A 55,481-nucleotide genomic window follows, 5' to 3' on the forward strand; every position below is an offset into this window, starting at 1 on the left:
CCGACCAGCCGCGTGCCCTCGAAGGGGATCTCGACCCGTCGTCCGGGGCGCTGCAGGTGCGGCAGCGCGGCGGTCAGGCACGCGACGGCGCGCTCGTGCGCCGCGCGCATCTGCGCGAGGTCCTCGACGAAGACGAACTTGCCGAAGTGGAAGTACACCGCCGCCTGCGCCAGGTGCTGGCCGGCCGAGAGCGTGCGGCCCTCGTCGAGCGCCCGGCGGCCCAGCGCCTCGTGCTCGGCGCCCTTGGCCGACCACGCCGCGCACCAGTCGGCCCAGCGCTCGACCCGGCGCGTGACCTCCTCGAAGTCGGAGACGGTCACCCCGTTGGTCGTGAAGCGAGGGCCCCAGTGCGCGATCGCCGACGCCACCCGCTCGTCCACCCGGGCCTCCGGAATGCAATCGATTGTGACCGACGACTGGAGGGTGCTATCGGGGGGTCTGCCTTGTCAAGAACCCGTCGCCGCCGCCCTCCGGCGCGCGACGGCCCCGCCCGTCGCGGCCCACTGGTGCAATCGACTGCACGTCGGCATACTCGCTGGTCCCGCCCGGACCCAGCAGGAGGACGCCAGCAGGATGTCTGCCTCCCGACTCGCCGTGGGCGCCTTCAGCCCGTCGGTGCTGCTCTCGCTGGCCCGCCGCACCGGCCGGCTGGCCGAGGCCGGGCTGGCGGCGGAGGAGGTGCCGGTCGCCTCCTCACCGGGCCAGTTCCGGTCGCTGCTCGCCGGCGAGCTCGACGTCGCGCTCACCAGTCCCGACAACGTGCTGGCCTACCGGTTCAGCCCGGGCAACCCCCTGGGCGGGCTGCTCGACGTCCGCATCGTCAGCGGGGTCGACCGCGGCCTGGGCCTGGCGCTGTACGCCCGCCCCGGGCTGACCGACCTCCGCGGCGCGCGGGTGGGCGTCGACGTCCCGACGTCGGGCTTCGCGCTGGCGATGTACGCGCTGGCGGAGTCGCTGGGGGTGGCCCGCGAGGAGCTGGAGCTGGTGGCCCTCGGGTCCACGCCGCGTCGGCTGTCGGCCCTGCTCGCCGGCGGGTGCGACGCCACCATGCTCAACGCCGGCAACGAGCTGATCGCCGAGGACCGGGGCTGCGTGCGCCTGGCCGGGGTCGCCGACGTGTGCGGTCCGTACCTCGGCACCGTCCTCGCCGTGGCGGGGGACGCGCTCATGGAGCCGGCGCGGGCGCTGGCGGAGGCGCTCGCCCGCACCGCCGGCGAGGTCCTCGCCGGGGAGCTCGACGACGTCGCCGCGGAGGAGGCCGCGGAGCGGCTGGGGCTCTCCCCCGAGCTCGCGCGCCGCTACGCCGCCCGGCTGCGCAGCCCCGCCGAGGGGCTCGTGGCGGGGGGCGAGGTGGACGCCGCCGCGCTGGCCACCGTGGCCGGGCTGCGGCGGCGCTTCCTGCCCGAGGTGGTGGACGGCGCCGACGTCCTGGACCGGCCGCTCGACGCGTCGTCGGGCCTGCTGGCTACGCGCTGACCCGGCCCTCGACGGCGGCCAGCGCGATGTCGGTGCGCCAGTGCGCGCCGGCCAGCCGGACGCCGGCCACCCGCTCGTAGGCCAGCCGGCGGGCGGCGGCGAGGTCGGCGCCCACGGCGGTGACCGCCAGCACCCGGCCGCCGGCCGAGACCACGGTGCCGTCGGCGGCGAGCGCGGTGCCGGCGTGCAGCACGCCCTCGCCGTCGGCGCCGCTCACCGGGTCGCCGGTGCGCGGCCGCTCGGGGTAGCCGGCCGCGGCGACGACGACGGTGACGGCCGCGCCGTCGCGCCAGCGCAGCGGCGGGTGGTCGGCCAGCGTGCCGGTGGCCGCGGCGTGCAGCAGCCCGGCCAGCGGGGTCTCGAGCAGCGGCAGCACGACCTGGGTCTCGGGATCGCCGAAGCGGGCGTTGAACTCGACCACCCGGACGCCGCGGGAGGTCAGCGCGAGCCCGGCGTAGAGCAGGCCGCTGAACGGCTCGCCGCGGCGGCGCATCTCGTCGACGGTCGGCTGCAGCACGGTGGCCAGCACCTCGTCGACCAGGCCGGGCGGCGCCCACGGCAGCGGCGCGTAGGCGCCCATGCCGCCGGTGTTGGGCCCGCCGTCGCCGTCGTCGCGGCGCTTGAAGTCCTGCGCGGGCACCAGGGGCAGCACCGTCGTCCCGTCGGTGACGGCGAACAGCGAGACCTCCGGGCCGTCGAGGTACTCCTCGATCAGCACCGCGTGCCCGCCGTCGAGCACCGCCCGCCCGTGCGCCAGGGCGGCGGCGCGGTCGGGGGTGACCAGCACGCCCTTGCCGGCGGCCAGGCCGTCGTCCTTGACGACGTAGGGCGTGCCCGGGGAGACGGCGGCGACCTCGTCGAGCGCGGTCTCCAGCTCGGCCGGGCCGCCGACCGGCCACGAGCGCGCGGTGGGCACGCCGGCCGCGGCCATCACGTGCTTGGCGAAGGACTTGCTGCCCTCGAGCTGCGCGGCCTGCTCCGACGGGCCGAAGCAGGCGATCCCGGCGTCGCGGACGGCGTCGGCGGCCCCGGCCACGAGCGGCACCTCGGGGCCGACGACGACCAGGTCGGCGCCCCACTCGCGGGCGACGGCCGCGACCGAGTCGGGGTCGGCGGCGGTCGCGCCCAGCGGCTCGGCGACCGCGCGGGTGCCGGCGTTGCCGGGTGCGCAGGCCAGGGCCTCGACCGCCGGGTCGGAGGACAGAGCCACGCACAGGGCGTGCTCCCGGGCGCCGGAGCCGATCACGAGCACGCGCACGGGCGCCGAATCTACCGAGCAGGCGCGGGGGCGGCGGGGCGGGTGGGGGTCACCGCACCCGGTTGGGCTGGTCGCGCAGCGAGCGGAAGAAGGCGCGGGTGCGGGCCTTCTCCTCCGCCCGGGCCCGGGCGTCGACCCGCAGCAGCTGCCGGTGCGCCTCGCGCTGCAGCTTGCGCCAGGCCACCAGGCGGGCCGGGTCGAGGGTGCCGTCGTCGATCGCGGCGGCGACGGCGCAGCCCGGCTCGGTGCGGTGCTCGCAGTCGCGGAACCGGCAGCGGGTCGCGAGCTCGGCGATGTCGGCGTAGGCGGTGTCGATGCCGTCGGCGTCGTCGTAGAGCGCCAGCTCCCGCATGCCCGGGGTGTCCACCAGCAGGCCCCCGCCGGGCAGCAGGTGCAGCTCGCGCGCGGTGGTGGTGTGCCGGCCGCGCCCGTCGCTCTCCCGGATCTCCCGGGTCTCGGCCACCGCCCGGCCGGCCAGGGCGTTGGCCAGGCTCGACTTGCCGACGCCGGAGGGGCCGACCATGGCCGCCGTCCGGCCCGGGCCCACCAGCGCGCCGACGGCGTCCAGGCCCTCCCCGGTGACCGAGCTGACCGCCAGCACCTCGACGCCGAGGGCGTCCTCGGCCACCTCCGCGACCGCGGCGGGGACGTCGTCGCACAGGTCGGCCTTGGTGAGGACGACGACCGGCGTGGCCCCGCTGCTCCACGCCACGGCGAGGTAGCGCTCCACCCGCCGCAGCCGGGTCTCGCCGGCCAGCGCGTCGACGACGAGCACCACGTCGAGGTTGGTGGCGACCACCTGGGCCGCCGACGTCCTCCCGGCGACCGTGCGGGTGAACGCCGACCGGCGCGGCAGCACCGCGACCGCCAGCTCGCCGCGCAGCGCCACCCAGTCGCCCACCGCCGGCGAGCCCAGCCCGCTCTCGTCGTGCAGCGCGGCGGCCGGGTGCACCCGCCGCTCGCCGTCGGCGGTGAGCACGGTGAGCCGCCCGCGGTCGACCCGCGCGACCCGGGCCGGTGCGGTCCCCTCGGGGAGCTGCGCCGCGCGATCGGGGGTCCACCCGAGGGCTGAGAGTTCGGTCACGGCGGGCATGGTGCCGCGCTGGTCAGCCCGCTGTCGTCCGAATTGTGCGCGAATCACACCCCGCCGTTCGGCGTCCGTTCAGCTTGCTCGGGTGTTCTCGATTGCATGACCGCGACCGAGTCGCCGGCACTTCCCAGGGCGACCCGCTCCTCCCTGCCCCTCGTCGTGGGGCACCGCGGGGCCTGCGCCTACCGGCCCGAGCACACGGCCGCGAGCTTCGAGCTCGCCATCGACCTCGGCGCCGACCTGATCGAGCCGGACGTCGTCGTCAGCCGCGACGGCGCGCTGGTCGTGCGGCACGAGAACGAGCTGTCCCGCTCGACCGACGTCGCCGAGCGGCCGGAGTTCGCCGCCCGGCGCACCACCCGCCTGGTCGGCGCGGTGGAGCGCACCGGCTGGTTCACCGAGGACTTCACCCTCGAGGAGCTGCGGACGCTGCGCGCCGTCGAGCGGATGCCGGCGCTGCGGCCGCTGAACACCGCCTACGACGGGCGGTCCGGGATCCTCACCCTGGCCGAGGTCGTGGAGCTCGCCGTCCGCCGGTCGACCCCCGAGCGGCCGGTGCGCGTGCTCGCCGAGCTGAAGAAGCCGACCTGGTCGGCCGAGCACGGCCTGCCGATGACCGAGCTGGTGGCCTCGGAGCTGCGCCGGCTGGGCGCCGACCGCGCCGACGGCCCGGTGGTGCTGCAGTCGTTCGACGCTGCCGCGCTGCGGGCGCTGCGGGCCGAGCTCGGCGACGACGGCCCGCAGGTGCTGCAGCTGGTCGACGACTGCGCCGACGACGACGTCCTCGTCACCCCCGCCGGCCTGCGCGCGGTCTCCACCTACGCGCAGGGCATCGCGCCGAGCCGGCACCGGATCCTGCTGCGCGACGAGGCGCAGACCCTCACCGGCATCTCCGACCTGGTCGCGCAGGCGCACCGGGCCGGGCTCACCGTCGTGCCGTGGACGCTGCGGGCCGAGAACGCCTTCCTGCCCCGGCACCTGCGCCGCGGCGCCGACCCGGCCGGCACCGGCGACATGGAGGGCGAGGCCCGCCTGCTGCTGGCGCTGGGCGTTGACGGGCTGATCACCGACTCCCCCGACGTCGCCGTCCGGGCGCGCAACGACATCGCAGCCGTCCCGGCCGCACACCGGCCAGGAGCCGTCCCGGCGTGAGCTGAGCGCGTCCGCGCCCGGCGTCGGGAGCCCTCCGGGCCCCGCGACGCCGCGTGCCGGCGCTAGTCCAGCAGGTCGTTGACCACCACGTTCTCGTCGCGGCCGGGGCCGACGCCGATCACGCTGATCCGCGCGCCCGAGAGCTCCTCCAGCCGCCGCACGTAGGCCTGGGCGTTGGCCGGCAGCTCGTCGAACGTCCGGCAGTTGCGGATGTCCTCGAACCAGCCCGGCATCTCCTCGTAGACCGGCGTGGCGTGGTGGAACTCCGTCTGCGTCATCGGCATCTCGTCGTGCCGGACGCCGTCGACGTCGTAGGCGACGCAGATCGGCACCGTCTCCAGGCCGGAGAGGACGTCGAGCTTGGTGAGGAAGTAGTCGGTGATCCCGTTGACCCGGCTGGCGTACCGGGCGACGACGGCGTCGAACCAGCCGCAGCGCCGGTCGCGGCCGGTGGTCACGCCCACCTCGCCGCCCTGCTTGCGCAGGTAGTCGCCGAACTGGTCGAAAAGCTCGGTGGGGAACGGGCCGGAGCCGACGCGGGTCGTGTAGGCCTTGAGGATGCCGACCACCCGCTCGATGCGGGTGGGGCCGATCCCGGAGCCCGTGGCCGCCCCGCCGGCGGTCGGGTTCGACGACGTCACGAACGGGTAGGTGCCGTGGTCGACGTCGAGCAGGGTGCCCTGCGAGCCCTCCAGCAACACCCACTCGCCGGCGTCGAGCGCCCTGCCCAGCAGCAGGCGGGTGTCGGCGATGCGGTGCTTGAGCTGCTCGGCGTACCCGGCGTACTCCTCGACCACCTCGTCGACGTCGATCGCCTTGCGGTTGTAGACCTTGACCAGGACCTGGTTCTTCTCCTGCAGCGTCCCCTCGAGCTTCTGCCGCAGGATCGACAGGTCCAGCAGGTCCTGGACGCGGATGCCCACGCGGGCGACCTTGTCGCCGTAGGCGGGGCCGATGCCGCGGCCGGTGGTGCCGATCCGCCGCTTGCCCAGGAACCGCTCGGTGACCCGGTCCAGCGCCCGGTGGTGCGGCATGATCAGGTGCGCGTCGGCGGAGATCACCAGCCGCGAGGTGTCGACGCCGCGCTCCTCCAGCCCGGCCAGCTCGGTGATCAGCACCTGCGGGTCGATGACCACGCCGTTGCCGATCACGGGGGTGCAGCCCGGGGTGAGGATCCCGGACGGGATGAGGTGCAGCGCGTAGCGCTCACCGTCGGGGGTGATCACGGTGTGCCCGGCGTTGTTGCCGCCCTGGTAGCGGACGACGTAGGGCACGCGGCCCCCGAGCAGGTCGGTGGCCTTGCCCTTGCCCTCGTCGCCCCACTGGGCACCGATCAGCACGACTGCCGGCATCGGCTTGAGTCATCTCCTCGCGCGAGCTTCCCGGCCGGTCCCGGCTGGCAGGTGGCAGGGTAGCCGCATGCCTGCCGTCGAGCTCGACCTGCGCGGTCTGGAACCCGGCTCGGCGCCCGGGAAGGACGCCGTCGCGGCCGCCGCCGACGCCGGGTCCGTGGTCGTGCGCGGGGCCGTGCCCGCCCTGGCCGGCGTCCTGACGACGCTGCTGCGCGCCGGCCGGACCGCCGAGGTTCCGGTCGCCTGGGAACCGGCCGACGACACCGCCTCGACGGGCCTGGCCCGCGCCCTGGGCATCGGCAGCGGGGCGCCGCGCGAGCTGAGCCTCGTGCGCGACGACCACGGCGGCGTGCTGCTGCACCACGGCCGGCTCGAGCCGTGGAGCGAGGACCCGCGCCGCACCCTGTCCCGCCGGCTGGGCATGCAGGCGCACCACGACGACATCAAGATCGCCGACGGCCCGGTGACCCGGCTCGACGTCCGCCCGGACTGGACCGCCGTCGACACGATCGGCGTCTCGACGATGACCATCCCGCTGCGACCGGTGCGCCGCACCAGGGGCCGGGCGCTGCAGGTGGCCAGCGACCCGGCGCGGGTGGTCCGCGACGGCGTGCCCTTCCCGAAGCCGGTCACCCGCTGGACCTGGTACGCCGACGACCGGGTGCGCTGGCGGCTGCAGCCCTGACGGCCACCCCCCAGGGGCCCGGCCGGGCCTGCGAGGCCCGGGAGGAAGGGTGGTCCTGTCTCGTGGACACTGGGCGCACGAGCTCTCGCGAGGAGGTCCCGCTGCCGACGTCGTGTCCCCCGACCGGCCCCGTCCGACGGTGACCACCGACCGCCTGCCCACCTTCGGCCCGGCACGGCCCCCCGTCCCGACCGGCCGCCGGTTGCTGGGCCGCGCGCTGGCCCGCCCGAGCCTCGCCGCGCTGGTCGGTCTGGTCGTCGTCGTGGTCTTCTTCGGCCTGCAGGCGCCCGGCCTCCTCTCGTCGGGCGGGCTGGCCAGCGTGCTCGACGTCGCGGCGCTGCTCGGCATCGGCGCCGTGCCGGTCGCCCTGCTGCTCGTCGCCGGCCAGTTCGACCTCTCCGTCGGCGTGGTCGCCGTCGCCAGCTCCCTGGTCACCGCGCTGCTGATCGAGACCGCCGGGTGGGGGGTGTGGCCGGCCCTCGTCGCCTCGCTGGCCACCGCGCTGGCGGTGGGCGCGGTCAACGGCCTGCTGGTGGTGTCCACCGGGCTGCCGAGCTTCCTCGTGACCCTCGCGACGTTCCTGGTGCTGCAGGGCATCACCCTGGCCGGCAGCCACGCCGTGGCGGGGTCGGCGCGGATCGAGGGGCTGGACTCCGCCGCCGGCTGGGACTCCGCGGCGGCGGTGTTCGGGTCGACCGTGCTCCTGGGCGACGGGCGGTTCCGCGTCTCGCTGCTGTGGTTCCTCGGCGTCACGGCGCTGGCCACGTGGGTGCTGTGGCGGACCCGCTTCGGCAACGCCGTCCTCGCCAGCGGGGGCGCCCGCCGGGCCGCGCGGGAGCTGGGCGTGCCGGTGCGCGGCACCACGGTGACGCTGTTCTGCCTCACCGCCACCGCCGGCTGGCTGATCGGCACGCTGGGGCTGGTCCGCCTCGGCGCGGTCCAGGTCTCCCCCGGGCTGGGCAGCGAGATCGAGTTCATCGTGGCCGCCGTCATCGGCGGGTGCCTGCTCACCGGCGGCTACGGCTCGGCGGTGGGCGCGGCCGTCGGGGCGCTGCTCTACGCCGTCGTGCGCCAGGGCATCTCGCTGGCCGGGTGGGACCCGCGCTGGTTCCAGGCCTTCCTCGGGGTGCTGCTGCTGGTGGCCCTGCTGGCCAACGGCGTCGTCCGCCGGCGGCTGAAGGCGGTGCCGCGCTCGTGACCGAGCCACCCGTCCTCGAGCTGCGCGGCCTGACCGTCCGCTACGGCCCGGTGCCGGCGCTGAACCGGCTCAACGCCGCGCTGCGGGCCGGGGAGATCACCTGCGTGCTCGGCGAGAACGGGTCGGGCAAGTCGACGCTGGTGGCCGTCCTGTCGGGCCTGCGCCGCCACGACGACGGCGAGCTGCTGCTGGCCGGCCGCCCGGTGCGGTTCCGCTCCCCCCGGCAGGCCCGGGCCGCCGGCATCGCCACCGTGTGGCAGGACCTCGCCGTCGCCCCGCTGCTGTCGGTGTGGCGCAACTTCTTCCTCGGCGCCGAGCCGACCCGCGGCCCGTGGCCGCTGCGCCGGCTCGACCTGGAGCAGGCGCGCGCCACCACGGTGCGGGCGATGGCCCGCGTCGGCGTCACCGGCCTGGACCCCGACCAGCCGGCCAGTGCGATGCAGGCCGGGGAGCGGCAGAGCCTGGCCATCGCGCGGGCGCTGCACTTCGGCGCCCGGGCGCTGGTCATCGACGAGCCGACGGCGCCGATGACCGTCGCCCAGCACACCCTCGTGCTGCAGTCGGTCGTCGCCGCCCGCGCGCAGGGCATGGCCGTGGTCTTCGTGACCCACAACCCGCGCTACGCCCACCTCGTCGGCGACCGCTTCCTGCTGCTCGCCCGCGGCCAGGTGGCCGGCAGCCTCACCCGGGACGACGTCGACGCCGACGACCTCACCCGGCTGATGGCCGGCGGTGAGGAGCTCACCTCGCTCACCGCCGCCCTGACCGCGCTGCACCCCGAACTGGGCGAGCGCTGAGCTAGACGTCGAAGATGCTCACGCCTCCCGGCCCGACCAGCAGACCGACGACGATGAGCACGATGCCCCACAGGAGCTGACGCCGGATGATCGCGAAGATCCCCGCGATCACCAGCACCACGGCGATGATCCAGAGCAGCGTGGCCATGCTGACCTCCAGGTGAGTGGCAACCCCCCGTGTCACCACGGAGCGTAAGCGCCTTCGGCCGAACGCGCAGGTCGAACCGTCACGTACCGCTACCCGACCGTCCTCCCCCGCCGCAGCAGGTCCTCCCGCCTGCCGCAGCGCGGGGGAGGACCTGCCGGGATCAGGTCAGCTGATCGTGGCTGCCGGGCTCAGGGTGCGAGCGACGGGTCGCAGTCGCGCAGCAGCTGGGTGCAGCGCTCCTGCTCGGCGGTCTCGCCGATGGCCTCGGCGGCGCGGGCGAGCACGGTCACGCAGCGCAGGAACCCGCGGTTGGGCTCGTGCGCCCAGGGGACCGGGCCGTAGCCCTTCCAGCCGTTGCGGCGCAGCGCGTCCAGGCCGCGGTGGTAGCCGGTGCGGGCGTAGGCGTAGGCCTCGACCGTGTCGCCGAGCTGCCGCTCGGGCCGGTCGATCGCCTCCTCGGCCAGCGCCGCCCAGGCCGCGCTGTAGGTGGGGTGGTGCGCCGCCACCTCGGCAGCGGGGACACCGTCGGCCAGCTCCCGCGCCGCCTCGTCGTTGGCGGGCAGCAGGGTGGCCGGGGGCTCCCCCAGCAGGTTCTGGTGCGGGTGGGACACGCTCACGCGCCCTGCGACTGGCCGGCCGACAGCAGGTCCTCGCAGGCCTCGACCACGCGGGCGGCCATGTTCGTCTCGGCGGCCTTGAGGTAGCTGCGCGGGTCGTAGGTCTTCTTGTTGCCCACCTCGCCGTCGACCTTCAGGACGCCGTCGTAGTTGGTGAACATGTGCCCGGCGATCGGCCGGGTGAAGGCGTACTGGGTGTCGGTGTCGACGTTCATCTTGACCACGCCGTAGGACAGCGCCTCGCGGATCTCCGACTGCGCCGAGCCCGAGCCGCCGTGGAACACGAAGTTGAACGGCTTGGCGCCGTCGCCGAGGCCGAACTCCTGCGCGACGACGTCCTGCCCCTGCTTGAGGATCTCGGGCCGCAGCTTGACGTTGCCCGGCTTGTAGACGCCGTGCACGTTGCCGAACGTGGCGGCCAGCAGGTACACGCCGCGCTCGCCGAGGCCGAGCGCCTTGGCGGTGGCGACGAAGTCGCCGGGCGCGGTGTAGAGCTTCTCGTTGATGTCGTGGGCGACGCCGTCCTCCTCGCCGCCGACGACGCCGATCTCCAGCTCGAGCACGATCTTCGCCGCGGCGCACTTGTCGATCAGCTCCTCGGCGATCTGGAGGTTCTCCTCCAGGTCGATCGCCGAGCCGTCCCACATGTGCGACTGGAACAGCGGGGCCTGCCCGGCGTCGACGCGGTCCTTGGACAGCGCGATCAGCGGGCGGACGTAGCCGTCGAGCTTGTCCTTGGGGCAGTGGTCGGTGTGCAGCGCGACGTTGACCGGGTACCTCTCGGCCACCACGTGCGCGAACTCGGCCATGGCCACCGCGCCGGTGACCATGTCCTTCACCTTGGTGCCGGAGGCGAACTCGGCGCCGCCGGTGGAGAACTGGATGATCCCGTCGCTGCCGGCGTCGGCGAAGCCGCGCAGCGCGGCGTTGACCGTCTCGGACGACGTGCAGTTGATCGCCGGGTAGGCGAACCCGCCCTCCTTCGCGCGGCGGATCATGTCGGCGTAGACCTCAGGGGTCGCGATGGGCATCCGGGGCACTCCTCGCGTCGGCGGCTTCGGCGTACTCGCGGTCAGCATCCCACCCGCGCGGGCGGGCGCGGCAGCCGCCCGATCACGGCTCGACGCGCAGCCCCAGCGCGGCCGCGAGGACGACGGCCTGCGGGATGTCGATGCGGGCGCCGCGCAGCTCGACCACGGCCGGGTCCAGGGCCGTGAGGTCGGAGCCGCGCAGGTCCGCCTTCGCCAGGTCGGCGCCGGTGAGCTCGGCGGCGGAGAGGTCCAGGTCGCGCAGCACGCCGCCGGCGCAGCGGGCGGCGGACAGGTCGGCCTCGCGCATCCGCACCCCGGTGAACGACGCGCGGGAGAGGTCGGCGCCGGAGAGCCCGACGAACGACCAGTCGCCGCCGGTGACGGTGAGCAGGTCGAAGCCGCAGCGGTCGAACCGGCTGCCCACGACCTTGCACCGGTCGAACGCGGCCTCGAAGAACGAGCAGCCGGTGAACGTGCAGTTGAGGAACGCCGCCTCGGTGTGCCGCGAGCCGTTGAACCGGCAGTCGTGGAAGGTGCAGTCCTCGAAGACGGCGCCGGCGTCGGTGACCTCCGACAGGTCGACGCCGCTGAACCACGTCCCGCGGTGCTGCTGCCCGCTGATGTCCTCGCCGTACCAGTCGGCGCCGCGCACGTCGGTCATCAGCCGCGCTCCACGCGGCTGGCGACGCGGGCGGCGACGATCACCGGGTCGTAGGTGGGCGAGAACGGCGGCGCGTAGGACAGGTCGGAGCCGGCCAGCTCCTCGGCGGTCAGCCCGGCCCAGATCGCGGTCGCGAGGACGTCGATCCGCTTGCCGCTGCCCGGGCCGCCGACGACCTGGGCGCCGAGCAGCAGCCCGGAGCCGCGCTCGGTGAGCACCTTGACCGCGATCGGGTCGGCGCCCGGGTAGTAGCCGGCCTTCGTCGTCCCCTCGATCGTCTCGGCCACGACGTCGAAGCCTCCCTGCTCGGCCTGGGTGGTGCACAGCCCGGTGCGGCCGATCTCCAGGTCGCCGATCTTGGTGACCGCGGTGCCGAGGACGCCGGCGAACCGGGCCGGCCGGCCGCCGATCACCGAGCCCGCCACCCGGCCCTGCTTGTTGGCGTGCGTGCCGAGCGCGACGTGCACCGGGTCGCCGGTGAGCCGGTGCACGGTCTGCGCGCAGTCCCCGGCGGCGAAGACGTGCGGGTGCGAGCGGCTGCGCTGGGTGCGGTCGACGTCGATCGCCCCCGTGCTGCCCAGCTGCAGGCCGGCCTCCTCGGCCAGCGCCACCTCGGGGCCCATGCCGAGCCCGAGCACCACGAGGTCGCAGGGGTAGCGGCCGGCGTCGGTGCGCACCGCGCGCACCGCGCCGCCGGCGTCGGTCTCGATCTCCCGCACCGGCTGGTCCGGCTGCACGTCGATGCCCATGTCGCCCATCGCCTTGCAGACCCGCTCGCCCATGTCGGCGTCGAGCTGGGCCATCGGCAGCGGGTCGGCCAGGACGACGGTGACGTGCAGGCCGCGCAGCTGCAGCACCTCGGCCATCTCCAGGCCGATGTAGCCGCCGCCGAGGACGACGGCCCGCCGCGCGCCCGCCGCCACCGCGGCCCGGATCGCCGCCCCGTCGGAGAGCCGGTGCACGCCGAGGACGCCGTCGGCGTCCAGGCCCGGGACGTCGGGGCGCAGCGGCCGGCCGCCGGTGGCGACGACGAGCGCGTCGAAGCCGATCCGCCGCCCGCCGGCGGTGACCGTGCCCGCGTCGAGGTCGACCGCGTCGGCGCGGGTCCCGGTGCGGAGGGTGATGCCCTGAGCGGCGAGGTCGGCCGGCGTGCGGGCGATGAGCGCGTCCCGGTCGGCCACGACGCCGCCCACCCAGTAGGGGATGCCGCAGGCCGAGTAGGACGCCTCGGGGCCCTGCTCCAGGACGAGGATCTCCAGCTCGTCGGGTCCGCGCAGCCGTCGGGCCTGCGCGGCCGCGGACAGCCCCGCGGCGTCCCCTCCGATGACCACCAGCCGTTTCTCGGCGCCGCTCACGGCCGACAGCGTGTCACCGCCCGCCGAGCGCGGCGACGTCGGCGAGCGCGGGGACCGGGGCCCGGCGCAGCACCTTGCCCGGGTTGAGCAGGCCCTGCGGGTCCAGCGCGTCCTTGATCGCGCGGTGCACGTCCAGCGCGACCGGGCCGATCTCCCGCTCCAGCCAGTCGACCTTGATCGAGCCGATGCCGTGCTCGCCGGTGACCGTGCCGCCCAGGGAGAGCCCGAGCTCGAGGATGTCGTCGAACGCCTCGAAGGCCCGCGCGCGCTCGTCGGCGTCGGTGGCGTCGAAGCAGATCGTCGGGTGCATGTTGCCGTCACCGGCGTGCCCGACGACGCCGATGGTGAGCGCCCGCTCGGCGGCGATCGCGTCGCAGCCGTCGAGGAAGCCGGCGATCCGCGAGCGCGGGACGGCGACGTCGTCGATGAGCGTGCTGCCCAGCTGCTCCAGCGCGGGCAGCGCCATGCGCCGGGCGGCCAGCAGCAGGTCGCCCTCGGCCGGGTCGTCGGTGGTGTGCACCAGGTCGGCGCCGGCCGCCCGGCAGACCTCGGCGAGCGCCTCGATCTCCTGCGCCGCCGCCTCGCCGCCGGCGTCGGACTGGGCGACCAGCAGCGCGTGGGCGTCGCGGTCGAGGTCGGCCCGGAGCAGGTCGTCGACCGCGCAGATGCACGTGTTGTCCATGACCTCGAGCAGGCTGGGCACCAGCCCGCTGGTCACCACCCGCTCCACCACCGCGCCGGTCTGCGCCGTGGTGGCGAACGTGGCCACGAGGGTGACCGGGGGCTTCGGGGCCGGCCGCAGCTGCAGCGTCGCCTCGGTGATGACGCCGAGCGTGCCCTCGGAGCCGACGAAGAGGCGGGCGAGGTCGTACCCCGCGACGCCCTTGACGGTGCGCCGGCCGGTGCGCAGCACCCGCCCGTCGGCGAGCACGACCTCCAGGCCGAGGACGTAGTCGGTGGTGACGCCGTACTTGACGCAGCACAGCCCGCCGGAGTTCTGCGAGAGGTTGCCGCCGATCGTGCACCAGTCGTAGCTGGACGGGTCGGGCGGGTAGAACAGCCCGTGCCCGGCGACGGCGTCGCGCAGGGCCTTGTTGACGACCCCGGGTTGCACGACGGCCAGCCGGTCGGCCGGGGAGACCTCCAGGACGGCGTCCATCCGCGTCAGCACCAGCGTGATCGCGCCGTCGACGGCGTTGCTCGCCCCGGCCAGGCCGGAGCCCGCGCCGCGCGGGACCACCGGCACGCCGTGCCGGCTCGCCACCCGCAGCACCCCCGACACCTCGGCGGTGCTGCGCGGGAAGACGACCGCGGCCGGGGTGCCGGCCTCGGCCAGCATGGCCTGGTCGCGGGCGTAGGACACCGTCACGTCGGGATCGGTCAGGACGCCGTCCGCGCCGAGCGCGTCGGTGAGTTCGGCGATCCACGTCGCCGTCGCCGTGGTCACGGTCACACGGTATGCGGTGCGGTCAGCTCAGGCCCAGGTCCGCCAGCTCGAACGCCGCCCGGTACTCGAACCCGGCCTGCTCGACGGCGGCCCGGCCACCGCGGTCGACGATCACCGCGACCCCGATGACCTCGGCGCCGGCCTCCTGCAGCGCCTCCGCGGCCGTCAGCGGGCTGCTGCCGGTCGTGGAGACGTCCTCCACCACGAGCACCGCCCGGCCGGCGACGTCGGGACCCTCGATCCGCCGCTGCAGCCCGTGCGCCTTGCCGGCCTTGCGGACGACGCAGGCGTCGAGGTACCCCTCGCCGTCGGCGGCCGCGTGCAGCATCGCCGTCGCGACGGGGTCCGCGCCGAGCGTGAGCCCGCCGACCACGTCGTAGCGCAGGTCGCGGGTGAGCTGGCGCATGACCCGACCGACCAGCGGCGCCCCCTCGTGGTGCAGGGTCAGCCGGCGCATGTCGATGTACCAGTCGGCCTCGCGGCCGGAGGAGAGCGTCACCTTCCCGTGCACGACGGCGAGCTCGACGATGAGCTCGAGCAGCCGGTCACGGTCGGGCAGGGCGGGGGCGGCCGTCATGCCCGCCAACCTAACGACCGGCATCGTGCGGGTACCGCCCGAGCCTGCGAGGCGGGTGCGGGTCCTCGCTCAGCCGGCGGGCTCGGGCGCGAGCACCTGGTCGATGACGTAGACCGTCGCGTTCGCCGTCCGCACGTTGCCGCAGATCACCGAGGCCGGCTGCGTGGTGAGCGTCTGCTCCCCGCTGATCGTGAACTGCTCGCCGGAGCCCTCGATGGTCACGGTGTCGTTGTTCAGCGTGGTGTGCTCGCCGGCCAGCTCGTCCGGCGCCAGCCGGCCCTGGACCACGTGGTGGGTCAGGATCGCGGTCAGCTGGGGCACGTCGGCGAGGACGGCGCCGAGCTGGTCGGCCGGGACCGCCTGGAACGCCACCTCGGCCGGGGCCAGCACGGTGACGTCCTCCTGGGCGTTGAGCGACTCCACGAGGCCGGCCGCGGTGACGGCCCGCACCAGCGTGGAGAACACCGGGGTGCTGCCGGCGGCGGTGACCACGGGCGCGGTGCTCATGAACTCGAAGCCGCCCCCGGCGGCCGGGATCTCGGCGCAGGCGGCCCCGAAGGGCTCGGACGACGTCGCGCCGTCGTCGGCGGCCGGCGCGGACGACGTGGCCGGGGTGCTGCTCGCCGCGGCACCCGTGCCCGACGAGCCGTCGGAGCTGCACGCCGCCAGGGTGAGGACGAGCGCGACGCCGGCGGGGACGCCACGGGCGAGGGTGGTGCTCTTCACGGGTGCTCCTCGTTCCTGTCCGTGCGGGTCACCGCACTCCGGCCGGACCGGTGCACAGCATGGCGCGGGGCGGGGTGGCCGCCGGCGGACCGCCCGGGACGTCGGCGCGTCAGGTGACGAACACCTGCACCGAGTGCCAGCCGCTGGCGCCGTCGGGGAACGGCTCGGCGCGCCGCTCGGTCTGCAGGCGGCCCTCGCCGTCGGTGGCGCGGACGGTGATCCGGTGCCGGCCGACGGAGAAGTCGAAGGGCAGCACCCACTGCCGCCAGACGTCGGCGTCGACCTGGGGCGAGAGCTCGGCCTGCTGCCACTCGCCGTCGTCGACCTGGACCTCCACCCGGTCGATGCCGCGGCCCTGCGCCCAGGCCACCCCGGCGATGGGCCGCCGGCCGGCGCGCACCGGGCGCAGCGCGGCGGGGGTGTCGATGCGGGCGGCGGTCTTGACCGGGCCCTCCGCGGCCCAGCCGCGCTCGACCCAGTAGGCGTCGAAGGCGTCGAAGGTGCTGGCCTCGATCTCGGTGAGCCACTTGCACGCGGAGACGTAGCCGTACAGCCCGGGGATGACCATGCGGACCGGGAACCCGTGCTCGACCGGCAGCGGCTCGCCGTTCATGCCGAACGCGAGCATGGCGTCCGCGGTCTCCAGCGCGGCCCGGGTCGGCGCGCCGATCGTCATGCCGTCGCTGGAGCGGCAGACGAGCTGGGTCGAGCCGGAGCCGATGCCGTTCTCCCGCAGGAGGGCGCCCAGCGGGACGCCGGTCCAGCGCGCGGTGCCGGCCAGCCCGCCGCCGACCTCGTTCGACACGCAGGTGAGGGTGATGTCCCGCTCGATCAGGTCGTCGCGGTCGAAGAGGTCCTGGAGGGTGTAGGTGCGGCGCTGCTCGAACATGCCGGACAACCGCAGGCGGTACGCGGCGGGGCGGATCTGCGGCACGGTGAGCGCCGTGTCGATCCGGTAGAAGTCGCGGTTGGCGGTGATCAGCGGGGTGAGGCCCGCCACCCGCTCGGCCAGGTCGGCGCCCGGCGGCAGGGCGGGCGCCGGGGACGCCGGGGTGGGCAGGGCGAGGTCGGCGCGCGCGTCGGCGACGTCGAAGCGCCGGCGCAGGAGCGCGCCGCCGCCGCCGGTCAGCGCCGCGACCCCGAGCGCGACCCCGCCGGTGACGACGAACCGCCGGCGGTCGAGGCCGGTCGCCTTGCGGTCGCCCGCGGCGAGCGCGGCCCGCAGCCGGTCGACGACCTCCGCGTCGGCGGCGTCGGGCCCGGGGCGCGGGGCGCCGGGCGCGGGGGTGAGCGGGCGCAGCAGGGTGATCAGCGCGACGGTGCCGGCCGCCGCGCCGACGAGCGAGGGCAGCGCGTCGAGCGGTCCGCCCGCCGGCCGGGTGAGCGCGGCCAGCGCGCCCAGGCCGCCCAGCAGCGCGACCCCCGCCGCGCCGACCCACCGGCGGCGCAGCGCGAGCACGCCCAGCACCAGCGCGAAGCCCGCCAGGAGCACCAGCGTCCCGACGACCAGGGCGAGCTTGTCGTGCTGGCCGAAGGTGCGGATGGCGACGTCCTTCACCGCCTCCGGCACGGCGGCGATGACCGCGTCGCCCACGGCCACCACCGGCGCGGCGGCCGGGCGCACGAAGCCGGCCGCCAGCTGGGCCGTCCCGAGCGCCACCGCCGCCGCGACCAGCCCGGCCAGGGCCGCGAGCAGCCGTCGCTCGCGCCGCCGGTCCCCCACCGGCCCGGGCCCGGCGCCGGCGGGCGCCGCCGGGCCGCGCTCGGTGGTGGTCACGGGAGGTGTTCGGCGCGGGGCCGGGTTCGGTTCATCGCCGGACGACGCGACATCGGACGAGGCGCGGCCGTCAGCCCCTCTGGCCGGTGGCCCGCAGCCAGCCGCGGTACCGGTACCAGTCGTTGGACGGCTTGAGCGCCAGGAGGACGACGCCGGCGAGGACGAGCAGGAACGAGAAGACGTTGAGCCCCTGGAGGAAGCCCGACCCGACGGTGCTCCCGCCCGCCAGGGCGAACAGCCCGCTGACGATGCCGAACCCGCCGATGACGAACAGCACGATGCGGGCCCAGTTGCGGCCCTGCCAGGCGAACCAGATGAACATCGCCTGCAGGCCGACGATCACCAGGGTGATCACCGCGCTGATCAGGATGACGGCGCGGGCGGCGTCGTCGGTGAGGTCCACGGTGCCGCCCTGCGCGGTCGCCTCGGCGACGGCCCGGTCCACGAGGGCGTCGAGGTCGGCGAAGGTCACGATCGTGGCGATCACCCCGAGGATCAGGCTGGCCAGGAAGGCCCCGATCCCCGCCCGCACCGTCACCGGCCGCTCGACCGGCGGGGGGCCGCCGCCCCACTGCGCCTGCGGCGCCGCCGGCGCGGGGCCGTAGCCGGGCGCCGGCGGGTACCCCGGCTGCCCGGGCGGCGCCGGGGGGTGGCCCTGCGGCGGCGGGTAGCCCTGCGGGGGCGGGTAGCCCTGCGGCGGCGGGTAGCCCTGGCCGGGCTGCCCCTGCGCGTCGTCGGGCCGTCCCGTCGGCTGCTCCGGGAAGCCGCCGCCCTGCCCTGACGTCATGGTCACTCCCTGAATCCGCGTCGATCCTCCCGCCGATCATGGTGGACCGCCGGACCTCCCGGGCACACCGGGTGCGCGTGTCGGCCGCCGCCGGACGCGGCGGAGCCCGCCGGATCCGTGCGGATCCGGCGGGCTCTGCCGGCCTGCGGCCCCGTGGCGGGGCGAGGAGGTCCTCGCTCAGCTGCGGCGGACGGTCAGCCCGGTCTCGCCGGCGAAGTCGTCCGCGGCGTCGACGACGACCTCGTCGCCGTCGCGGATCTCGCCGGCCAGCAGCGCCTTGGCCAGCTGGTCGCCGATCGCCGACTGCACCAGCCGGCGCAGCGGGCGGGCGCCGTAGACGGGGTCGAACCCGTTGAGGGCCAGCCACTCGCGGGCGGCGTCGGTGACCGTGAGCGTCAGCCGGCGGGCGGCCAGGCGCCGGGCCAGGACGCCGACCTGGATGTCGACGATGCCGGCGAGCTCGTCGCTGCCGAGCGCCCGGAAGACCACGACGTCGTCCAGCCGGTTGAGGAACTCCGGCTTGAAGTGCGACCGGACGACACCCATGACCGCGTCGCGGCGCCGCTCCTCGGGCAGCGACTGGTCGGCGATCAGCTGCGAGCCGAGGTTCGAGGTCAGGATCAGGATGGTGTTGCGGAAGTCCACCGTCCGGCCCTGGCCGTCGGTCAGCCGGCCGTCGTCGAGCACCTGGAGCAGCACGTCGAAGACGTCGGGGTGCGCCTTCTCCACCTCGTCGAGCAGGACGACGGTGTACGGGCGCCGCCGCACGGCCTCGGTGAGCTGTCCGCCGGCCTCGTAGCCGACGTAGCCCGGAGGCGCCCCGACCAGCCGGGCCACCGAGTGCTTCTCGGAGTACTCGCTCATGTCGATGCGGACCATCGCCCGCTCGTCGTCGAACAGGAACTCCGCCAGCGCCTTGGCCAGCTCGGTCTTGCCGACGCCGGTCGGGCCGAGGAAGAGGAACGACCCGGTGGGCCGGTCGGGATCGGCGACGCCGGAGCGCGCCCGGCGGACCGCGTCGGAGACGGCGCGGACGGCGTCGGGCTGGCCGACGACCCGCTTGCCGATCTCGTCCTCCATGCGCAGCAGCTTCTGCGTCTCGCCCTCGAGCAGCCGGCCGGCCGGGATGCCGGTCCAGGCCTGCACGACCTCGGCGATGTCGTCGGCGGAGACCTCCTCCTTGAGCATGGAGGCGTCCTCCGCGGCGGCCTCGGCCTCCGACAGCGCCTTGTTCAGCTGCGGCAGCCGGCCGTAGCGCAGCTCGGCCACCCGGGCCAGGTCGCCGTCCCGTTCCGCGCGCTCCGCCTCGGAACGCAGCCGCTCCAGCTCCTCCTTGATCTGCTGGATGCGGGTGATCGCGCTCTTGTCCTGCTGCCAGCGGGCGGTCAGCTCGGCCAGCTGCTGGCGCCGGTCGGCGAGGTCCTCGCGGAGGGCGGCCAGGCGCTCGAGGGACGACGGGTCGTCCTCCTTGGCCAGCGCCATCTCCTCGATCTCCATCCGGCGGACGGCGCGCTCGACCTCGTCGATCTCGACCGGCCGGCTGTCGATCTCCATGCGCAGCCGGCTGGCCGCCTCGTCGACCAGGTCGATCGCCTTGTCCGGCAGGAACCGGGCGGTGACGTACCGGTCCGACAGCGTGGCGGCGGCGACGATCGCGGCGTCGGTGATCCGCACACCGTGGTGGACCTCGTAGCGCTCCTTGAGCCCGCGCAGGATGCCGATGGTGTCCTCGACGCTCGGCTCGCCCACGAGCACCTGCTGGAAGCGGCGCTCGAGCGCGGGGTCCTTCTCGATGTGCTCGCGGTACTCGTCGAGCGTGGTCGCGCCGACCATGCGCAGCTCGCCGCGGGCCAGCATCGGCTTGATCATGTTGCCGGCGTCCATGGCGGAGTCGCCGGTCGCACCGGCACCGACGATCGTGTGCAGCTCGTCGATGAAGGTGATGATCTGACCCTCGGCCTCGGTGATCTCCTGCAGGACGGCCTTGAGCCGCTCCTCGAACTCACCGCGGTACTTGGCGCCGGCCACCATCGCGCCGAGGTCGAGCGCCATGAGGCGCTTGCCCTTCAGGCTCTCCGGCACGTCGCCGGCGACGATCCGCTGCGCGAGACCCTCGACGATCGCCGTCTTGCCGACGCCGGGCTCGCCGATGAGGACCGGGTTGTTCTTGGTCCGGCGCGACAGCACCTGGACGACGCGCCGGATCTCGGTGTCGCGGCCGATGACCGGGTCGATCTTGCCCTCGCGGGCGCGCTCGGTCAGGTCGACGGCGTACTTCTCCAGCGCCTGGAAGGTGTTCTCCGGGTCGGCGCTGGTGACCTTGCGGTTGCCGCGGACGGTGCGGAAGGCGGCCAGGAGCGCGTCGCGGGTGGCGCCCGAGCTCTTCAGCACCGTGCCGGCCTCGCCGTCGGAGTCGGCCAGCCCGACCAGGAGGTGCTCGGTGGACACGAACTCGTCGCCCAGCGCGCTCGCCTGCTCCGAGGCGAGGTTGATCACGCGCAGCAGCTCGCGGGACGGCGACGGGGCGGGCACCGTGGCGCCGGTGACGCTCGGCATCCGCTTCAGCGCGGCCTCGGCCTTGGCGCGGACGTCGGAGGGCTCGGCGCCCACCGCCTTCAGCAGCGGCACGGCGATGCCGTCCGACTGCTCCAGCAGGGCGGCGAGCAGGTGCAGGGGCTCCAGGGCGGCCTGACCGCGGTCGACCGCGAGCCGCTGCGCGGCGGCGACGGCCTCCTGGGAACGGGTGGTGAGCTTGCTCTGCGCCATGGTCTCGGGCTCTCGTCCTCTCGCACGGGTCCGATAGGGGGGAACGGCCGGTTGCTCGGCCGTGGGTCTGCCACGCTGTCCAACGACGCCAAGGTTGAGTCTGTTCCGCTCAACCTCAGTCAACTACGGCCGGCCGCGCGGGGCCAGGCCGAGGGGCGCTCCGCGTGCCGGCCGGAGGTCTCTGGCGCGCGAGGTGATCACGCGCTACGCACCTGCCCGTACGATCGGGGCATGAACCGCCTGCCGGCTCCGAGCGTGGTCCTCGACGACCAGCTGTGCTTCGCGCTCTACGCCGCCTCCCGCGCGGTCACCGCGCGCTACCGCCCGATGCTCGACGAGCTCGGGCTGACGTATCCGCAGTACCTGGTCATGATGCTGCTCTGGGAGGACGACAACCAGACGGTCGGCCAGCTCGGCACCAAGCTCGCCCTCGACAGCGGCACCCTCTCGCCGCTGCTCAAGCGGCTCACCGCGGCCGGCCTGGTCACCCGTCACCGCCGGGTCGAGGACGAGCGGTCGGTGAGCATCGCGCTGACCGACGCCGGCCGCGCGCTGCGCGAGAAGGCGCTGCCGATCTCCGAGGCGATGATCGGCGCGATCGGCTTCGACACCAGCGAGTTCGACGACCTCAAGGAGCGCCTGCGCCTGCTCGTCGAGCGGGTCAGCAGGGGCGACGCCGTCTGCTGATCGGGGTGGCGCGGAACCTGGGAGGGTAGGCACGACGCGCCGGTCCAGCAGGGGGTCGGCCGTGACCACTGGAGGACGCATGCCCACCCGCTCCGCTCGCACCGCCTGGAACGGCACGCTCCAGGAGGGCTCCGGTCAGGTCGAGCTGTCCAGCTCGAAGCTCGGCACCTTCGACGTGAGCTGGCCCAAGCGCACCGCCGACGAGGCCGGCGGCTCCACCAGCCCCGAGGAGCTCATCGCCGCGGCGCACTCCGCCTGCTTCTCGATGGCCCTGTCCAACGAGATCGCCAAGGCCGGCGGCACGCCGCAGTCCCTCGAGGTGACCGCCGACGTCACGCTCGGCCTGCAGGACGGCGCGACGATCACCGGCATCAAGCTGACGGTGCGGGCCGAGGTCGACGGGCTCGACGCCGACGGCTTCGACAAGGCGGCCCAGGCCGCGAAGGTCGGCTGCCCGGTGAGCAAGGCGCTCGCCGCCGTCGACATCACCCTCGACGCCGCCCTGGAGGGCTAGCAGCCCCGGACAGCTCGCCCCTCGGGCACGGGAGGCTGTGCACACGTCTGGAGTCCCAGAACCGTGCGCACAGCCTCCTGCGCCTGTAGCAGCGGTACGGCTCAGGCGGCGACGGTGTCCTCGGTCGCCAGCCGCTCCTCGCCGTTCTGCGTGCTCAGCGCCACCTCGCGGATGAACAGGATCGCGACGACGGCGACCACGGTCACGACCGCCGAGACCAGGAAGATCCGGCCGGTCGCGTCGCCGTAGGCGACGCGGATGAGGGCCTGCAGCGCCGGCGGGGCGTCGGCGAGGTCGGCCAGGCCGATGCCACCCGAGCCGCCGCCCGACCGCGACGCGGCGGCCGCGGCCGCGGGGTTGGTGGCCACGCCCTCGCGGATGAGGTCGCCGACCCGCGCGCTGAGCACCGCGCCCAGCACCGAGACGCCGATCGTGCCGCCGAGGCTGCGGAAGAACGCCACCGCGCTGCTCGCCGCGCCCAGGTCGGCGGCGGCCACGGTGTTCTGCACGGCGAGCACGAGGTTCTGCATCGTCATGCCGATGCCGACGCCCAGCACGAAGAGGAAGGCGCCGAGCAGCACCATCGACGTCTCGTGGTCGAGGGACGACAGCAGCGCGAACCCGCTCACCACGAGGGCCGAGCCGGCCACCAGGTACCGCTTCCACCGGCCGTGGCGGGTGATGAGGACACCCGAGACGGTGGAGCTCAGCAGCATGCCGCCGACCATGGGCACGGTGAGCAGGCCGGCCGCCGTCGGCGAGTAGCCGCGGGAGACCTGCAGGTACTGGCCCAGGAAGACCGACGAGCCGAACATCGCCACGCCCACCGCCATGCTGGCGAGGACGGCCAGCGCCGTCGTCCGGTCGCGGAACAGCCGCAGGGGCACGATCGGCTCGGCGGCGCGCAGCTCGGTGACCAGGAACGCCACGATCGCCAGCAGGCTGCCGCCGACGAACCACGCCGTCTCGGCCGAGAGCCAGGCGAAGCTCTCGCCGGCCAGCGTGACCCAGATCAGCAGCCCGGAGACCCCGGCGGTCAGGAAGGCCGCGCCCAGGTAGTCGATGGTCACCTTCCGCCTGGTCACCGGCAGGTGCAGCGTCCGCTGCAGCAGCACCAGCGCGACGACGGCGAAGGGGACGCCGACGTAGAAGCACCAGCGCCAGCCCAGCCAGCTGGTGTCGACCAGCACGCCGCCGAGCAGCGGGCCGCCGACGGTGGCCACGGCCATCGTGCTGCCCAGCAGGCCGGAGTACCGCCCGCGCTCGCGCGGGCTGATCATGGCCGCCATCGCGATCTGCACCAGCGACTGCAGGCCGCCCAGGCCCAGGCCCTGCAGGACGCGCCAGGCGATGAGCGTCTCGACGGACCCGGCGAGACCGGCCAGCATCGAGCCGGCGATGAAGACGACGATCGAGATCTGGATGAGCAGCTTCTTGCTGAACAGGTCGGCCAGCTTGCCCCAGATCGGCGTCGAGGCCGTCGAGGCGAGCAGCGTCGCGGTGACGACCCACGTGTACTGGCCCTGGCTGCCGCGCAGGTCGGTGATGATCGTCGGCAGGGCGTTCGAGACGACGGTCGAGGACAGGAACGCCACGAACATCGCCAGCATCATCCCGGAGAGGGCCTCCAGGATCTGGCGGTGCGTCATCCGCCCCTGCTGCTCGACCGGCGGCAGGTCCGCCGCCGTCCGGCGGGCGACGACCGGGCTGTCGAGGGTGGTGCTCAACGGTTCTCCTGAGGGGTGGGGAAGAGGGAGCCGGCCGGCGCCGGCAGGACGGTGTCGGCGGATCGGCCGGTGGCGGTCGTCGCGGCCTCGAGGTCGGCGGTCAGCCGCTCCAGCAGCTCGCCGAGCCGCTGGGCGTCCGTCTCCTCCCAGTCGGCCAGGGCGCCCACGGCCCAGTGGGCCCGCTCGGCGCGCGTGGCGGCCAGCGCGGCGGCTCCGGCCGGCGTGAGGCTGAGCAGGCTGGCCCGGCCGTCGTGCGGGTCGGGCCGACGCTCCACGTGCCCGGCCCGCTCCAGCACGGCGATCTGCCGGCTGGCCACGGACGGGTCCACGCCGGCGTGCTGCGCCAGGGCGCTGAGGCGCAGCGCGCCCTCGCGCTCGAGCGGCACGAGCAGCGCGGTGCCGAAGGACGGCAGCTCGCCGGGGAGCCGGCCGGGCCGGCCGGCCAGGTGCCGGCCGGTGCGGACCAGCTGCGACAGGCACGAGGTGATCCGCTCGCAGGTCGCGGGCGTGACGGACATGGGCGTTCCCGGGAGGAGGACTAGATGCAGACCGCAACCATACATCTGGTTGGTTGTCGTAAGCAACCACGCCGTCTGCCCGCGTGTTCCCGCCCCCGGACACGACGACGCCCGGACCGCTCGTGCGGTCCGGGCGTCGGACGGGGTGCCTGGCTAGGCGCTCGGTTGGGCCTGGCGTGCCTCGTGCGCCTCGCGGGCCTCGCCGAGGCGGTTGAGCCGGCCGAGCAGCTCGGCCAGGGTGGCGACGTCGCTGGCCGGCCAGTCGGACAGGTCGGCCTCCCACCGGGCGCGCCGGGCCTCGCGGATGCGGGCCAGCCGGGTCGCGCCCTCGGCGGAGGGGGTGAGCACCTGCGCCCGGCCGTCCTCCGGGTCCGCGGCGCGGTCGACCAGGCCGAGCGCCACGAGCCCGGCGACCTGCCGGCTCACCGTGCTCTTGTCCAGCCCCAGCCGGTTGACCAGGTCGCTGGCCCGCAGCGGACCGGAGTCCTGCAGCAGGGCCAGCAGCCCGTACGAGGCGCCGTCCAGGTCGGGGTGCAGCTCCCCGGCCAGGCGCGCCTGGATCGCGCGCGACCGGCGCAGCAGCAGGCCGATCTCCCGCTCCAGGCGGACGAAGGCCTCGTGCGACTTGGTGTTCACCGGTCCTCCCTCGGCCGCCAGACGACCAGGGCGTTGGTCGCCGGGCGCATCGGCACCAGCTCACCGCCGTAGCCGTAGCCCGCCCGCAGCGCGGACTCGGCGGCCATCCGTCGTTGCTCCGACATCTCGAGCTCCTCGAGCAGCTCGTGCACCCGGGCCTGCAACGCCTCCACGCGTGACTCGAGCTCGATGATGCGCTTGATGCCGGCCAGATTGACACCGTCCTCCTGCGAGAGGCGCTGGACCTCCCGGAGGAGGGCGACGTCGCGCGGGCTGTAGCGACGCCCGCCGCCGCGGGTGCGGCCGGGGCTGACCAGACCGAGACGGTCGTACTGGCGCAGCGTCTGCGCGTGCATGCCGGCCAGTTCCGCCGCGACCGAGATGACGAAGACGGGGGCGTCGTCGGCGACCGCGCGGGCGGCGTCCTGCGGCTCCCTGCCGTTCGGCGGCGCGCTCACCGGGCACCTCCGTTGCGCACCGCGGCCGTGATCTGCGGCCGCGGGTCCTCGTCGAGCTCCTCGGCCAGCTCCTCGACCGCCTTGCGCTGGGCCGGGGACAGCTTGGCCGGCACGGCGACCTCGAGGGTGACCAGGAGGTCCCCGGAGCGCCCCTTGCCGGGGACCCCGCGCCCCCGCACCCGCAGCGTGCGGCCGTTCGCGGTGCCGGCCGGCACCTTGAGCGAGACGGTGCCGTCGAGGGTGGGCACGGTCAGCGTCGTGCCGAGCGCCGCCTCGGCGAAGCTGATCGGCACGGTCAGCGTCAGGTCGTCGCCCTTGCGGCCGAACAGGTCGTGGTCGGTCACGTGGACGACGACGAACAGGTCACCGGGCGTGCCCCCGCGCCGGCCGGGGGCGCCCTTGCCGGGCAGCCGGATCCGCTGGCCGTCCTTGACCCCCGCCGGGATCCGCACCGTGATCGTGCGGGTCTGCGAGGTGATCCCGCTGCCCGAGCAGGTGGGGCACGGGTCCTCGATCACCGTGCCGGTGCCGCGGCAGTTGCGGCACGGCTCGGAGAACGCGAACGCGCCCTGGCTGCGGCTGGTGACCCCGGCGCCCTGGCAGACCGGGCAGGTCTGCGGCGACGTGCCCGGCCGGGCGCCCGTGCCCGAGCAGGTGGGGCAGGAGCCGGGGCTCTGCATGCGCAGCGGCACGGTCACACCGAGGACCGCCTCCTCGAAGGAGAGGGTCGCCTCGGTCTCGACGTCCTGGCCCCGGGCGGGGCCGGAGGCCGCCTGGCTGCGGGCCCGGGCACTGCCCGATCCCCCGCCGCCGAACAGCCCGCCGAACAGGTCGCCCAGGCCACCCGCCCGGCCGGCGCCGGCCTGGCCGAGCAGGTCGCCCAGGTCGAACGGGGTGCTCCCGCCGCCGCCGGGGAACCCGCCCCCGCCGCCGCCGAAGCCGCCGAACGGGTTGCCCCCGGCCCCCGCGCCCGCCCCGAACAAGCGGCGCGCCTCGTCGTACTCGGCGCGCCGCTTGTCGTCGGAGAGGACGTCGTAGGCCTCGGAGACCTCCTTGAAGCGGGCCTCGGCCTGCGCGTTGTCCGGGTTCTTGTCCGGGTGCAGGTCGCGGGCCAGCTTGCGGTAGGCCTTCTTGATCGTCGCGGCGTCGGCGTCCTTCGGGACGCCCAGCGCGGCGTAGTAGTCCTTCTCGATGAAGTCCCGGGTGCTCATCGGACGCCCCCTCTCTGCCTTACTCGGACGCCGGGCCGCCCGGCTCGCCGGTGCTCGACCCCTCCTCCGCCGCGGCCGGCCCCGCGGGGTCGGTCACGGCGACCATGGCCGTGCGCAGCACGCGCTCGCCCCGGCGGTAGCCCTGCCGGAGCACGGTCGACACCATGGGGTAGTCGACGTCGGCCGACGTGTCGTGCATGACCGCCTCGTGCAGCGAGGGGTCGAACGGGTCGCCGACCGTGCCGAACGCGGTGGCGCCGAGCCCGTCGAGCAGGCCGAGCACGCGGTCCGCGACGACCTTGAACGGGCCCTCCAGGTCCCCGTGGTCACGGGCCCGCTGGATGTCGTCGACGATCGGGAACAGCTGCCCCGCGAAGCGCTCGGCCGCCTGGTCGGCCACCAGCGCGCGGTCGCGGTCGACCCGGCGCCGGTAGTTGGCGTACTCGGCGGTGACCCGCTGGAGGTCCTCCGTGCGCTCCGCCAGCTGCCTGGCGAGGTCGCCGTCCCCCGTCTGCGCCGGGGCCTGCGCCACCGGCGTCTCCTGCTCGCTCATCTGCTCCCCTCGCGCTGGGCCCGGCGCGGCGCCGGCCGGCTGCTCGCCGGCCGGCGCCCGCACCTCGCCGCTGGTCGGGTCGATGCGCCGCTTGTCGCGGATCACGACCCGCGGCTCCTCGCCTCCCTGCGGCTCGCTCATCGGCGGTCGGTGTCCTCGTCGTCCACGATCTCGGCGTCGACGACGTCGTCGTCCCCACCGCTCGTCGTACCGGACGACGGACCGTCACCGGGCGTTCCCGCGCCGGCGCCCGCGGCACCGGCCTCCGCCTGCTGGGCGTAGAGCGCCCCGCCGACCTCCTGCGAGACCCGCGCGACCTTCTCCTGCGCGGCCTTGATCGCGTTGATGTCGGAGCCGCCGAGGGCCGAGCGCAGCTCGGTCAGCGCCTCGCCGAGCTCCTCCTTCTTGTCGGCGGGGATCTTGTCGCCGTTCTCCGCCAGGAACTTCTCGGTCTGGTACTGCAGCGACTCGGCGAGGTTGCGGGTCTCCGCCTCCTCGCGGCGGCGCTTGTCCTCCTCGGCGTGCGCCTCGGCGTCCTTCATCATCCGCTCGATGTCCTCCTTGGGGAGGGCCGAGCCGCCGGTGATCGTCATCGACTGCTCCTTGCCCGTCCCGAGGTCCTTGGCGGTGACGTGGACGATGCCGTTGGCGTCGATGTCGAAGGCGACCTCGATCTGCGGCACGCCGCGCGGCGCCGGCGGCAGACCGGTCAGCTCGAACATGCCGAGCTTCTTGTTGTAGGCCGCCATCTCGCGCTCGCCCTGGAAGACCTGGATCTGCACGGACGGCTGGTTGTCGTCGGCCGTCGTGAAGATCTCCGACCGCTTGGTCGGGATCGTGGTGTTGCGCTCGATGAGCTTGGTCATGATGCCGCCCTTGGTCTCGATGCCCAGGGACAGCGGGGTGACGTCGAGCAGCAGGACGTCCTTGACCTCGCCCTTGAGGACGCCGGCCTGCAGGGCGGCGCCCACGGCGACGACCTCGTCGGGGTTGACGCCCTTGTTGGGCTCCTTGCCGCCGGTCAGCTCGCGCACCAGGTCGGTGACGGCCGGCATGCGGGTCGAGCCACCCACCAGGACGACGTGGTCGATCTGGCCGACCGAGATGCCGGCGTCGCGGATCACCTGGTTGAACGGCGCGCGGGTGCGCTCGAGCAGGTCCTGCGTCATCCGCTGGAACTCGGCGCGGCTGATGGTGACGTCGAGGTGCAGCGGGCCCTCGGCGCCGGCGGTGATGTAGGGCAGGTTGACGTTGGTCGACTGCGCGCCGGACAGCTCGATCTTGGCCTTCTCGGCGGCCTCGCGGAGCCGCTGCATGGCCAGCTTGTCCTTGGACAGGTCGATGCCGTTGGACGCGTTGAAGGTCTGCACCAGGTGCTTGACGACCCGCTCGTCCCAGTCGTCGCCGCCGAGGTGGTTGTCACCGGCGGTGGCCTTCACCTCGATGACGCCGTCCCCGATCTCGAGCAGGGAGACGTCGAAGGTGCCGCCACCGAGGTCGAAGACGAGGATCGTCTGCTCGGTCTCGCCCTTGTCCAGGCCGTAGGCCAGCGCGGCGGCCGTCGGCTCGTTGACGATGCGCAGGACGTTGAGGCCCGCGATCTCGCCCGCCTCCTTGGTGGCCTGGCGCTGCGCGTCCTCGAAGTAGGCGGGGACGGTGATGACGGCGTCGGTGACCGGCTCGCCCAGGTAGGTCTCGGCGTCCCGCTTGAGCTTCTGCAGGATGCGCGCGCTGATCTCCTGCGGCGTGTAGCGCTTGCCGTCGATCTCGTTGGTCTTCCAGTCGGTGCCCATGTGCCGCTTGACGCTGCGGATGGTGCGGTCGACGTTGGTGACCGCCTGGTTCTTGGCCGACTGGCCGACCAGGACCTCGCCGTTCTTGGCGAAGGCCACGACCGACGGGGTGGTGCGCGAGCCCTCGGAGTTGGCGATGACCGTGGGCTCACCGCCCTCGAGGACGGTCACGACGGAGTTGGTGGTGCCGAGGTCGATTCCGACCGCTCGAGCCATGGAGCTGGCCTCTCTTCCGTGTGCTGGGGTGGTACCGGGTCTGTCTCGGTAGCCGGCGCACCAACCTTGCGCTTGGTGCGCTCAACTTTCCTGCCCAGCCTAACGGCACCTCGTCGGCCGGTGTTCCCACCCCGTCGACGAATTTCCCCGTTCGACGGTTCGGCCACGATCAGCTCACCTGATCCCCGGGGCTCCTCCCCCACGGTGCAACAGGAGGGAGGACCTGTCGCGGTGAGGGAGGACGACGTGATCGGCTCAGGCGGCCTCGGTCGGTCCCGCGCCGGGCTCGGCGGTCCGGACGGCGCGGAACCGGCGCGGCCCCGCGAACGGCGCGGCCAGGAAGCGCTGCAGCCGCGGAGCCAGCTCACGCCGGAGCAGGCCGACGTCCTCGTCGGCCAACCGGATCACGCGGATGCCGAGCTCCCGGAGCGCGTCCTCGCGCCGCTTCTCGTCCCAGGCCACCTCGGCAGGCGTCCGGCCATCGCGCGGCTCGAAGTACTTGACCTTCCCGTCGAGTTCGACGGCCACCGCCGCGTCGTCGTACCAGGCGTCGACACGTCCGACGAAGCGATCGCCGTCGTGGATCTCGACCTGGAGCTCCGGGAGGGGGAGCCCTTCCGCGAGAAGTGCCAACCGGGCGCGGGTCTCCAGCGGCGACTCGGCCCGGCCGTCCGCCAGGCTGAGCGCCCGCCCGGCGTTGCCGATGCCCACCCAGTGGCTGCCGGCGAGAACGGCTGCCTGCACAGCCACCCTCGTCACCTTCCCGAGCTGGATGGCTGCGTCCATGGCGACGACCGAGTCCCAGAGGGGCCACTCCCGCGCGCAGTCGACCAGCGTGCGCGCGACCGTGGTGACGTCGAACGGCCGCCCCCGGAGGACGTCGCCCGGCGGCAACGAGGCCGGCGAGATCCGGTAGCCCCGACCGGTGCGCCACGCGCCGCGATCGGTCAGGCGGACCGTTCCGTCGACACGTCGCGGCACGACCAGCCCGTGGAGGCGGGCGGCGGACTCGTGGCTCAAGACCGGCCCGGGAGCGAGGGCGGCGAGCACGGCCGCGCACTCGACCAGGTGGCGGGACCGCGCATCCGCCGATGCGGCGACCCAGCGCCGGGTCTCGATGTAGACGCCGCGGCGGAGCGACCGCCACTGCCGAGCGCGCAGCGCCGCGCTGATCTCGTCCGGCCGGTAACCGGCGCGCCGGGCCTCCTGAGCGGTGAAGACGCCCATGCGCCGACCGGCCGCAGCTGCGAGTTCGGGGAGCATCCGCCGAGCCTGTCCGCCGCCGACAGCCGCGGGACGCGTTCGGGCAGATCTGTGGACTGCGCCGTCCTCCCTCACCACGACGACTCCTCCCTCGTGGTGCAGCGCGAGGGAGGACGTACCGGGCTCAGGTGAGCTGATCGTGGCCCTTGAAGTTACCGGCGAGTAACCTCTCGGGCGGCCAGCTATCGTGCGCTGGTGCGGGCAACGGCGTCCGTGCCGCGTCCGCGGGGGAGTAGGGAGAGCAATGACCGGCCCGCTGCAGATCGTCCTCGGGACGATCAGCGTCATCTTCCTGATCGTCTCGGTGGTCTACGCCACCCGGGCGGTCCGGGCCATGATCAGGATCATCCGCACCGGCCAGCCGGACGACAGCCGGAAGGGTCCCTTCGCCGAGCGCATCAAGGCGCTGGCCATCGAGAGCCTGGGCCACACCCGGATGCTCAAGTGGTCGACCATCGGCGTGGCGCACTGGTTCGTCTTCGTCGGCTTCTACGGCCTGTTCCTCACGCTGGTGCAGGCCTTCGGCGAGGTGTTCGACCCGGCCTGGCACCTGCCCCTGATCGGCGACTTCTTCCTGTGGAACTGGTTCGTCGACCTCATCGGCACCGGCACGGTGCTCGGCATCCTGGTGCTGATCGCCATCCGGCAGCGCGACCACCCGCGCCGCCAGGGCCGCGCCAGCCGCTTCGCCGGCTCCAACGAGGGCCGGGGCTACTTCGTCGAGGCCGTCGTCCTGGTCGTGGGCCTGTGCATCCTGAGCATCCGCGCCGCGGCGATCGCCAGCGGGCTGGACGATGAGCCGGCGTGGGAGCACCCGATCTCCAGCGCGCTGGCGAACCTGTTCCCGGCCAACCCGGACCTGGTCAGCGTCATCGCGTTCGTCAAGATCGTCGTCTCGCTGACCTGGCTGATGGTGGTCTCGCGGATCCTGAACATGGGCGTCGCCTGGCACCGGTTCAGCGCGTTCTTCAACATCTACTTCAAGCGCAACCCCACCGCCGGCGCCCCCGCGCTCGGCCCGCTGCTGCCCATGACCAGCAACGGCAAGCCGATCGACTTCGAGGACCCCGGCGAGGACGACGTCTTCGGTCGCGGCAAGATCGAGGACTTCACCTGGAAGGGGATGCTCGACTTCACCACCTGCACCGAGTGCGGGCGGTGCCAGAGCCAGTGCCCGGCGTGGAACACCGGCAAGCCCCTGTCGCCGAAGATGGTGATCATGGACCTGCGGGACCACCTCTACGCGAAGGCCCCGTACCTCACCGGCGCGACGAAGGCGTCCGACAACGCGCCCGACTTCTCCGAGTACTCGGTGCTCGAGCCCAGCGACGAGCAGGTCTGGACATCGGGCTACGCCCGCATCCCGGGCACCAACGACGCGCAGTACCACCGCCCGCTGGTCGGCACCCTCGAGGAGGGCGGGGTCATCGACCCCGACGTCCTGTGGAGCTGCACCAACTGCGGCGCCTGCGTCGAGCAGTGCCCGGTCGACATCGAGCACATCGACCACATCGACGACATGCGCCGCTACCAGGTGCTCATCGAGTCCAACTTCCCGTCCGAGGCCGGCGTGATGCTGCGCAACCTCGAGAACCGCGGCAACCCGTGGGGCGCGCAGGCCGGCGTCCGCAACGACTGGATGAAGGACCTCGACTTCGAGGTCAAGGTCGCCGACGGCCCGCTGGACTACGACATCGAGTACCTGTTCTGGGTCGGCTGCGCCGGCGCCATCGACGACCGCGCCAAGCGGACGACGAAGGCGGTCGCCGAGCTGCTGCACATGGCCGGGGTCGAGTTCGCCGTCCTCGGTGACGGCGAGACCTGCTCCGGCGACCCGGCCCGCCGCATGGGCAACGAGTTCGTCTTCCAGATGCTCGCGCAGGAGAACGTCGAGACCCTCAACGGCGTCTTCGAGGGCCGCGTGCCGGGCATGCGCAAGATCGTCACGACCTGCCCGCACTGCTTCAACTCGCTGGGCCGCGAGTACCCGCAGGTCGGCGGCGAGTACGAGGTCGTGCACCACACGCAGCTGCTCAGCCAGCTGGTCGAGGAGGGCCGGCTGACCCCGGTCACGCCGGTCGACCGCAAGATCACCTACCACGACCCGTGCTTCCTGGGCCGGCACAACAAGGTCTACACGCCGCCGCGGGAGATCCTCGGCTCCGTGCAGGGCCTCACCACCCAGGAGATGCACCGCTGCAAGGACCGCGGGTTCTGCTGCGGCGCCGGCGGCGCGCGCATGTGGATGGAGGAGAAGATCGGCAAGCGGATCAACGTCGAGCGCACCGAGGAGGCGCTCGCGCTGGATCCCGACGTCATCTCCACCGCCTGCCCGTTCTGCATCACGATGCTGAGCGACGCCGTCAACAGCAAGCAGCAGGCCGGCGAGGCCGGCGAGCACGTCGAGGTGCTCGACGTCAGCCAGATCCTGCTGCGGTCGATGGCCCCGGTCGGCGCGCCCGGCACCGAGGAGGGCGCGAAGGTCGGCGCCGAGGCCGACGACGTCGCCGGCACCGGTTCGGCCGCGACCGAGCACGGGGCGCAGGCCTGACCTGGTCCACACTGGACGCATGACCACGGACGCCGCCGCGAGATGAGCTTCATCTTCGGCGGCGTCCGTGGTCGTACCGACCCGGAGCTCGAGGCCGCCAACCGCCGCCACCGCCTGCGCATGGCGCGGGACATCAACGACACCCGCACGCTGGCCGACCCCGACGCCGGCAGCGGTGGACCGAGGCGGGGCCGGCACTGGCTGGTGCTCGCCGTCGCCGCCGCGGTGATGGCCGTGCTCGCCCTCGTCGCCCGGGGCCAGGACGACGTCCCGGTCACCGCCGACTGCACCACCCCCGCGATCGCCGTCGCGTCGAGCAGCGTGCCCGCCGGCTCCGCCCTGCGGTTCCGGCTCACCGGGCCCGACGACACCTCCTACGTGGTCACGCTGGACGGCGAACCGGTCCGCGGGGACGCCGGCAGCGTGGTCGGCTACACCGAGACACCGGCCGGGCCCGCGCTGGAGCTGCGGCAGTGCCTCTCCCCCACCCTGGTGATCGCCGCACCGGCCGGCGACGGCCCGCACGAGCTCGCGCTGCTGGAGGTGGCCGCCGACGGCACCGCCCGGGAGGTCACCGCCGTGACCGTGACGGTGACCGGCACCCGGTAAGAACGTCGCGTGCTGCTGCACCTGCGCGTCACCGTGCCCTCCGACCGCACCGACGACGTGCGCGAGCTCTTCGCGCGCTCGCCGGGCACCGCGCACCTCGCCGTGTTCCCGGGTGCGGCCGAGTTCCCGGCCGGCGACCTGGTCATGGCCGACGTCGCCCGGGAGTCGGCCGACGCGCTCATCGCCGAGCTGCGCGCGCTGGGCGTCGACCGGGACGGCGGCATCACCATGGAGGCCGTCGACGCCGCGGTCTCCCGCCGCGCGGAGGAGGCGGAGGAGGCCGCGCCGGGCGAGGGATCCGACGCGGTCGTCTGGGAGCAGGTCGTGCGCACGACCGACACCGACGCCGCGCTGTCGGTCTCCTACCTGGCCTTCCTCACCATCGCGACGCTGCTGGCCGCCGTCGCGATCATCAACGACTCGGCCGTCCTGACGATCGGCGCCATGGTGCTCGGCCCGGAGTTCGGCCCCCTCGCCGCGCTCGCCGTCGCCGTGGTGCACGGACGGCGGTCGATCGCCCGGCGGGCCGTGGCGTCCCTCGCCGTGGGCTTCGCCGTCGCGATCGCGCTCACCACTCTCGCCGTCCTCGCCGGCCGGGCGCTGGGCTGGTTCGGCACGGAGGTGCTCACCCAGGAGCGCCCCGAGACCGGGTTCATCACCGCGCCCGACCGGTGGTCGGTCGTGGTCGCCGTGCTGGCGGGGGTCGCCGGCGTGCTGTCGCTGACGTCGGCCAAGAGCGGGGCGCTGGTGGGCGTCTTCATCTCCGTCACCACCGTCCCGGCGGCGGCGGACATGGCCATCAGCCTGGCCCTGGGCGGCGGCGCGGAGTTCGGGCGGGCGGCCACCCAGCTGGGCATCAACCTGGCCGGGATCCTGGTCGCCGCGACCGCCACGCTGCTGCTGCAGAAGGCGCTCTGGCGCCGCGTCCCGCGGGCCGTGCCGCACCTGGAACGGGTGGGCTGAGCCCGGCGGCGGGGCACCGGGACCGTTGGCGGAGAATCCTCCGGTGAGTTCCACCGCCCCGTCCCCGACCGTCGCGATCCGGGACGAGGCCCGGCCGCGCGGCCTGCTGCTGATCGCCGTCGCCATCGTCCTGACCGGGCTCAACCTCCGCACGGCGGTGAACAGCGTGGGGCCGGTCCTGGAGGAGCTGGAGCGGGGCCTCGGCATCTCCAGCGGCCTGGCCGGGGTGATCACCACGATGCCGCTGCTGTGCTTCGCCGCGCTCGGCTTCGCCGGCCCCCCGCTGTCGGCGCGCTACCGCGACTCGCACGTGCTGGCCGGCGGGCTGCTCGCGATGGCCGCGGGGCTGGTGCTGCGCGCCGCGGCCGACTCCTTCTGGCTGTTCCTGGTCGGCACGGTGCTGGCCATGACCGGCGGCGCGCTCGGCAACGTGCTGCTGCCCAGCCTGGTCAAGCGGTACTTCCCCACCCGCACCGGCCTGCTGGTGGGCGCCTACGGCGCCGCGCTGAGCGTCGGCGGCGGGCTGGCGGCGCTGCTCCCCCAGCAGGTGGTCGCCCGCACCGGCGCGGACGGCTGGCGCTGGGCGCTGGGCATGTGGGCGGTGCTGGCCGTGGTCTCGGCGCTGCCGTGGCTGCTCGTGCCGGCCCGGCCCGGCGTGACCCGCGGCTCGCACACCACGGTGCGGATGCGCCCGCTGGCGAGCAGCCGGCTGGCGCTGGCCATGGCGCTGTTCTTCGGCATCCAGGCCATGGAGGCCTACGTGATCGTCGGGTGGGCGCCGCAGTACCTGCGCGACAACGGGCTGTCCCCCGGCACCGCCGGCCTGCTGCTGGCGGTCAACACGGTGGTCACCATCCCGCTCAACGCGATCGTGCCCGTGCTCACGGTGCGCCCGCGGCTGCAGCGGCCGCTGCTGGTCTTCTTCCTGGTCTGCTACGTGGTGGGCTGGACCGGCCTGTGGGCCGCCCCGCGCGCGGCGGCCCTGCTGTGGATGCTGGTGCTCGCCCTGGGGCTCGGCACGTTCTCGATGGTGCTGACGCTGATCGGCCTGCGCGCCCGCACCCCCGAGACGACGGCCGCGCTGTCGACCGTGACGCAGGGGTGGGGGTACCTGCTCGCCGGTGTCGGGCCGCTGCTCGTCGGCGTGCTGCGCGGGGTCACCGGCGGCTACACCGGCATGTTCGTCCTCGTCCTGGCCGGCGTCGTCGTCCTCGGCGTCTCCGGCTGGGTGGTCACCCGGCAGCGCTACGTCGACGACGAGGTGGAGACCCGCGTACCGGGCTGGTCGCCGGCCGGCCGGCAGGAGGAGTGCGTGGAGGTGGCCGGCGCCGAGGCGCCGGTGCACCTCAGGGAGCCGGACGACGCGTCTCGGCGCGGGTGAAGTTGCGGAACGACCGCGACGGCGTCGGGCCGCGCTGGTCCTGGTAGCGCGACCCGTACACCGGCGAGCCGTAGGGGTGCTCGGCCGGTGTGGTGAGGCGGAACAGGCAGAGCTGGCCGATCTTCATCCCCGGCCACAGCGTGATCGGCAGGTTCGCGACGTTCGACAGCTCGAGCGTGATGTGCCCGGAGAACCCCGGGTCGACGAAGCCCGCCGTGGAGTGGGTCAGCAGGCCGAGGCGGCCGAGGCTCGACTTCCCCTCGAGCCGCGCCGCCAGGTCGTCGGGGATGCTCACGACCTCCAGCGTCGAGCCGAGCACGAACTCGCCGGGGTGCAGCACGAACGGCTCGTCGCCCTCGGGCTCGACCAGCGTGGTGAGGTCGTCCTGCTGCACCGCGGGGTCGATGTGGGTGTACCGGGCGTTGTTGAAGACCCGGAAGAACCGGTCCAGGCGGACGTCGATGCTGGACGGCTGCACCATCGCCTTGTCGTAGGGGTCGATGCCGAGCCGGCCCTCGGCGATCGCCGCGGTGATGTCGCGGTCGGACAGCAGCATGGCGCGCAGTCTCGCACGCCGTCCCGGCGCGGCCGTCCGCCGCCGGTGGCGGCCGGGTGACCGGCGGGCCCGGTGGGACCTTCGTCCCGTTTCCCGCCGCTCGGGTGCGTGGCGCGCGACCGCCTGCCGATGAGGAGTCGGACGCAGTCGGACGGACCTCGGAGGATCGCGCGTGCCGGACACCCTCGCCGCCCCGGTGAAGCCCCGGACGGGACGGCGGAGCGCGACCCCCTCCGGCGTGGAGCGGACCTTCGGCGCCGACGAGCTCATCGTCTCGAAGACCGATCCGCGCGGGGTGATCACCTACGCCAACGACGTCTTCCTCCGGGTCAGCGGCTACCGGCTCGACGAGGTGGTGGGGCAGCCGCACAACCTGATCCGCCACCCCGGGATGCCCAGGGCGGTCTTCAAGCTGCTCTGGGACACCCTGGGCGCGCGGCAGGAGGTCTTCGCCTACATCAACAACCTCGCGGCCGACGGCGCGCACTACTGGGTGCTGGCGCACGTGACGCCGTCCTTCGGCCCGGGCGGCGCGGTCGTCGGCTACCACTCCAACCGCCGGCTGCCCTCCCCCCGCGCCGTCGCGCGCGTGCGGCCGGTCTACGAGCAGCTGCTCGCCGAGGAGCGCAGGCACCCGAACGGCCGGGCGGCCGTCGAGGCGTCCTCCCGCCTGCTGGAGCGGGTGATCGCCGAGCGGGCGCCGTCCTACGAGGACCTCATCTGGTCGATCGTCAACGACGAGGAGGCCTGAGATGCCGCGGCTGCGCCCCCGGGACGGCGAGCGCCGGGACGAGGCGGCCGAGCTGGAGGTCTACCGGGCCTTCGTCCGCCGGCTGACGCGCGACTGCGAGGCCGCCGCCCGCGGCGACCTCGAGGCGCGCTGCCGCCCGGTCCCCGGCTCCGCGGAGATCCCGGAGCTCACCGCGCTGGGGGACGCCGTGAACCGGGCGCTGGACGTCTCCGACGCCTTCGTCCGCGAGGCCGACGCCGCCCTGACCTCGGCGGCCGAGGGCCGCTACCACCGCCGGCTGCTGCTCACCGGCCTGCAGGGCGCGTTCCGGTACGGCGCGGCGAACATCAACGCCGCCCGTGACGCGATGCGGGAGACCGCGGCCGCGGTCACCGACGCCCAGACCTCCCGGCTGCGGCTGGCCGACGAGTTCGAGTCCGTCGTCCTGGCGATGTCGGAGCAGGTGGCGACCGCGTCGACGGAGCTGTCCGCCTCGGCCTCCGGGCTGACGTCGGCGGCGGACGCGACGACGGCGGAGGTGGAGCGCGCCCGGCGGACCATCGCGTCGCTGACCCGGTCGTCGACCGAGATCAAGGAGATCATCGCGATGATCGACAGCGTCGCGGCGCAGACGCGGCTGCTGGCGCTCAACGCGACGATCGAGGCGGCCCGCGCCGGCGAGGCCGGCAAGGGGTTCGCGGTGGTCGCCTCCGAGGTCAAGGACCTGGCCGACCAGACGGCGAGGTCCACCGAGCGGGTCACCGCGCAGGTCGAGCAGATCCGCCAGGCCTGCGAGGACGTCGCCGCCGCCATGCAGACCGTGGGCGCGACGGTCGGCGAGATGGACGGCCTGGTCGACGGCATCGCCGCGGCGGTCGACGGCTCGGCGTCCCTCGGCCCGGACGGCACGGACACCACCGGGCTGTCGGCCATGGCCGAGCGGCTGCGCTCGGAGGCGACCGGCTTCCTCGCCGAGATGCGGCGGTAGCCCCCACGGGGGTGGGTGGGTGCCGCTCCGGCCCCGCCGCCGGGTACTCTCGGCAGCACCCGCGGGTGTAGTTCAATGGCAGAACATCAGCTTCCCAAGCTGACAGTGGGGGTTCGATTCCCCTCACCCGCTCTGGCGAAAGCCCGGTCAGCGCCACAGGGCCCCTCGGAGACGCCTCCGGGGGGCCCCTCGTCGTCACCCGCTGGACCACCCCTCTGACCTCCCCGTGATCGACCGCCACACGGACACGCGAAGGGCATGGAGGGCAGGACGAGGAGTCGCTCCGCCTCGCTGCAGCGACGCCGCGCTGGGCGGGTCTGCGCGCGTGAGCGGTGGCGTCGTCACCGAGATGCGGCACGAGACGCCTCACGACGAACCCGCGTGAGGGGGATCGCCCTCGACGGCGCTGGACCGGGGTGCGTAGCAGCTCGGCAGCGCGGAGGGCCGGACCGCTCCTGGGACGCCCGCGTGCAGCTCTCGCCCCTGGGGGCGGCCTCGAGGCGCGTGGGCGGGATCAGCGGGCGGTGCCGGCGACCTGCACGGCGGTGAACGCGAGGTTCACCGTGGCGGTGAGTCCCTCCATCTCGTTCGCGGCCGTGGCCGGCAACGAGAGCGTGAAGATCATGTTGTCCTCGCCGCCGGGGCTCAGGGACTTCGCGACGGGCAGCGCGGCCGTGCTGATCACCGGTCCGGCGTACAGGGTCTGCTGCGTGCCGGCGCAGGTGTAGGTCGGCAACTCGGTGGTCCCGCCCCTGGTCCAGGCGCGCGAGCACTGCTGCAGGGTCAGCTGCAGACCGTTGACCGGGTCGGTCGTCAGGGCGTTGGCCGGTCCAGCGGCGGTGGTGGCGAGGTTGATCGAGGACAGCGCCACGTTCCCGTCGTTCTCCAGGTTGATCGCCCGGGTGAGCGAGTCCCCGGGCACGAAGCCGCTCGTGCTCACGGGGATGGTGCGCGGGATGCCGCCGGGTGCGCCCAGGTCGATCGACAGCGTTCCGGCCTGCACGGCGGTGTCCACGGAGGTGCTGTCGGTGAAGGTGCCGAAGGTGCCCAGCCCCGCCACGGCCGCCGCGACCCCGACGGCCGACAGCGAGCCCAGGACCTTCCGGGCCGTGCTGCGAGTGCGGGTGCTGCTCGTCATCAGGGTGCTCCAGTCCGGGTAGCCACGGCAGGTCTTCCCGCCGACAGCGACGAACTTCGGGCCCCAGCCGCACGCCCATCACCACGGATCCGCAAGAGATGCGCAAACTGCTTCGCGTCGCCCGGTTCCTCGTGTCTCGGAGCGGGCCGCTTCGGGACACGCCCTCGATCCCCCTCACCCGCTCGCACCCGCCCCGGCACCTCGCCGGAGGTGCCCGCGGCATCGTCGTCCCGGGGGCCATCGCGGCTCCCGGCCGCGGGCCCGCCAGGCGGCGGACACCCACCGTGAGGGCGACGGCGCGTCGCGTCATGGCTCGCCACCGATCGGCGTCGGAGCCGTTCCGGAGCGTCACGGTCTCGACGCTGCTGGGTCCTTGTGCCCTGTCAGCCGCGTGGACCGGCCGCGACGATTCGGGGCATGAACGAGGACCGACGGCTCCCCTCCGGGCACGAGCAGCCGCCTGCGCCCTCCGAACCCTCCACCGGTGACACGCCGGCACGCCGTGACGGCGTGGAACCCCTCCGCCTGCGCCCGCTGCTCCCCCGCCGCCAGACCCCCCGGCTGCTCGTCGAGGTCGACGGCACGGCCGCCAGCCAGGGCGCGCTCGTGTGGGCCCTCCGCGAGGCCGCGCGGCGCGAGGGCACCGTCGTCGCCATCAGCGTCCTGGACGACGCCGAGCCACCGCTGGGCGGCCGGGTCCCCCGCCGCGACCACGCCGCCGCCCTGGAGCGCGTGGAGGCCCAGGTGCTGCGCGCCATCGCCGAGACCGGCGTGCACGGCCGGGCCCGCACCTCCGTGCTGGACCGCACCGTCTTCGAGGCGCTGAGCGCCGCGGCGCACGGCGCCGACCTGGTGGTGGTCGGACCAGAGACCAAGACGCTGCTGCGGCAGGCCGTCCCGCGGCCACCGGCCCGTCGACTGGCGCGTGGCGCCTGACCCGACCGTCCGCCGACCGCTTCCCGAACCGCCGGGGGGCTCCTACCGTCGGGCCGTGCCCCCGCCCGACCTCCCGGCGCCCGCCGCGGGAGCGGAACCCCCCGTCCTCCCCGCCGCCGTCCTGGCCACCGCGGCGAGCGGCCGCCTGGAGACGACCCTCCACGACGTCGTCCGCTCCGCGGTCGAGCGCGTGGGCGCGGCGTACGGCGCGCTCGGCGTGCTCACCCGCGACGGCTCACGGCTGGACCGGCTGGTGGTCGTCGGCTCGGACCCGCAGGAGGCCGAGCGCATCCGGCGCCTGCCCACCGGCCAGGTCATGCGGCTGCTGGTCGAGGAGCCCCGCATCGTCACCTGGGCCGACTTCGGCCAGGACCCGGCCGAGCTCGGCTTCGTCCCCGGCCACCCGGCGCACAACCCCTTCCTCGTCGTCCCGGTGCACGTGGGCGGCGCGGTGTTCGGCAACCTCTACCTGACCCAGAAGCACGGCGGGGAGCCGTTCACCGCCGCCGACGTCGAGGTGGTGCAGGCGCTCGCGGCGGTGGCCGGCCTGGCCATCGGCAACGCCCGCCTGGCCGAGCAGGCCGAGCGGGGGCGCAACTGGTTCCAGGCCGGCACCGAGGTGGCCACCCGGCTGCTCTCCGGCGCCGAGCCGGAGGACGTGCTGCACGACGTCGCCGACCGGGTGCGGGTGCTGGCGGCGGCCGACGTCGCCGGCGTGCTGGTGCCCGACGGCGAGGACGGCGGCTGCCTGCGGGTCGCGGCCGCCGCGGGCGAGGAAGCGGCCGACCTCGAGGGCGTCCGCATCCCCCTCGACGCCACGCACGTCGGCGAGGTCTACCGCTCCCGGGTGCCCAAGGCCATCGAGGACGTGAGCGCCGACCCCGTGCTGGGCGGGCACGCCGACGTGGCCGTGGAGATCACCCGCCGGCTCGGGCCGGGGTTCATGGTGCCGTTCGGCGAGCCACCCGGGCTCGGGATGGTCGTGGCGATGCGGCGCCGCGGCCGCGAGCCGTTCGAGATGGACCCGCACCACCCGATCGTCGCCTTCGTGACCCGGGCCGCCCTCGCCCTCGAGCTGGCCCGCAGCCAGCGCCGGGAGCGGCGGCTGCAGGTGCAGGCCGACCGCGACCGGATCGCCCGCGATCTGCACGACCACGTGGTCCAGCGGATCTTCGCCACCGTGCTGAGCCTGGACCGGCTCAGCCGCGCCCTCGAGGCCAGCCAGCCGGGCCTCGCCTCCCGGCTGGGCCGCAGCATCGACGAGCTGGAGGCCACGATCGCCGAGATCCGGGCGGCGATCTTCGAGCTCCAGGAGGACGACGACGCGGCGGCCACCGTGCGCCGGCAGCTGGCGGAGGTGGTCCGCGGCATCACCGAGGGCCGGCCGCTGCGCCGTGACCTGCGGCTGCGCGGCGAGCTCGACTCGCTGCCCCGCGACCTCGTGCCCGACCTGGTCGCCGTCGTCCGCGAGCTGGTCACCAACGTCGTCCGGCACTCCGGCGCCGGCCGGGTGACGGTCGCCGCCGACGTCGACGACGACGTGAACGTCGTGGTGACCGACGACGGCCGCGGCCTGCCGCCGGTGCTCGCGCGCAGCGGCCTGGCCAACCTCGCCGACCGCGCGCAGCGCCGCGGCGGCGGGCTGACCGTCTCCTCGAGCCCGGCCGGCACCGAGGTCCGCTGGTGGGTCCCCCGCCCCTGAGCGGCGTCAGCCCTGCGGGCGGTCGCGCAGCTCGGTGGCGAGGATCGCCGCCTGCGTGCGCCGCTCCAGCCCCAGCTTGGCCAGCAGGTGGCTGGTGTAGTTCTTCACCGTCTTCTCGGCCAGGCCCATCCGGTCGCCGATCTGCCGGTTGGTCAGCCCCTCGCCGATCAGCCGCAGCACCGTGCGCTCCTGGTCGGTGAGCTGGGCCAGCCGGCTGCGCCCGTCGGCCGGCCGGCGCGGCGGGGCGCTGCGGGGCGGCCCCGCGCCGGGGTCGAACAGCGTGCCGCCCGCCGCCACCGTGCGGATCGCCGACACCAGCGCCGGCCCGCGCACCTGCTTGAGCAGGTAGCCGGACGCGCCGGCCCGCACGGCGGCGGCCAGCGCCTCCTGGTCGGCGTAGCTGGTCAGCACGAGGGTCCGCAGGCCCGGCACCCGGGCGCGCAGCTGGCGGCACACCTCGGCCCCGGTGCCGTCGGGCAGGCGCATGTCCACGACGACGACGTCGGGGCGGACGGCGGGCACCCGGGCCAGCGCCTCGGCGACCGACCCCGCCTCCCCCGCGACGGTGATGCCGGGGTCCTCCTCGAGGACCTCGGCGACCCCTCGTCGGACGATCTCGTGGTCGTCGACGAGGAAGACCCGCACCGGCGCAGTGCTCCGTTGCACGTGCCCCGCCCCCTTCCGGAGGAGCCGGAACCTGCCGGTCTCAAGCGTAGGGGCGAACGACCCTGCTCGGGCACTTCTGGCCCTCCCGCGCGGGCAGCAGCAGGGCCGCGTACAGCGTGAGGCCGGGCCCGAAGGCCATCGCCACCACGGGGCCGTCGACGTCGGCCAGCTCCTCCAGGACCAGCAGCACCGTGGCCGAGGAGCAGTTGCCGTGCTCGGCCAGCACGCGGCGCGACGCGGCCAGGTCGCTCTCCCGCAGGCCCAGCTGGTCGCGGACGACGTCGAGGATGCGCGGGCCGCCGGGGTGCACGGCCCACCCGGCGACGTCCTCGGCCCGCAGGCCCGCGCCGGTGAGCAGCTCGTCGACGACGTCGCCGACGTGCCGGGCGAGCACGTCGGGCACCCGCGGGGACAGCCCCATGCGGAAGCCCAGGTCGGTGACGTCCCACGTCATGTGGTCGGCGGTCGACGGATCGGTGCGCGCGACCACCCCGGCCAGCTGCCGGCCGCGCCCCGCACCGGGCTCGACGACGACGGCTGCCGCGGCGTCGGAGAAGAGGGCGTGCGCCACCACCTGCTCCAGGTCCGGCTGCGCCGGCTGGACGTGCAGGCTGGTCAGCTCGCAGCACAGCAGGACCGCGGGCCGGCCGCGGGCCGCCACGAAGTCGCCGACGGCGGACAGCCCGGGCAGCGCGGCGTAGCAGCCCATGTGCCCGACGAGCAGCCGCTGCAGCCCGGCGGGCATGCCGAGGTCGCTGGCCAGGCGGATGTCGAGGCCGGGCGTGGCGTACCCGGTGCAGGTGGCGACGGCGAACAGGCCGACGTCGTCGGGCGCCAGGCCGGCCGCGTCGAGGGCGCCGGCCACCGCCTGCTTGCCGAGCGGCAGCGCCTCCTCGACGTAGCGGGCCATCCGCGCGCCGGTGCTCCAGCCGCTGAGGTCCTCGTCGACCGGGTTGGCCACCGCGTGCCGCGTGCGCACCCCCGCGGAGGCGAAGATCCGCCGGGCCGCGCGCACCCCCGCGTAGTGCGCGGCGAAGAACCCGTCCCAGACCGCGTCCTGGCCGAGGGTCGCCGGCAGGGCCGAGCCCGCGCCGGTCAGCACCGCCGCGTTCACCGCTGCTCCCGCCTCACCGGATCGACGGTACGTGCGCCCCCGCGCCTGCGCTCCTTCACCGCTTGCGCCCGTAACCTGCGAAGACGACGGCGGTCGACCGGATCGGCTTCATCCGGACCAGCTCCCGGCGGCCGAGCTTCCAGGCGATCGCCTCGCGCATCGACGGCCGGAGCCCCACCAGGCGCAGCTCGAGCCCCAGCCGGTCGGCGGCCTCGAGCAGCCGCCGCCGGTCGACGAACAGGGCCGGGTCGTGCAGCCCGCGGGGCGGCCCGCCGGGCAGGTGCTCGAGGATCCGCACGTTCACCAGGACCGACAGCCGGGTGGCGGCCAGGGCGTCGAGGACCAGCGTGCCGCCGGGGCGGAGCAGGCGGGCGCACTCGGCGAGCACGCCGGCGTGGTCGGCGACGTGCTCGAGCACCTCCCCGGCGACGACGACGTCGGCGCAGCCGTCGGGCAGGGGCACGGCGTGGACGGAGCCGCGCACCGGCAGCACGCCGTGCTCGCGGGCGATCTGCAGGGCGCGGTGGCCGATGTCGACGCCCACGTGCCGGTAGCCCAGGCGCCGCGCGTGCGGGGCCATCAGGCCGCCGCCGCAGGCGAGGTCGACCAGCAGGGCGTCGGGGCCGGGCGCGAGCGGGATGTGCTCCGCGCGGGAGGCGGCCAGCCAGTGCAGGGCGGCGAACTCCCCGGTCGGCCGCCACCAGTGGTGGGCCAGCTCGTCGTACTGGGCCGGGTCGTTCCGGCGCAGGGTGCTCCTCACGCCTTCTTCAAGGGGTCGTGCCCCCAGTTCATCAGGGAGTACCGCCACCGCGAGGTCTCGACGTCCTCCTTCGCCGGGCGCTGCGCGAGGTGGCGCTGCACGTAGCCGTGGACCTCGCGCATGTGCGCGAGGTCGCCGTCGGTGAGGTCGGCCTCCTTCGTGCGCAGGAGCTCGACGATCCGCCGTCCGGACGCGTGCCCGGTGGACTCCCCGGAGCCGTCCTTCTGGCCGACCTCCTGCGACTCGTCGGTCTCCAGCCACCGCTCGAGCTCACCGGCGGTCATGGTGACCGCCTCGGCGAAGTCGCGGCGGACGGCGTCGGCGTCGGTGTGCGCCATGGGGACTCCCGGGTGTCGGCGGCGCCTGCCGGGTACCTCCGAGCCGTGCGCGGGAAACCGGCGGTCGAGCTGGGGTCGCGCCGCGACCGCTTCGGTCCGGCGGCGGCCGAGTCCAGGGCGCGCTCGCGCGGCGAGACGGTCGACCAGCTGCTCGACCGCAACCTCGCCGAGCTGCTGCAGGAGCTCCGCGTCGCGATCACCGGCGTGCAGGTGCTCTTCGCCTTCCTGCTCGGCCTGGCCTTCACCTCCCGGTTCACCGAGCTCGACGGCTTCCAGATCGGCGTCTACACGCTGACCCTGCTGTCGACGGCGCTGGCCACGATCGTGCTCATCGCGCCGGTGTCGTTCCACCGGCTGGTGTTCCGCCGCCGGCAGAAGGCGGCGCTCGTGCACGTCGCCGACCGGCTGCTGATGACCGGTCTCGGCCTGCTGGTGGTGGCAATCAGCGCCGGCGTCCTGCTGATCCTCGACGTCGTCCTGGGCCGGTGGGCGGGGGTGGCCGGTGGCGGGTTCACCGCGCTGGTGGGCGCCGCCACCTGGTACGCGCTGCCGCTGTGGGCCCGCCGGTCCGGCCTCGGGGCGACCCCCGACCAGGCCGAGGACGACGACCGGGGCTGACGCCCCGCCCCCGACCGGCCCGCCCGCGAGCCCGTTTCGCGAGGTCACCGGCGGGCACAGGACGCGCATGACCGATCCCGAGCGCACTCCGCACACCAGCGAGCCGGCCGAGGGCGACGTCGACCCCGGCCGCGAGGTCGACTCCCGCACGCCGCACCCGCAGCAGCCCGCCGAGGGCGAGGACGTCGGCGAGGGCGCCGACACCCCGGGTCAGGCCTGACCGGCGGTCTGCCGCTCCCGCGCCCGCAGCTCGCGGCGCAGGATCTTGCCGCTGGCCGCCTTGGGCACCGCGTCGATGAACTCCACCCGGCGCACCCGCTTGTACGGCGCGGTGTGCTCGGCCACGTACGCCAGGAGGTCCTCCTCCCCGGCCGTGCTACCCGGCGCCCGGACGACGAACGCCTTGGGCACCTCGTCGCCCTTCTCGTCGTAGACGCCGATGACCGCGGCGTCGGCGACGTCGGGGCTGGACAGCAGCACGGCCTCGAGCTCGGCCGGGGCCACCTGGTAGCCCTTGTACTTGATCAGCTCCTTGACGCGGTCGACGACGAACCACCAGCCGTCCTCGTCGACGACGCCGATGTCGCCGGTGTGCAGCCAGCCGTCGGCGTCGATGAGCGTGTCGGTCTCCTCCGGCCGGCCGAAGTAGCCCTTCATGCGCTGCGGCCCGCGGATCCAGATCTCGCCCTCCTCGCCGGGGCCGACGTCCTCACCGGTCTCCACCGAGACCAGCCGCGCCTCGGTGGAGGGGAAGAGCTTGCCGACCGTCCCGGGCGGGGCCGAGCGCGCGGTGCCGTCGGGCACCAGGTGCGTGCCGGGTGAGAGCTCGGTCATGCCGTAGGCCTGGCCGATCTCGCAGCCCAGCCGGTCGGCGCACGCCCGCGCGAGCTCGGCGTCCAGGGGGGCCGCGGCCGACAGGAGGAAGGTCAGCGCCGAGAAGTCGCGGCCCTCGACGGCCGGGTGCTTGGCCAGCGCCAGCACGACCGGCGGGGCCACGTAGGCGCGGGTGATGCGGTGCCCCTCCATGACGTCGAGGAACTGCGCGAGGTCGAACCGGGGCAGCACCACCACGGTGGCGCCCTTGCGGAGGGCGACGTTCATCAGCACGGTCATGCCGTAGATGTGGAAGAAGGGCAGGACGGCGACGATCCGGTCCTCCGGCCCCATGGTGTGCAGCCGGTCGATCTGCGCCAGGTTCACCCCGATGCTGGCGTGGGTGAGCATCACGCCCTTGGGCAGCGCCGTCGTCCCGGAGGAGTAGGGCAGGACGGCGACGTCCTCGGCCGGGTCGACGGCCACGTCGGGCACCGGGCCGGTGGCGGCGAGCAGGTCCTGCACGCTGGGGTGGCCCTCCACCCGGTCGCAGGTCCACACCGGCCGCTCGCCGGCCGCCTCCAGCGCCACCGGCAGCAGCGCGCCGACGGTGACCACCAGCGTCGCGCCGGAGTCGGCGAGCTGGCCGGCCATGTCCTTGGCGGTGGCCAGCGCCGACAGCGTGGTGACCGTGGCGCCGGCCCGGCTGGCCGCGTAGAAGACGACCGGGTAGAGCACGGTGTTGGGGCTGTGCAGCGCGACGACGTCGCCGGGCTTCACGCCGATCTCGGCGAAGCCGGCGGCCATCCGCTCCACCATCCGCGCCAGCTGCGCGTACGTGACCGTCTGACCGGTGATCCCGTCGACCAGCGCGGGGTGGTCGCCGCGGCCGGCGGCGCCGGCCAGCACGGTCTGCCAGATCGGCGTCGTCGGGGTCTCGACCGGCGGGTACTCGCTGGTGTGGATGCGCGGCTGGGGCACAGGGGCTCTCCGGTTCAGTAGGAGCGGGGCAGCTGCAGGTCGTGCTGGGCCACGAAGCTGAGGATCATCTCGCGGCTCACGGGGGCGATCCGGCTGACGCGGGACATCGCCAGCAGCGCGGCGACGCCGTACTCCTGGGACAGCCCGCCGCCGCCGTGCGTCTGGACGGCCTGGTCGACGGCGTGCACCGCGGCCTCGGCGGCGGCGTACTTGGCGCTGTTGGCCGCGCTGCCGGCGTCCCGGCCGGTGTCGATGAGCCAGGCCGCCTTCTGGGTCATCAGCCGGGCCAGCTCGATCTCGACCTGGCAGGCGGCCAGCGGGTGGGCCAGGCCCTGGTGCGCGCCGATCGGCGTCCCCCACACCTGCCGCTCGCGGGCGTAGGAGGTGGCCTTGGCCATGGCCAGCCGGGCCACGCCGAGCGAGTAGGCGGCGGCCATGACCCGCTCGGGGTTGAGCCCCGCGAACAGCTGCGCGATGCCCTGGTCGGGGTGCCCGACGAGGGCGTCGTCGGGCAGCCGGACGTCGTCGAGGAACAGCTGGAACTGCCGCTCCGGGCTGACGATCTCCATCGGGATCGGGTGCGCGGTCAGCCCGGGGGCGTCGGTCGGGACGACGAACAGCGCCGGGCGCAGCGTGCCGGGCGGACCGTCGGCCAGCCGTCCGACGACGAGGACGGCGTCGGCCTGGTCGACGCCGCTGATCCACACCTTGCGGCCGGACAGCACCCAGCCGTCGCCGTCGCGGCGGGCGGCGGTGCCGATGCGGTGGGAGTTGGAGCCGGCGTCGGGCTCGGTGATCGCGAAGGCCATCGTCGTCGAGCCGTCGGCGAGCCCGGGCAGCCAGCGCTCCCGCTGCGCCGCGGTGCCGTAGCGGGCGATGACCGTGCCGCAGATGGCCGGCGAGACGACCATCATCAGCAGCGGGCAGCCCGCGGCGCCGAGCTCCTCGAGGACGAGGGAGAGCTCGACCAGCCCGCGCCCGCCCCCGCCGTGCTCCTCGGGCAGGTTCACGCCGAGGAAGCCGGCCTTGCCGGCCTCCTGCCAGAGCGCGTCGGTGCGCCCACCGGAACGGGCCTGCTCGAGGAAGTACGGCTGGCCGTAGCGGGCCCCGAGGTCGGCGACGGCCGCGCGCAGGGCGCGCAGCTCCTCGCCCTCGTCGAAGTCCAGGGTCACCCGCCGACCTCACCACGGCTGTGTCCCCGGCCACAACCACCCGGTCGCTGGTCAGCAGGTGCCCGGTCGGGCAGGCTCCCGAGCCGTGCTCCTCGACGCCGCGCTGCTGTCCACCGGGATCGACGACGTACCCGCCACCGCCCGCGAGCTGGAGGCCCGCGGCTACGCGGGGATCTGGGCCTCGGAGGTCGCGCACGACCCGTTCCTGCTGCTGCACTCCGCCGGCGCGGCGACGACCCGGCCGACCATCGGGACGGCGATCGCCGTCGCGTTCGCGCGCTCGCCGATGACGCTGGCCTCGACGGCCCACGACCTGCAGCGCTACACCCGCGGCCGGTTCGTGCTCGGTCTGGGCACGCAGGTCCGGGCGCACGTGGAGCGGCGGTTCTCCATGCCGTGGGGCAGCCCGGTGGCGCGGATGCGCGAGTTCGTCGGCGCGCTGCGGGCGATCTGGACCGCGTGGCAGGAGGGCATCCCGCTGCGCTTCGAGGGCGAGTACTACCGGCACACCCTCATGACGCCGATGTTCTCGCCGCCGGCGCACGAGTGGGGCGCTCCCCCGGTGTACCTGGCGGCCGTCGGGCCGGCCATGACCCGGCTGGTCGGCGAGGTGGCCGACGGGCTGCTGGTGCACGGCTTCACCACGGCGCGGTACCTGCGCGAGCGCACGCTGCCGGCGCTGGAGGAGGGGCTCGCGGCGGCCGGCCGGTCGCGCGCCGACGTCACCGTGAACCTGCCGGGGCTCGTGGTCACCGGCCGCACCGACGACGAGCTGGCCGCGGCGGCCGCGGCGGTCAAGGGCACCATCGCCTTCTACGGCAGCACCCCCGCCTACCGCCCGGTGCTGGAGCTGCACGGCTGGGCGGCGCTGGGCGAGGAGCTGCACGCCCTGTCGGTGAGCCGCCGCGAGGACAAGTGGACGGCGATGCGCGACCTGGTCCCCGACGAGGTGCTCGCCGCGTTCGCCGTCGTCGGGACGCCGGAGGAGCTGGGCCGGCTGGTGCGGGAACGGTTCGGCGGGGTGGTGGACCGGTTCAGCGTGTACGCCTCCTACCCGTCCTCGCTCGACCTGTGGGACCCGCTGCTGGCCGACCTGACCTGAGGCGGCGGACGTGACGCAGATCATCCCGAGTGCGAGCGGGATCACCGGTTCGGGGCTGTTTCCCCTGGCCGGGGCACGGGCAGGCTGGTCGTCATGCAGGAGACCCAGCGCGAACCCCGAGCCGCCGCCGGCGCCGTAGCGGAGCAGACCGACGAGTCCCGCCCCCAGGAGACCTCGGCCCTGCCGACCGCGCGGCTGCTGGCCAACCCCCGGCGCATCCGCCGGAACTGACGTCGACCCACCCGGGCCTCGACGGCCCGGGTGGTCACGCAGAGTCGCCACATCGGTCCCAGTGACCCCCGGGGTCACGCGCAACTCCGCCGCCACTGGTCACACAGAGCAACCATCCCCGGCGTGCCGCGAACTCTTCCGTCACGCGCTGCGGCACCATCCGTGGCGTGACCGCCGCCCTCAAGCTTGCTCCCGCCGACGACGCGTCGGCACCGGTCCGCCGCAGCCGCGCCGAGCGGCAGGCGATCGTCCTCGACACCGCTGAGCGCCTGTTCGCCACGCGCAGCTCGCGCAGCGTCGGGATGGACGAGCTGGTGCGCGAGACGGGCCTGGGCAAGATGACCGTCTACCGGCTCTTCAAGAGCAAGGACGAGCTGGTCGGCGCCTACCTCGCCCGCAAGGCGGCCACCGTGCTCGCCTCCATCGACGCCGAGCTGGCCCGCTGCGACGGCGACCCGCGCGCCGCGCTGCTGGCGGTGGTCGACCACGTCGAGCGCGACGTGACGCGCGCCGGCTTCCGCGGCTGCCCGTTCACCAACGTCAGCAGCGAGTACGACGACCCGCAGCACCCCGCCCGCGTGGCCGCCGCCGACTACAAGTTCGAGCTGCACGGCCGGCTGGAGCGCCTGGCCGACGAGCTGCTCCCCGGGGCCGGCGAGGACCTGGCCGCGCAGGTCCACCTGATCATCGACGGCATGTACCTCTCCGGTGGGCTGCTCGGCCCCGACGGCCCCGCCTCCCACGGCCGGCAGCTGGCCGAGAAGCTGATCGACCACGCGACCGAGCTGGTGGGCACGGCGCGCGCCTGACGCGAGTCCACCGCAGGATGGGCCGGTGAGCACCGATCGCACCCGGTCCGACCTCGACGACACCACGGTGGAGGCCCTCGGCAAGCTGTCGGAGGCCCTGGAGGCCGCCGAGCACGCCCGCGGCCTGCTGTACGGCTTCCACCGGCTGACCGGCACCGCCGACCTGACCCTGCAGGAGGCCGTCGAGCTGTTCCGCAAGGCCGGGCACGGCGAGCTGGCCGACGACCTCGAGCGCGACCTGGTCGGCCGCAACGTCATCGCCGACCGGTGGACGTTCCAGATCGTCGAGGACTACGACGCCAGCTACTGGTCGACCTTCCGCGCCTTCGACGAGCGGGCGCGCACCGAGCTGGCCGACGGCGACCGGCACGTCTTCGAGGCCCGCATGAAGCAGCGCGAGCGCACCCCGGGCCACCCCCGGCACGAGGCCGGACCGGCGCTGGACGACTGACGGCGGCCACGCCCGGGTAGCCCGTCGGCGTGACGACGCCGACGGGCAAGGACGACGCCGAGCTCGATCCCGAGGTGGGGCCGCTGGGCACTGCCGTGGCCCCGCCCGACGACGAGGACTCCGGCGGCGCCCCGTCGCGGCCGGCCAGCGGCCAGGCGGGGCCGTCCTACCCGCCCGCCGGGAGCGAGCCCGATGCGCACCGGTGACGAATCGGGAACGGTCCTCGCCGCGGCCGTGACCGCGGCGGCCCGCGGCGGGAGACTGGCGCCGTGACCGCTCCGCAGCAGCCCCCGACCGGCACCCCCGGCGCCGCCGGGCCGCGGCCGGGCACGCCCGGCGTCCCCGGCGGCCAGGCTCCCGCCGGCACCCGACCCGCAGCACCCGCGCCCGGCCGGCACCGCGGCAAGACCATCGGCTGGTCGCTGGCCGCGGCGCTGCTGGTCTTCGTCACCGTGCTGCTGGTGCTGTTCGTCGTCTTCAACACCCAGACGGTCGACATCAGCCTGGTCTTCGGCAACATCGACGCACCGCTGGTGCTGGCCCTGGTCATCGCCGCCGCGCTCGGCGGCCTGGTGGTGGCCCTGGCCGGCGTGGCCCGGCGCGCCCGCCGCCGGCAGAAGCCCTGACGCCCGCGGCCACGACCAGCTGAGCTGATCCGGGCGGCTCCTCCCCTCCGCCGCACCGCGAGGGAGGAGCCGTTCCGGCGCGGGAGGACGCGCCTCGCCCTCACCGGGTGGCCGCCACCGGCACCGCCGGCGGCGCGGGTCACGACCACGCCGCGAGGGCCGCGAGGCGCATCGACCGCTGCTCCACCCACCCCTCACGAGCGTGTCCGCGCGCTCGACGCTTGCCCTGGCTACTCGCCGGTAATAGCGTTTGTTACTGGCGAGTACATGAGCGCCGTCACAGCGCACGCGAGCACAGGAGCCACCGGCATGGGCCACTACACCGCGAACCTGCGGGACCTCGAGTTCAACCTCTTCGAGTTCCTCGACACCAAGGACCGCTTCGGCACCGGGCCGTTCGAGCAGATGGACGCCGAGACGGCCCGGGGCGTGCTCGCCGAGATCCGCAGGCTGGCCGAGGGCCCGATCGCGGAGTCCTTCGCCGACGCCGACCGCAACCCGCCCGTGTTCGACCCGGCCACCCACTCGGTGACCCTGCCCGAGTCGTTCAAGAAGTCGGTCCGCGCCCTCGAGGACGGCGAGTGGTACCGCCTCGACCTGCCCGAGGAGCTCGGCGGCTTCGGCGCCCCGGTCACGCTCTCCTGGGCGGCCTTCGAGATGGTGCTCGGCGCCAACCCGGCGGTGTTCATGTACGGGGCGTGGGCGGCCTTCGCGGGCGTGCTGCACGAGCTGGGGACGCCGGACCAGAAGCGGCTCGCCGAGCTGATGATCGAGCACAGGTGGGGCGCCACCATGGTGCTCACCGAGCCCGACGCCGGCTCCGACGTGGGCGCCGGCCGCACCAAGGCCGTGCGGCAGGAGGACGGCTCCTGGCACCTCACCGGCGTCAAGCGGTTCATCACCTCGGCCGAGCACGACCTGAGCGACAACATCGTCCACCTGGTGCTGGCCCGCCCCGAGGGCGCGAAGCCGGGCACCAAGGGCCTGTCGCTGTTCGTCGTCCCCAAGTTCCACGTGGACCTCGGGACCGGCGCGCTCGGCGAGCGCAACGGGGTGTACGTGACCAACGTCGAGAAGAAGATGGGCCTCAAGGTCTCCACGACCTGCGAGCTCACCTTCGGCGACGGCCCGGTGCCCGCGAAGGGCTGGCTGGTCGGCGAGGTGCACGACGGCATCGCGCAGATGTTCAAGGTCATCGAGCACGCCCGGATGTTCGTGGGCGCCAAGGCGATCGCCACGCTGTCGGCCGGCTACCAGCAGGCGCTGGCCTTCGCCAAGGAGCGGGTGCAGGGCGCCGACCTGACCGCGACGTCGAAGGACGCCCCGCGGGTGACCATCACGCACCACCCCGACGTGCGCCGCTCGCTGATGCTGCAGAAGGCCTACGCCGAGGGCATGCGGGCGCTGTACCTGTACGCGGCCTCCTTCCGCGACCAGGTGATCCAGGCGCAGGCCGAGGGCGCCGGCGACAGCGAGGCGGCGCAGCTCGCCGAGCGGGTCAACGACCTGCTGCTGCCGGTGGTGAAGGGCTTCGGCTCCGAGCGCGCCACCCAGCTGCTCACCGCCGAGTCGCTGCAGACCCTGGGCGGCTCCGGCTACCTGCAGGACTACCCGATCGAGCAGTACATCCGCGACTCCAAGATCGACACCCTCTACGAGGGCACCACGGCGATCCAGGGCCAGGACTTCTTCTTCCGCAAGATCGTCAAGGACGGCGGCGTCGCGCTGACCTGGCTGGCCTCGCAGATCCAGGCGACCATCGACGCCGAGGTCGGCAACGGCCGGCTCAAGGAGGAGCGGGCGCTGCTGGCCACCGCGCTCTCCGACGTGCAGGGCATGCTCACCGCGATGTTCGGCCACCTGACGGCGGCCCGGGAGGACATGAGCAGCCTGTACAAGGTCGCGCAGAACACCTCCCGCCTGCTGCTGGCCGCCGGCGACCTGATCACCGCGTGGCTGCTGGTCCGCCAGTCCGAGGTCGCCCTGGCCGCGCTGGCCGGCGAGGTGGGCGAGAAGGACCGGTACTTCTACGAGGGCAAGCTCGCCGCCACCCGCTTCTTCTGCAGCCAGGTGCTGCCGAGGCTCACCGCCGAGCGGGTCGTCGTCGAGCACACCGACAACGCGCTCATGGAGGTGCCCGAGGCCGCCTTCTGAGCGGACCGCCCCGCGGCGACGGCCGCCTTCCCGTGGACGGGGAGGCGGCCGTCGCCGTTTCCGGCGGACCGACGTGGGCATGGGGTCGGGACGACGGAAGGAGCGAGGGCGATGACCGATCCCGCGGGCAGCGACCGCATCCAGCAGGACGTCCCCACCGCCTCGGGCTCGGGCGACAACGCCGACACCGGCTCGTCGTTCGAGGACGTGCCGCTGACGCGCGAGGAGGCGGTGGAGCGCGACGCCGCCACCCCCGACGAGCAGCCGGCCCGGGCCGACAGCGACCTCTCGACCGCCCAGCGCGCGCAGCACGACAAGTGAGGAGCACCGTGACCGAGTCCCAGCCCACCGGCTACCGGGAGTCCCCCGACACCACCGACGCCGACTCGAGCAGCAACATGGTCGACGGCACGCCCGGCAACGACGCCGGCGACGGTGGAGAGCGCGACACCGTCACGCTCACCACCGACGACGAGGCGCAGCGGGACGACGGCGTCGCCCGCCCGGGCAACACGTCGGACTAGACGGCCGGACGGGCGCCCCACCACCGGCGGTGGTGGGGCGCCCGTCGCCGTCCGCCGGTCACACGGCGGCGGTGGTGCGCCCGTCCTCCTTCAGCACGACGGCGTCGTCCCCGGCCAGGTCGCGGGTGCGCGTCTCGCCGTAGGCCCAGACCGCGATGAGGGTGACGGCCGCGCACGCGATGAGGTACAGCGCCACCGCGCCCGGGTTCGGGTCGTCGAAGCTGCCGAGCAGCGCCAGCGCGATGAGCGGCGCCGGCGCACCGGCGACGACCGAGGCCAGCTGCGCCCCGACGGACACGCCCGTGTACCGGGCCTTGGTGCCGAAGAGCTCGGCGAAGAAGGCCGCCTGCGGCCCGTACATCGCGCCGTGGAAGAGCAGGCCGGTCGTGATCGCCACGACGGCGAGCGCGAAGTTGTCCTGGTCCAGCAGCCCGAACAGCGCATAGGCCCAGAGCCCGATGCCGGCGGCGCCGAACAGGTACACCGGCCGGCGGCCGATCCGGTCGGACAGCGCGCCCCACAGCGGGATGGTCACCAGGTGGACGGCGGAGGAGATGAGGACGGCGTTGAGGGCGAAGGACGCGTCCAGGCCCCGCACGTCGCGGATGTAGACGAGCGTGAACGCCGTGAGCACGTAGAACGAGACGTTCTCGGCGATGCGGGCGCCCATCGCGGTGAGCACCTCGCGCTTGTAGCGGGCGAGGACGGTGACGATCGGGGCCTTCTCCGCGGCGCCGGTGGCCGCCGCCTTCTCGGCCGCGACGCGCTGGGCCTCGAGGAAGACGGGCGACTCGCTGACGGCCAGGCGCACGAACAGGCCGACGACGATGAGCACCGCCGACAGCAGGAACGGGACCCGCCAGCCCCACGCGGCGAACGCGTCGTCCGACTGGAAGGCGGCCAGCAGCGCCAGCACGCCGGTGGCCAGGAGGTTGCCGGCCGGCGCGCCCGCCTGCGGCCACGACGCCCAGAAGCCGCGGTGCTGCGGTCTGCCGTGCTCGGAGACGATCAGCACCGCGCCGCCCCACTCGCCGCCGAGGGCGAAGCCCTGGACCAGGCGCAGCACGATGAGCAGGACGGGGGCCAGCACCC

General features: G+C 74.5%; 58 protein-coding genes and 1 tRNA gene (2 of these 59 only partly in view). 27 read left to right on the forward strand and 32 right to left on the reverse strand.

Annotation, left to right across the window (positions count from 1 at the left end; all coding sequences use genetic code 11):
• On the reverse strand, positions 1-380 hold the start of the coding sequence (locus tag ACI78S_RS03150; RefSeq protein WP_456970744.1) for an alpha/beta hydrolase family protein. 700 nt of this gene lie to the left of the window's left edge; 380 of the gene's 1,080 nt are visible here — the first part of the coding sequence; its start codon is at positions 378-380; its stop codon lies beyond the left edge, outside the window.
• Between the two features lie 193 nt (positions 381-573).
• Between ACI78S_RS03150 and ACI78S_RS03155 the strand changes: the two genes are divergently transcribed.
• Positions 574-1,476 carry an ABC transporter substrate-binding protein gene (locus tag ACI78S_RS03155; RefSeq protein ID WP_456970745.1) on the forward strand — a complete coding sequence of 301 codons (903 nt, stop codon included), beginning with the start codon at positions 574-576 and terminating at the stop codon, positions 1,474-1,476.
• On the opposite strand, the gene purD is transcribed toward ACI78S_RS03155, so the two are convergent.
• Together purD and rsgA are read right to left on the reverse strand one after the other, a co-directional pair.
• A complete protein-coding gene (gene purD, locus ACI78S_RS03160) occupies positions 1,466-2,734 on the reverse strand; it encodes a phosphoribosylamine--glycine ligase (RefSeq protein WP_456970746.1) in 1,269 nt (422 codons plus the stop codon). The two genes, ACI78S_RS03155 and purD, sit on opposite strands and share 11 nt — an antisense overlap.
• Positions 2,735-2,783: 49 nt before the next feature.
• Positions 2,784-3,827 carry a ribosome small subunit-dependent GTPase A gene (gene rsgA, locus ACI78S_RS03165; protein WP_456970747.1) on the reverse strand — a complete coding sequence of 348 codons (1,044 nt, stop codon included), beginning with the start codon at positions 3,825-3,827 and terminating at the stop codon, positions 2,784-2,786.
• Positions 3,828-3,923: 96 nt separating this feature from the next.
• On the opposite strand from rsgA, the gene ACI78S_RS03170 reads away from it, so the two are divergent.
• On the forward strand, positions 3,924-4,976 hold the full coding sequence (locus tag ACI78S_RS03170) for a glycerophosphodiester phosphodiesterase family protein (RefSeq protein ID WP_456970748.1): 1,053 nt from the start codon (positions 3,924-3,926) through the stop codon (positions 4,974-4,976).
• A gap of 62 nt (positions 4,977-5,038) precedes the next feature.
• Here the strand turns inward: ACI78S_RS03170 and ACI78S_RS03175 are convergent, their stop codons facing one another.
• Entirely contained in the window at positions 5,039-6,328 is a 1,290-nt protein-coding gene (locus tag ACI78S_RS03175; RefSeq protein ID WP_456970749.1) for an adenylosuccinate synthase, read from the reverse strand.
• Between the two features lie 67 nt (positions 6,329-6,395).
• On the opposite strand from ACI78S_RS03175, the gene ACI78S_RS03180 reads away from it, so the two are divergent.
• The 3 genes from ACI78S_RS03180 to ACI78S_RS03190 all read left to right on the forward strand — a co-directional run bounded on the left by ACI78S_RS03180 (position 6,396) and on the right by ACI78S_RS03190 (position 9,008).
• Positions 6,396-7,013: a hypothetical protein gene (locus ACI78S_RS03180; protein ID WP_456970750.1), complete on the forward strand. Its 618-nt coding sequence runs from the start codon at positions 6,396-6,398 to the stop codon at positions 7,011-7,013.
• A 139-nt stretch (positions 7,014-7,152) separates the two neighbouring features.
• A complete protein-coding gene (locus ACI78S_RS03185; RefSeq protein ID WP_456970751.1) occupies positions 7,153-8,211 on the forward strand; it encodes an ABC transporter permease in 1,059 nt (352 codons plus the stop codon).
• A complete protein-coding gene (locus ACI78S_RS03190; protein WP_456970752.1) occupies positions 8,208-9,008 on the forward strand; it encodes an ATP-binding cassette domain-containing protein in 801 nt (266 codons plus the stop codon). The genes ACI78S_RS03185 and ACI78S_RS03190 overlap by 4 nt, the downstream gene beginning before the upstream one ends.
• A gap of 1 nt (position 9,009) precedes the next feature.
• Here the strand turns inward: ACI78S_RS03190 and ACI78S_RS03195 are convergent, their stop codons facing one another.
• The 11 genes from ACI78S_RS03195 to clpB all read right to left on the reverse strand — a co-directional run bounded on the left by ACI78S_RS03195 (position 9,010) and on the right by clpB (position 20,900).
• Positions 9,010-9,156, reverse strand: a complete 147-nt coding sequence (locus ACI78S_RS03195) for a GPGG-motif small membrane protein (protein ID WP_456970753.1) — start codon at positions 9,154-9,156, stop codon at positions 9,010-9,012.
• Between the two features lie 188 nt (positions 9,157-9,344).
• Complete coding sequence (locus ACI78S_RS03200) at positions 9,345-9,773, reverse strand: DUF3151 domain-containing protein (RefSeq protein ID WP_456970754.1); 429 nt, start codon at positions 9,771-9,773, stop codon at positions 9,345-9,347.
• On the reverse strand, positions 9,770-10,804 hold the full coding sequence (gene fbaA / locus ACI78S_RS03205) for a class II fructose-bisphosphate aldolase (RefSeq protein WP_456970755.1): 1,035 nt from the start codon (positions 10,802-10,804) through the stop codon (positions 9,770-9,772). The genes ACI78S_RS03200 and fbaA overlap by 4 nt, the downstream gene beginning before the upstream one ends.
• Positions 10,805-10,886: 82 nt before the next feature.
• Positions 10,887-11,465 carry a pentapeptide repeat-containing protein gene (locus tag ACI78S_RS03210; RefSeq protein WP_456970756.1) on the reverse strand — a complete coding sequence of 193 codons (579 nt, stop codon included), beginning with the start codon at positions 11,463-11,465 and terminating at the stop codon, positions 10,887-10,889.
• Positions 11,465-12,820 (reverse strand): FAD-dependent oxidoreductase, encoded by a 1,356-nt coding sequence (locus ACI78S_RS03215; RefSeq protein ID WP_456970757.1) that lies wholly within the window; start codon positions 12,818-12,820, stop codon positions 11,465-11,467. Before ACI78S_RS03215 ends, ACI78S_RS03210 begins: the two co-directional genes overlap by 1 nt.
• A 13-nt stretch (positions 12,821-12,833) precedes the next feature.
• Positions 12,834-14,267 (reverse strand): FAD-binding oxidoreductase, encoded by a 1,434-nt coding sequence (locus ACI78S_RS03220; protein WP_456970758.1) that lies wholly within the window; start codon positions 14,265-14,267, stop codon positions 12,834-12,836.
• Between the two features lie 22 nt (positions 14,268-14,289).
• Positions 14,290-14,844 (reverse strand): orotate phosphoribosyltransferase, encoded by a 555-nt coding sequence (gene pyrE / locus ACI78S_RS03225; protein ID WP_456970759.1) that lies wholly within the window; start codon positions 14,842-14,844, stop codon positions 14,290-14,292.
• 69 nt (positions 14,845-14,913) lie between these two features.
• The gene (locus ACI78S_RS03230; protein WP_456970760.1) at positions 14,914-15,570 is read right to left on the reverse strand and encodes a fasciclin domain-containing protein; all 657 of its coding nucleotides are present in this window, start codon (positions 15,568-15,570) and stop codon (positions 14,914-14,916) included.
• Between the two features lie 109 nt (positions 15,571-15,679).
• Positions 15,680-17,347 (reverse strand): molybdopterin-dependent oxidoreductase, encoded by a 1,668-nt coding sequence (locus tag ACI78S_RS03235; RefSeq protein WP_456970761.1) that lies wholly within the window; start codon positions 17,345-17,347, stop codon positions 15,680-15,682.
• A 70-nt stretch (positions 17,348-17,417) separates the two neighbouring features.
• Positions 17,418-18,134 carry a hypothetical protein gene (locus ACI78S_RS03240; RefSeq protein WP_456970762.1) on the reverse strand — a complete coding sequence of 239 codons (717 nt, stop codon included), beginning with the start codon at positions 18,132-18,134 and terminating at the stop codon, positions 17,418-17,420.
• Between the two features lie 177 nt (positions 18,135-18,311).
• A complete protein-coding gene (clpB, locus tag ACI78S_RS03245; RefSeq protein WP_456970763.1) occupies positions 18,312-20,900 on the reverse strand; it encodes an ATP-dependent chaperone ClpB in 2,589 nt (862 codons plus the stop codon).
• A gap of 231 nt (positions 20,901-21,131) precedes the next feature.
• On the opposite strand from clpB, the gene ACI78S_RS03250 reads away from it, so the two are divergent.
• Positions 21,132-21,587: a MarR family winged helix-turn-helix transcriptional regulator gene (locus tag ACI78S_RS03250; RefSeq protein WP_456970764.1), complete on the forward strand. Its 456-nt coding sequence runs from the start codon at positions 21,132-21,134 to the stop codon at positions 21,585-21,587.
• A gap of 79 nt (positions 21,588-21,666) precedes the next feature.
• Entirely contained in the window at positions 21,667-22,101 is a 435-nt protein-coding gene (locus ACI78S_RS03255; RefSeq protein WP_456970765.1) for an OsmC family protein, read from the forward strand.
• A gap of 101 nt (positions 22,102-22,202) precedes the next feature.
• Here the strand turns inward: ACI78S_RS03255 and ACI78S_RS03260 are convergent, their stop codons facing one another.
• From ACI78S_RS03260 to ACI78S_RS03295, 8 genes are all read right to left on the reverse strand, one after another.
• Complete coding sequence (locus tag ACI78S_RS03260) at positions 22,203-23,828, reverse strand: DHA2 family efflux MFS transporter permease subunit (protein WP_456970766.1); 1,626 nt, start codon at positions 23,826-23,828, stop codon at positions 22,203-22,205.
• The gene (locus ACI78S_RS03265; protein WP_456970767.1) at positions 23,825-24,346 is read right to left on the reverse strand and encodes a MarR family winged helix-turn-helix transcriptional regulator; all 522 of its coding nucleotides are present in this window, start codon (positions 24,344-24,346) and stop codon (positions 23,825-23,827) included. The genes ACI78S_RS03260 and ACI78S_RS03265 overlap by 4 nt, the downstream gene beginning before the upstream one ends.
• A gap of 153 nt (positions 24,347-24,499) precedes the next feature.
• A complete protein-coding gene (locus ACI78S_RS03270) occupies positions 24,500-24,982 on the reverse strand; it encodes a MarR family winged helix-turn-helix transcriptional regulator (RefSeq protein WP_456970768.1) in 483 nt (160 codons plus the stop codon).
• A complete protein-coding gene (locus ACI78S_RS03275) occupies positions 24,979-25,440 on the reverse strand; it encodes a heat shock protein transcriptional repressor HspR (protein ID WP_456970769.1) in 462 nt (153 codons plus the stop codon). The genes ACI78S_RS03270 and ACI78S_RS03275 overlap by 4 nt, the downstream gene beginning before the upstream one ends.
• Positions 25,437-26,651 (reverse strand): molecular chaperone DnaJ, encoded by a 1,215-nt coding sequence (dnaJ, locus tag ACI78S_RS03280; protein WP_456970770.1) that lies wholly within the window; start codon positions 26,649-26,651, stop codon positions 25,437-25,439. The genes ACI78S_RS03275 and dnaJ overlap by 4 nt, the downstream gene beginning before the upstream one ends.
• A gap of 19 nt (positions 26,652-26,670) precedes the next feature.
• Positions 26,671-27,345, reverse strand: coding sequence for a nucleotide exchange factor GrpE (grpE, locus tag ACI78S_RS03285; RefSeq protein WP_456970771.1), 675 nt, complete (start codon positions 27,343-27,345; stop codon positions 26,671-26,673).
• A complete protein-coding gene (dnaK, locus tag ACI78S_RS03290; RefSeq protein WP_456970772.1) occupies positions 27,342-29,213 on the reverse strand; it encodes a molecular chaperone DnaK in 1,872 nt (623 codons plus the stop codon). Before dnaK ends, grpE begins: the two co-directional genes overlap by 4 nt.
• 255 nt (positions 29,214-29,468) lie before the next feature.
• On the reverse strand, positions 29,469-30,551 hold the full coding sequence (locus tag ACI78S_RS03295) for a hypothetical protein (RefSeq protein WP_456970773.1): 1,083 nt from the start codon (positions 30,549-30,551) through the stop codon (positions 29,469-29,471).
• A gap of 169 nt (positions 30,552-30,720) precedes the next feature.
• Between ACI78S_RS03295 and ACI78S_RS03300 the strand changes: the two genes are divergently transcribed.
• Genes ACI78S_RS03300 through ACI78S_RS03315 form a run of 4 tightly spaced genes read left to right on the forward strand, consistent with a single transcriptional unit; the run spans position 30,721 to position 35,980 of the window.
• Entirely contained in the window at positions 30,721-33,027 is a 2,307-nt protein-coding gene (locus ACI78S_RS03300) for a (Fe-S)-binding protein (protein ID WP_456970774.1), read from the forward strand.
• A gap of 42 nt (positions 33,028-33,069) precedes the next feature.
• Positions 33,070-33,636: a hypothetical protein gene (locus tag ACI78S_RS03305; protein WP_456970775.1), complete on the forward strand. Its 567-nt coding sequence runs from the start codon at positions 33,070-33,072 to the stop codon at positions 33,634-33,636.
• Between the two features lie 9 nt (positions 33,637-33,645).
• Positions 33,646-34,599 carry a DUF389 domain-containing protein gene (locus ACI78S_RS03310; protein WP_456970776.1) on the forward strand — a complete coding sequence of 318 codons (954 nt, stop codon included), beginning with the start codon at positions 33,646-33,648 and terminating at the stop codon, positions 34,597-34,599.
• A 43-nt stretch (positions 34,600-34,642) separates the two neighbouring features.
• Positions 34,643-35,980 (forward strand): CynX/NimT family MFS transporter, encoded by a 1,338-nt coding sequence (locus ACI78S_RS03315; protein WP_456970777.1) that lies wholly within the window; start codon positions 34,643-34,645, stop codon positions 35,978-35,980.
• Here ACI78S_RS03315 and dcd read toward each other — a convergent pair.
• The gene (gene dcd / locus ACI78S_RS03320) at positions 35,946-36,536 is read right to left on the reverse strand and encodes a dCTP deaminase (RefSeq protein WP_456970778.1); all 591 of its coding nucleotides are present in this window, start codon (positions 36,534-36,536) and stop codon (positions 35,946-35,948) included. The genes ACI78S_RS03315 and dcd overlap by 35 nt on opposite strands.
• Positions 36,537-36,708: 172 nt before the next feature.
• Between dcd and ACI78S_RS03325 the strand changes: the two genes are divergently transcribed.
• From ACI78S_RS03325 to ACI78S_RS03335, 3 genes are all read left to right on the forward strand, one after another.
• Positions 36,709-37,287 carry a PAS domain-containing protein gene (locus tag ACI78S_RS03325; protein ID WP_456970780.1) on the forward strand — a complete coding sequence of 193 codons (579 nt, stop codon included), beginning with the start codon at positions 36,709-36,711 and terminating at the stop codon, positions 37,285-37,287.
• A 1-nt stretch (position 37,288) separates the two neighbouring features.
• Positions 37,289-38,254 (forward strand): methyl-accepting chemotaxis protein, encoded by a 966-nt coding sequence (locus ACI78S_RS03330; protein WP_456970781.1) that lies wholly within the window; start codon positions 37,289-37,291, stop codon positions 38,252-38,254.
• A gap of 61 nt (positions 38,255-38,315) precedes the next feature.
• Positions 38,316-38,386: transfer RNA gene (locus tag ACI78S_RS03335), tRNA-Gly, on the forward strand.
• A gap of 382 nt (positions 38,387-38,768) precedes the next feature.
• On the opposite strand, the gene ACI78S_RS03340 is transcribed toward ACI78S_RS03335, so the two are convergent.
• Positions 38,769-39,392: a TasA family protein gene (locus tag ACI78S_RS03340; protein WP_456970782.1), complete on the reverse strand. Its 624-nt coding sequence runs from the start codon at positions 39,390-39,392 to the stop codon at positions 38,769-38,771.
• A 510-nt stretch (positions 39,393-39,902) separates the two neighbouring features.
• Between ACI78S_RS03340 and ACI78S_RS03345 the strand changes: the two genes are divergently transcribed.
• Both ACI78S_RS03345 and ACI78S_RS03350 read left to right on the forward strand, forming a co-directional pair.
• Positions 39,903-40,328, forward strand: a complete 426-nt coding sequence (locus tag ACI78S_RS03345; RefSeq protein WP_456970783.1) for a universal stress protein — start codon at positions 39,903-39,905, stop codon at positions 40,326-40,328.
• Between the two features lie 55 nt (positions 40,329-40,383).
• Positions 40,384-42,030: a GAF domain-containing protein gene (locus tag ACI78S_RS03350; protein WP_456970784.1), complete on the forward strand. Its 1,647-nt coding sequence runs from the start codon at positions 40,384-40,386 to the stop codon at positions 42,028-42,030.
• A 6-nt stretch (positions 42,031-42,036) separates the two neighbouring features.
• Here the strand turns inward: ACI78S_RS03350 and ACI78S_RS03355 are convergent, their stop codons facing one another.
• Genes ACI78S_RS03355 through ACI78S_RS03370 form a run of 4 tightly spaced genes read right to left on the reverse strand, consistent with a single transcriptional unit; the run spans position 42,037 to position 44,908 of the window.
• Positions 42,037-42,696 carry a response regulator gene (locus tag ACI78S_RS03355; protein WP_456970785.1) on the reverse strand — a complete coding sequence of 220 codons (660 nt, stop codon included), beginning with the start codon at positions 42,694-42,696 and terminating at the stop codon, positions 42,037-42,039.
• A gap of 40 nt (positions 42,697-42,736) precedes the next feature.
• Complete coding sequence (locus ACI78S_RS03360) at positions 42,737-43,810, reverse strand: type III polyketide synthase (RefSeq protein WP_456970786.1); 1,074 nt, start codon at positions 43,808-43,810, stop codon at positions 42,737-42,739.
• A 55-nt stretch (positions 43,811-43,865) separates the two neighbouring features.
• Positions 43,866-44,570 carry a methyltransferase domain-containing protein gene (locus ACI78S_RS03365; protein WP_456970787.1) on the reverse strand — a complete coding sequence of 235 codons (705 nt, stop codon included), beginning with the start codon at positions 44,568-44,570 and terminating at the stop codon, positions 43,866-43,868.
• Complete coding sequence (locus ACI78S_RS03370; protein ID WP_456970788.1) at positions 44,567-44,908, reverse strand: DUF3140 domain-containing protein; 342 nt, start codon at positions 44,906-44,908, stop codon at positions 44,567-44,569. The genes ACI78S_RS03365 and ACI78S_RS03370 overlap by 4 nt, the downstream gene beginning before the upstream one ends.
• 45 nt (positions 44,909-44,953) lie before the next feature.
• Here ACI78S_RS03370 and ACI78S_RS03375 point away from each other — a divergent pair, with 45 nt between their 5' ends.
• Both ACI78S_RS03375 and ACI78S_RS03380 read left to right on the forward strand, forming a co-directional pair.
• Positions 44,954-45,526 carry a DUF6328 family protein gene (locus tag ACI78S_RS03375; protein ID WP_456970789.1) on the forward strand — a complete coding sequence of 191 codons (573 nt, stop codon included), beginning with the start codon at positions 44,954-44,956 and terminating at the stop codon, positions 45,524-45,526.
• 67 nt (positions 45,527-45,593) lie between these two features.
• On the forward strand, positions 45,594-45,746 hold the full coding sequence (locus ACI78S_RS03380; RefSeq protein ID WP_456970790.1) for a hypothetical protein: 153 nt from the start codon (positions 45,594-45,596) through the stop codon (positions 45,744-45,746).
• Here the strand turns inward: ACI78S_RS03380 and ACI78S_RS03385 are convergent.
• Together ACI78S_RS03385 and ACI78S_RS03390 are read right to left on the reverse strand one after the other, a co-directional pair.
• Positions 45,737-47,320: an AMP-binding protein gene (locus tag ACI78S_RS03385; protein ID WP_456970791.1), complete on the reverse strand. Its 1,584-nt coding sequence runs from the start codon at positions 47,318-47,320 to the stop codon at positions 45,737-45,739. The two genes, ACI78S_RS03380 and ACI78S_RS03385, sit on opposite strands and share 10 nt — an antisense overlap.
• A gap of 14 nt (positions 47,321-47,334) precedes the next feature.
• Positions 47,335-48,492 carry an acyl-CoA dehydrogenase family protein gene (locus ACI78S_RS03390; protein ID WP_456970792.1) on the reverse strand — a complete coding sequence of 386 codons (1,158 nt, stop codon included), beginning with the start codon at positions 48,490-48,492 and terminating at the stop codon, positions 47,335-47,337.
• Between the two features lie 85 nt (positions 48,493-48,577).
• Here ACI78S_RS03390 and ACI78S_RS03395 point away from each other — a divergent pair, with 85 nt between their 5' ends.
• The 9 genes from ACI78S_RS03395 to ACI78S_RS03435 all read left to right on the forward strand — a co-directional run bounded on the left by ACI78S_RS03395 (position 48,578) and on the right by ACI78S_RS03435 (position 54,389).
• On the forward strand, positions 48,578-49,594 hold the full coding sequence (locus ACI78S_RS03395; protein WP_456970793.1) for a TIGR03617 family F420-dependent LLM class oxidoreductase: 1,017 nt from the start codon (positions 48,578-48,580) through the stop codon (positions 49,592-49,594).
• 93 nt (positions 49,595-49,687) lie between these two features.
• The gene (locus ACI78S_RS03400; RefSeq protein WP_456970794.1) at positions 49,688-49,825 is read left to right on the forward strand and encodes a hypothetical protein; all 138 of its coding nucleotides are present in this window, start codon (positions 49,688-49,690) and stop codon (positions 49,823-49,825) included.
• Positions 49,826-49,992: 167 nt separating this feature from the next.
• Positions 49,993-50,634, forward strand: a complete 642-nt coding sequence (locus tag ACI78S_RS03405; RefSeq protein ID WP_456970795.1) for a TetR/AcrR family transcriptional regulator — start codon at positions 49,993-49,995, stop codon at positions 50,632-50,634.
• A 25-nt stretch (positions 50,635-50,659) separates the two neighbouring features.
• A complete protein-coding gene (locus ACI78S_RS03410) occupies positions 50,660-51,085 on the forward strand; it encodes a hypothetical protein (protein ID WP_456970796.1) in 426 nt (141 codons plus the stop codon).
• Positions 51,086-51,114: 29 nt separating this feature from the next.
• On the forward strand, positions 51,115-51,291 hold the full coding sequence (locus ACI78S_RS03415) for a hypothetical protein (protein ID WP_456970798.1): 177 nt from the start codon (positions 51,115-51,117) through the stop codon (positions 51,289-51,291).
• Positions 51,292-51,354: 63 nt separating this feature from the next.
• The gene (locus ACI78S_RS03420; RefSeq protein WP_456970799.1) at positions 51,355-51,711 is read left to right on the forward strand and encodes a lipopolysaccharide assembly protein LapA domain-containing protein; all 357 of its coding nucleotides are present in this window, start codon (positions 51,355-51,357) and stop codon (positions 51,709-51,711) included.
• A gap of 267 nt (positions 51,712-51,978) precedes the next feature.
• Positions 51,979-53,865, forward strand: coding sequence for an acyl-CoA dehydrogenase (locus ACI78S_RS03425; protein ID WP_456970800.1), 1,887 nt, complete (start codon positions 51,979-51,981; stop codon positions 53,863-53,865).
• Positions 53,866-53,976: 111 nt separating this feature from the next.
• On the forward strand, positions 53,977-54,186 hold the full coding sequence (locus tag ACI78S_RS03430) for a hypothetical protein (RefSeq protein ID WP_456970801.1): 210 nt from the start codon (positions 53,977-53,979) through the stop codon (positions 54,184-54,186).
• An 8-nt stretch (positions 54,187-54,194) separates the two neighbouring features.
• Positions 54,195-54,389: a hypothetical protein gene (locus tag ACI78S_RS03435; RefSeq protein ID WP_456970802.1), complete on the forward strand. Its 195-nt coding sequence runs from the start codon at positions 54,195-54,197 to the stop codon at positions 54,387-54,389.
• A gap of 58 nt (positions 54,390-54,447) precedes the next feature.
• Here the strand turns inward: ACI78S_RS03435 and ACI78S_RS03440 are convergent, their stop codons facing one another.
• Positions 54,448-55,481: the 3' portion of an MFS transporter gene (locus tag ACI78S_RS03440; protein WP_456970803.1), read on the reverse strand. The gene runs 334 nt beyond the window's last position; 1,034 of the gene's 1,368 nt are visible here — the last part of the coding sequence; its start codon lies off the right edge, out of view; its stop codon occupies positions 54,448-54,450.

It is taken from the genome of Geodermatophilus sp. SYSU D00815, assembly GCF_054050035.1.

What these genes read in the sequence shown, in the direction of transcription:
- ACI78S_RS03155 (WP_456970745.1), top strand. Translation starts at nt 574, where the DNA reads ATGTCTGCCTCCCGACTCGCCGTGGGCGCCTTCAGCCCGTCGGTGCTG.
- rsgA (WP_456970747.1), bottom strand. Translation starts at nt 3,827, where the DNA reads ATGCCCGCCGTGACCGAACTCTCAGCCCTCGGGTGGACCCCCGATCGC.
- ACI78S_RS03170 (WP_456970748.1), top strand. Translation starts at nt 3,924, where the DNA reads ATGACCGCGACCGAGTCGCCGGCACTTCCCAGGGCGACCCGCTCCTCC.
- ACI78S_RS03175 (WP_456970749.1), bottom strand. Translation starts at nt 6,328, where the DNA reads ATGCCGGCAGTCGTGCTGATCGGTGCCCAGTGGGGCGACGAGGGCAAG.
- ACI78S_RS03180 (WP_456970750.1), top strand. Translation starts at nt 6,396, where the DNA reads ATGCCTGCCGTCGAGCTCGACCTGCGCGGTCTGGAACCCGGCTCGGCG.
- ACI78S_RS03195 (WP_456970753.1), bottom strand. Translation starts at nt 9,156, where the DNA reads ATGGCCACGCTGCTCTGGATCATCGCCGTGGTGCTGGTGATCGCGGGG.
- fbaA (WP_456970755.1), bottom strand. Translation starts at nt 10,804, where the DNA reads ATGCCCATCGCGACCCCTGAGGTCTACGCCGACATGATCCGCCGCGCG.
- ACI78S_RS03210 (WP_456970756.1), bottom strand. Translation starts at nt 11,465, where the DNA reads ATGACCGACGTGCGCGGCGCCGACTGGTACGGCGAGGACATCAGCGGG.
- pyrE (WP_456970759.1), bottom strand. Translation starts at nt 14,844, where the DNA reads ATGACGGCCGCCCCCGCCCTGCCCGACCGTGACCGGCTGCTCGAGCTC.
- ACI78S_RS03240 (WP_456970762.1), bottom strand. Translation starts at nt 18,134, where the DNA reads ATGACGTCAGGGCAGGGCGGCGGCTTCCCGGAGCAGCCGACGGGACGG.
- clpB (WP_456970763.1), bottom strand. Translation starts at nt 20,900, where the DNA reads ATGGCGCAGAGCAAGCTCACCACCCGTTCCCAGGAGGCCGTCGCCGCC.
- ACI78S_RS03250 (WP_456970764.1), top strand. Translation starts at nt 21,132, where the DNA reads ATGAACCGCCTGCCGGCTCCGAGCGTGGTCCTCGACGACCAGCTGTGC.
- ACI78S_RS03255 (WP_456970765.1), top strand. Translation starts at nt 21,667, where the DNA reads ATGCCCACCCGCTCCGCTCGCACCGCCTGGAACGGCACGCTCCAGGAG.
- ACI78S_RS03265 (WP_456970767.1), bottom strand. Translation starts at nt 24,346, where the DNA reads ATGTCCGTCACGCCCGCGACCTGCGAGCGGATCACCTCGTGCCTGTCG.
- dnaJ (WP_456970770.1), bottom strand. Translation starts at nt 26,651, where the DNA reads ATGAGCACCCGGGACTTCATCGAGAAGGACTACTACGCCGCGCTGGGC.
- grpE (WP_456970771.1), bottom strand. Translation starts at nt 27,345, where the DNA reads ATGAGCGAGCCGCAGGGAGGCGAGGAGCCGCGGGTCGTGATCCGCGAC.
- dnaK (WP_456970772.1), bottom strand. Translation starts at nt 29,213, where the DNA reads ATGGCTCGAGCGGTCGGAATCGACCTCGGCACCACCAACTCCGTCGTG.
- ACI78S_RS03300 (WP_456970774.1), top strand. Translation starts at nt 30,721, where the DNA reads ATGACCGGCCCGCTGCAGATCGTCCTCGGGACGATCAGCGTCATCTTC.
- ACI78S_RS03305 (WP_456970775.1), top strand. Translation starts at nt 33,070, where the DNA reads ATGAGCTTCATCTTCGGCGGCGTCCGTGGTCGTACCGACCCGGAGCTC.
- dcd (WP_456970778.1), bottom strand. Translation starts at nt 36,536, where the DNA reads ATGCTGCTGTCCGACCGCGACATCACCGCGGCGATCGCCGAGGGCCGG.
- ACI78S_RS03330 (WP_456970781.1), top strand. Translation starts at nt 37,289, where the DNA reads ATGCCGCGGCTGCGCCCCCGGGACGGCGAGCGCCGGGACGAGGCGGCC.
- ACI78S_RS03340 (WP_456970782.1), bottom strand. Translation starts at nt 39,392, where the DNA reads ATGACGAGCAGCACCCGCACTCGCAGCACGGCCCGGAAGGTCCTGGGC.
- ACI78S_RS03370 (WP_456970788.1), bottom strand. Translation starts at nt 44,908, where the DNA reads ATGGCGCACACCGACGCCGACGCCGTCCGCCGCGACTTCGCCGAGGCG.
- ACI78S_RS03380 (WP_456970790.1), top strand. Translation starts at nt 45,594, where the DNA reads ATGACCGATCCCGAGCGCACTCCGCACACCAGCGAGCCGGCCGAGGGC.
- ACI78S_RS03400 (WP_456970794.1), top strand. Translation starts at nt 49,688, where the DNA reads ATGCAGGAGACCCAGCGCGAACCCCGAGCCGCCGCCGGCGCCGTAGCG.
- ACI78S_RS03425 (WP_456970800.1), top strand. Translation starts at nt 51,979, where the DNA reads ATGAGCGCCGTCACAGCGCACGCGAGCACAGGAGCCACCGGCATGGGC.
- ACI78S_RS03430 (WP_456970801.1), top strand. Translation starts at nt 53,977, where the DNA reads ATGACCGATCCCGCGGGCAGCGACCGCATCCAGCAGGACGTCCCCACC.